At 45.8% G+C, this 57,671-nt stretch carries 57 protein-coding genes, 2 pseudogenes and 1 other annotated feature (2 of these 60 running past the window's edge); of the genes and pseudogenes, 22 read left to right on the plus strand and 37 right to left on the minus strand.

Going from position 1 to position 57,671, the window contains the following annotated elements; all coding sequences use genetic code 11:
- Positions 1–136 carry the beginning of a cation diffusion facilitator family transporter gene (locus LQ247_RS16515; protein ID WP_020450423.1) on the minus strand. Its footprint begins 737 nt before the window's first position, so the window shows 136 of its 873 coding nt (coding positions 1–136); the start codon lies at positions 134–136; its stop codon lies beyond the left edge, outside the window.
- Between the two features lie 451 nt (positions 137–587).
- Here LQ247_RS16515 and LQ247_RS16520 point away from each other — a divergent pair.
- A pseudogene (locus tag LQ247_RS16520) lies at positions 588–932 on the plus strand (DUF4064 domain-containing protein); the annotation flags it as partial.
- 264 nt (positions 933–1,196) lie between these two features.
- Positions 1,197–1,508 (plus strand): annotated as a pseudogene (locus LQ247_RS22350) (DUF4352 domain-containing protein); the annotation flags it as partial.
- Between the two features lie 36 nt (positions 1,509–1,544).
- On the opposite strand, the gene LQ247_RS16530 reads toward LQ247_RS22350, so the two are convergent.
- Complete coding sequence (locus LQ247_RS16530; RefSeq protein WP_231006306.1) at positions 1,545–2,552, minus strand: acyltransferase family protein; 1,008 nt, start codon at positions 2,550–2,552, stop codon at positions 1,545–1,547.
- A 274-nt stretch (positions 2,553–2,826) separates the two neighbouring features.
- Here LQ247_RS16530 and LQ247_RS16535 point away from each other — a divergent pair, with 274 nt between their 5' ends.
- Together LQ247_RS16535 and LQ247_RS16540 are read left to right on the plus strand one after the other, a co-directional pair.
- Positions 2,827–4,368: a multicopper oxidase family protein gene (locus tag LQ247_RS16535; protein ID WP_020450420.1), complete on the plus strand. Its 1,542-nt coding sequence runs from the start codon at positions 2,827–2,829 to the stop codon at positions 4,366–4,368.
- 108 nt (positions 4,369–4,476) lie between these two features.
- On the plus strand, positions 4,477–5,349 hold the full coding sequence (locus LQ247_RS16540) for an AraC family transcriptional regulator (RefSeq protein ID WP_020450419.1): 873 nt from the start codon (positions 4,477–4,479) through the stop codon (positions 5,347–5,349).
- A gap of 43 nt (positions 5,350–5,392) precedes the next feature.
- Here LQ247_RS16540 and LQ247_RS16545 read toward each other — a convergent pair whose 3' ends face one another.
- The 3 genes from LQ247_RS16545 to lepB all read right to left on the minus strand — a co-directional run bounded on the left by LQ247_RS16545 (position 5,393) and on the right by lepB (position 7,622).
- Entirely contained in the window at positions 5,393–6,037 is a 645-nt protein-coding gene (locus LQ247_RS16545) for an SDR family oxidoreductase (protein WP_020450418.1), read from the minus strand.
- 356 nt (positions 6,038–6,393) lie between these two features.
- Positions 6,394–6,657: a hypothetical protein gene (locus tag LQ247_RS16550; RefSeq protein WP_033155046.1), complete on the minus strand. Its 264-nt coding sequence runs from the start codon at positions 6,655–6,657 to the stop codon at positions 6,394–6,396.
- Positions 6,658–7,073: 416 nt separating this feature from the next.
- Positions 7,074–7,622, minus strand: coding sequence for a signal peptidase I (gene lepB / locus LQ247_RS16555; protein ID WP_020450416.1), 549 nt, complete (start codon positions 7,620–7,622; stop codon positions 7,074–7,076).
- Positions 7,623–7,912: 290 nt separating this feature from the next.
- On the opposite strand from lepB, the gene LQ247_RS16560 reads away from it, so the two are divergent.
- From LQ247_RS16560 to LQ247_RS16570, 3 genes are all read left to right on the plus strand, one after another.
- Positions 7,913–8,188, plus strand: coding sequence for a hypothetical protein (locus LQ247_RS16560; RefSeq protein WP_101561722.1), 276 nt, complete (start codon positions 7,913–7,915; stop codon positions 8,186–8,188).
- 116 nt (positions 8,189–8,304) lie between these two features.
- On the plus strand, positions 8,305–8,613 hold the full coding sequence (locus LQ247_RS16565; RefSeq protein WP_020450414.1) for a hypothetical protein: 309 nt from the start codon (positions 8,305–8,307) through the stop codon (positions 8,611–8,613).
- A gap of 94 nt (positions 8,614–8,707) precedes the next feature.
- The gene (locus LQ247_RS16570; RefSeq protein WP_020450413.1) at positions 8,708–9,700 is read left to right on the plus strand and encodes a DUF4003 domain-containing protein; all 993 of its coding nucleotides are present in this window, start codon (positions 8,708–8,710) and stop codon (positions 9,698–9,700) included.
- Positions 9,701–9,744: 44 nt separating this feature from the next.
- Here the strand turns inward: LQ247_RS16570 and LQ247_RS16575 are convergent, their stop codons facing one another.
- Positions 9,745–10,764 (minus strand): hypothetical protein, encoded by a 1,020-nt coding sequence (locus LQ247_RS16575; protein WP_231006307.1) that lies wholly within the window; start codon positions 10,762–10,764, stop codon positions 9,745–9,747.
- A gap of 56 nt (positions 10,765–10,820) precedes the next feature.
- On the minus strand, positions 10,821–11,201 hold the full coding sequence (locus LQ247_RS16580) for an RlpA-like double-psi beta-barrel domain-containing protein (RefSeq protein ID WP_020450411.1): 381 nt from the start codon (positions 11,199–11,201) through the stop codon (positions 10,821–10,823).
- 192 nt (positions 11,202–11,393) lie between these two features.
- On the opposite strand from LQ247_RS16580, the gene LQ247_RS16585 reads away from it, so the two are divergent.
- The 4 genes from LQ247_RS16585 to tyrS all read left to right on the plus strand — a co-directional run bounded on the left by LQ247_RS16585 (position 11,394) and on the right by tyrS (position 14,510).
- A complete protein-coding gene (locus tag LQ247_RS16585; RefSeq protein ID WP_228119649.1) occupies positions 11,394–11,795 on the plus strand; it encodes a hypothetical protein in 402 nt (133 codons plus the stop codon).
- Complete coding sequence (locus LQ247_RS16590) at positions 11,792–12,358, plus strand: hypothetical protein (protein ID WP_020450409.1); 567 nt, start codon at positions 11,792–11,794, stop codon at positions 12,356–12,358. Before LQ247_RS16585 ends, LQ247_RS16590 begins: the two co-directional genes overlap by 4 nt.
- Before the next feature lie 197 nt (positions 12,359–12,555).
- Entirely contained in the window at positions 12,556–13,002 is a 447-nt protein-coding gene (locus LQ247_RS16595) for a MarR family transcriptional regulator (protein ID WP_223254891.1), read from the plus strand.
- Positions 12,997–13,214: a binding site (T-box leader), on the plus strand. It overlaps the preceding gene by 6 nt.
- A gap of 42 nt (positions 13,215–13,256) precedes the next feature.
- Positions 13,257–14,510 (plus strand): tyrosine--tRNA ligase, encoded by a 1,254-nt coding sequence (tyrS, locus tag LQ247_RS16600; protein ID WP_020450407.1) that lies wholly within the window; start codon positions 13,257–13,259, stop codon positions 14,508–14,510.
- A 215-nt stretch (positions 14,511–14,725) separates the two neighbouring features.
- On the opposite strand, the gene pgmB is transcribed toward tyrS, so the two are convergent.
- The 13 genes from pgmB to LQ247_RS16665 form a co-directional block, all read right to left on the minus strand.
- The gene (gene pgmB, locus LQ247_RS16605; RefSeq protein ID WP_020450406.1) at positions 14,726–15,406 is read right to left on the minus strand and encodes a beta-phosphoglucomutase; all 681 of its coding nucleotides are present in this window, start codon (positions 15,404–15,406) and stop codon (positions 14,726–14,728) included.
- A complete protein-coding gene (locus LQ247_RS16610; RefSeq protein ID WP_020450405.1) occupies positions 15,403–17,109 on the minus strand; it encodes a glycoside hydrolase family 13 protein in 1,707 nt (568 codons plus the stop codon). The genes pgmB and LQ247_RS16610 overlap by 4 nt, the downstream gene beginning before the upstream one ends.
- The gene (locus LQ247_RS16615) at positions 17,051–19,387 is read right to left on the minus strand and encodes a glycoside hydrolase family 65 protein (protein ID WP_020450404.1); all 2,337 of its coding nucleotides are present in this window, start codon (positions 19,385–19,387) and stop codon (positions 17,051–17,053) included. The genes LQ247_RS16610 and LQ247_RS16615 overlap by 59 nt, the downstream gene beginning before the upstream one ends.
- A complete protein-coding gene (locus LQ247_RS16620; RefSeq protein WP_020450403.1) occupies positions 19,365–20,249 on the minus strand; it encodes a DUF1189 domain-containing protein in 885 nt (294 codons plus the stop codon). Before LQ247_RS16620 ends, LQ247_RS16615 begins: the two co-directional genes overlap by 23 nt.
- A 4-nt stretch (positions 20,250–20,253) precedes the next feature.
- The gene (locus LQ247_RS16625) at positions 20,254–21,105 is read right to left on the minus strand and encodes a sugar ABC transporter permease (protein ID WP_020450402.1); all 852 of its coding nucleotides are present in this window, start codon (positions 21,103–21,105) and stop codon (positions 20,254–20,256) included.
- Positions 21,106–22,413, minus strand: coding sequence for a carbohydrate ABC transporter permease (locus tag LQ247_RS16630; protein WP_020450401.1), 1,308 nt, complete (start codon positions 22,411–22,413; stop codon positions 21,106–21,108).
- A gap of 41 nt (positions 22,414–22,454) precedes the next feature.
- Positions 22,455–23,708, minus strand: a complete 1,254-nt coding sequence (locus tag LQ247_RS16635; RefSeq protein ID WP_231006308.1) for an extracellular solute-binding protein — start codon at positions 23,706–23,708, stop codon at positions 22,455–22,457.
- A gap of 94 nt (positions 23,709–23,802) precedes the next feature.
- Positions 23,803–25,566, minus strand: a complete 1,764-nt coding sequence (locus LQ247_RS16640; protein WP_231006309.1) for a glycoside hydrolase family 13 protein — start codon at positions 25,564–25,566, stop codon at positions 23,803–23,805.
- 115 nt (positions 25,567–25,681) lie between these two features.
- On the minus strand, positions 25,682–26,632 hold the full coding sequence (locus LQ247_RS16645; protein ID WP_020450398.1) for a LacI family DNA-binding transcriptional regulator: 951 nt from the start codon (positions 26,630–26,632) through the stop codon (positions 25,682–25,684).
- A gap of 167 nt (positions 26,633–26,799) precedes the next feature.
- Complete coding sequence (gene amyS, locus LQ247_RS16650; protein WP_231006310.1) at positions 26,800–28,338, minus strand: alpha-amylase; 1,539 nt, start codon at positions 28,336–28,338, stop codon at positions 26,800–26,802.
- A 130-nt stretch (positions 28,339–28,468) separates the two neighbouring features.
- Positions 28,469–29,848, minus strand: coding sequence for a polysaccharide deacetylase family protein (locus tag LQ247_RS16655; RefSeq protein ID WP_020450396.1), 1,380 nt, complete (start codon positions 29,846–29,848; stop codon positions 28,469–28,471).
- Positions 29,849–29,919: 71 nt separating this feature from the next.
- Positions 29,920–30,597: a DUF3298 and DUF4163 domain-containing protein gene (locus LQ247_RS16660; protein WP_035337087.1), complete on the minus strand. Its 678-nt coding sequence runs from the start codon at positions 30,595–30,597 to the stop codon at positions 29,920–29,922.
- Between the two features lie 291 nt (positions 30,598–30,888).
- The gene (locus LQ247_RS16665) at positions 30,889–31,836 is read right to left on the minus strand and encodes a helix-turn-helix transcriptional regulator (protein WP_023855558.1); all 948 of its coding nucleotides are present in this window, start codon (positions 31,834–31,836) and stop codon (positions 30,889–30,891) included.
- Positions 31,837–31,930: 94 nt separating this feature from the next.
- Here LQ247_RS16665 and LQ247_RS16670 point away from each other — a divergent pair, with 94 nt between their 5' ends.
- Both LQ247_RS16670 and LQ247_RS22355 read left to right on the plus strand, forming a co-directional pair.
- A complete protein-coding gene (locus LQ247_RS16670; protein WP_020450393.1) occupies positions 31,931–32,356 on the plus strand; it encodes a VOC family protein in 426 nt (141 codons plus the stop codon).
- A 261-nt stretch (positions 32,357–32,617) separates the two neighbouring features.
- A complete protein-coding gene (locus LQ247_RS22355; protein WP_003179417.1) occupies positions 32,618–32,704 on the plus strand; it encodes a putative holin-like toxin in 87 nt (28 codons plus the stop codon).
- Between the two features lie 318 nt (positions 32,705–33,022).
- On the opposite strand, the gene ftsW is transcribed toward LQ247_RS22355, so the two are convergent.
- From ftsW to LQ247_RS16690, 4 genes are all read right to left on the minus strand, one after another.
- Positions 33,023–34,165: a putative lipid II flippase FtsW gene (ftsW, locus tag LQ247_RS16675; protein ID WP_020450390.1), complete on the minus strand. Its 1,143-nt coding sequence runs from the start codon at positions 34,163–34,165 to the stop codon at positions 33,023–33,025.
- A complete protein-coding gene (gene rodA / locus LQ247_RS16680; protein ID WP_020450389.1) occupies positions 34,162–35,319 on the minus strand; it encodes a rod shape-determining protein RodA in 1,158 nt (385 codons plus the stop codon). Before rodA ends, ftsW begins: the two co-directional genes overlap by 4 nt.
- Positions 35,320–35,334: 15 nt before the next feature.
- Complete coding sequence (locus LQ247_RS16685; RefSeq protein ID WP_020450388.1) at positions 35,335–35,979, minus strand: helix-turn-helix domain-containing protein; 645 nt, start codon at positions 35,977–35,979, stop codon at positions 35,335–35,337.
- Positions 35,980–36,172: 193 nt separating this feature from the next.
- On the minus strand, positions 36,173–36,805 hold the full coding sequence (locus LQ247_RS16690; protein ID WP_020450387.1) for a homoserine/threonine efflux transporter: 633 nt from the start codon (positions 36,803–36,805) through the stop codon (positions 36,173–36,175).
- A gap of 147 nt (positions 36,806–36,952) precedes the next feature.
- Here LQ247_RS16690 and LQ247_RS16695 point away from each other — a divergent pair, with 147 nt between their 5' ends.
- The gene (locus LQ247_RS16695; protein ID WP_020450386.1) at positions 36,953–37,780 is read left to right on the plus strand and encodes a TrmB family transcriptional regulator; all 828 of its coding nucleotides are present in this window, start codon (positions 36,953–36,955) and stop codon (positions 37,778–37,780) included.
- A 35-nt stretch (positions 37,781–37,815) separates the two neighbouring features.
- Here LQ247_RS16695 and LQ247_RS16700 read toward each other — a convergent pair whose 3' ends face one another.
- The 5 genes from LQ247_RS16700 to LQ247_RS16720 all read right to left on the minus strand — a co-directional run bounded on the left by LQ247_RS16700 (position 37,816) and on the right by LQ247_RS16720 (position 42,611).
- Positions 37,816–38,871: an LLM class flavin-dependent oxidoreductase gene (locus tag LQ247_RS16700; protein ID WP_020450385.1), complete on the minus strand. Its 1,056-nt coding sequence runs from the start codon at positions 38,869–38,871 to the stop codon at positions 37,816–37,818.
- A 236-nt stretch (positions 38,872–39,107) separates the two neighbouring features.
- Positions 39,108–40,082, minus strand: coding sequence for an SPFH domain-containing protein (locus LQ247_RS16705; RefSeq protein ID WP_103750426.1), 975 nt, complete (start codon positions 40,080–40,082; stop codon positions 39,108–39,110).
- A gap of 20 nt (positions 40,083–40,102) precedes the next feature.
- The gene (locus LQ247_RS16710; protein ID WP_231006326.1) at positions 40,103–40,870 is read right to left on the minus strand and encodes a TPM domain-containing protein; all 768 of its coding nucleotides are present in this window, start codon (positions 40,868–40,870) and stop codon (positions 40,103–40,105) included.
- Complete coding sequence (locus LQ247_RS16715) at positions 40,870–41,895, minus strand: TFIIB-type zinc ribbon-containing protein (RefSeq protein WP_020450382.1); 1,026 nt, start codon at positions 41,893–41,895, stop codon at positions 40,870–40,872. The genes LQ247_RS16710 and LQ247_RS16715 overlap by 1 nt, the downstream gene beginning before the upstream one ends.
- Before the next feature lie 35 nt (positions 41,896–41,930).
- Positions 41,931–42,611 (minus strand): PspA/IM30 family protein, encoded by a 681-nt coding sequence (locus LQ247_RS16720; protein WP_035337092.1) that lies wholly within the window; start codon positions 42,609–42,611, stop codon positions 41,931–41,933.
- A gap of 369 nt (positions 42,612–42,980) precedes the next feature.
- Here LQ247_RS16720 and LQ247_RS16725 point away from each other — a divergent pair, with 369 nt between their 5' ends.
- Positions 42,981–44,258: an MFS transporter gene (locus tag LQ247_RS16725; protein ID WP_020450380.1), complete on the plus strand. Its 1,278-nt coding sequence runs from the start codon at positions 42,981–42,983 to the stop codon at positions 44,256–44,258.
- Positions 44,259–44,278: 20 nt separating this feature from the next.
- Here the strand turns inward: LQ247_RS16725 and LQ247_RS16730 are convergent, their stop codons facing one another.
- On the minus strand, positions 44,279–45,754 hold the full coding sequence (locus LQ247_RS16730) for a carboxylesterase/lipase family protein (RefSeq protein ID WP_231006311.1): 1,476 nt from the start codon (positions 45,752–45,754) through the stop codon (positions 44,279–44,281).
- Positions 45,755–45,907: 153 nt separating this feature from the next.
- On the opposite strand from LQ247_RS16730, the gene LQ247_RS16735 reads away from it, so the two are divergent.
- The 3 genes from LQ247_RS16735 (at position 45,908) to LQ247_RS16745 (ending at position 47,468) form a co-directional block, all read left to right on the plus strand.
- The gene (locus LQ247_RS16735) at positions 45,908–46,672 is read left to right on the plus strand and encodes an SDR family oxidoreductase (protein ID WP_035337097.1); all 765 of its coding nucleotides are present in this window, start codon (positions 45,908–45,910) and stop codon (positions 46,670–46,672) included.
- 83 nt (positions 46,673–46,755) lie between these two features.
- Positions 46,756–47,118 carry a DUF488 domain-containing protein gene (locus tag LQ247_RS16740; protein ID WP_020450377.1) on the plus strand — a complete coding sequence of 121 codons (363 nt, stop codon included), beginning with the start codon at positions 46,756–46,758 and terminating at the stop codon, positions 47,116–47,118.
- Positions 47,119–47,183: 65 nt separating this feature from the next.
- Positions 47,184–47,468: a hypothetical protein gene (locus LQ247_RS16745; protein ID WP_020450376.1), complete on the plus strand. Its 285-nt coding sequence runs from the start codon at positions 47,184–47,186 to the stop codon at positions 47,466–47,468.
- Positions 47,469–47,494: 26 nt separating this feature from the next.
- Here the strand turns inward: LQ247_RS16745 and ppsA are convergent, their stop codons facing one another.
- Positions 47,495–50,119 carry a phosphoenolpyruvate synthase gene (gene ppsA / locus LQ247_RS16750; protein ID WP_231006313.1) on the minus strand — a complete coding sequence of 875 codons (2,625 nt, stop codon included), beginning with the start codon at positions 50,117–50,119 and terminating at the stop codon, positions 47,495–47,497.
- 15 nt (positions 50,120–50,134) lie between these two features.
- Complete coding sequence (locus tag LQ247_RS16755) at positions 50,135–50,749, minus strand: TetR/AcrR family transcriptional regulator (RefSeq protein ID WP_026578969.1); 615 nt, start codon at positions 50,747–50,749, stop codon at positions 50,135–50,137.
- 160 nt (positions 50,750–50,909) lie between these two features.
- Between LQ247_RS16755 and LQ247_RS16760 the strand changes: the two genes are divergently transcribed.
- On the plus strand, positions 50,910–51,140 hold the full coding sequence (locus LQ247_RS16760) for a hypothetical protein (RefSeq protein WP_020450373.1): 231 nt from the start codon (positions 50,910–50,912) through the stop codon (positions 51,138–51,140).
- Between the two features lie 39 nt (positions 51,141–51,179).
- A complete protein-coding gene (locus LQ247_RS16765) occupies positions 51,180–51,854 on the plus strand; it encodes an SOS response-associated peptidase (protein ID WP_231006315.1) in 675 nt (224 codons plus the stop codon).
- Between the two features lie 64 nt (positions 51,855–51,918).
- On the opposite strand, the gene LQ247_RS16770 is transcribed toward LQ247_RS16765, so the two are convergent.
- Positions 51,919–52,380, minus strand: coding sequence for a GNAT family N-acetyltransferase (locus LQ247_RS16770; RefSeq protein WP_095323735.1), 462 nt, complete (start codon positions 52,378–52,380; stop codon positions 51,919–51,921).
- Positions 52,381–52,477: 97 nt separating this feature from the next.
- Here LQ247_RS16770 and LQ247_RS16775 point away from each other — a divergent pair, with 97 nt between their 5' ends.
- The gene (locus LQ247_RS16775) at positions 52,478–52,744 is read left to right on the plus strand and encodes a hypothetical protein (protein WP_105980748.1); all 267 of its coding nucleotides are present in this window, start codon (positions 52,478–52,480) and stop codon (positions 52,742–52,744) included.
- Between the two features lie 25 nt (positions 52,745–52,769).
- On the opposite strand, the gene LQ247_RS16780 is transcribed toward LQ247_RS16775, so the two are convergent.
- The 4 genes from LQ247_RS16780 to groES form a co-directional block, all read right to left on the minus strand.
- Complete coding sequence (locus LQ247_RS16780; protein WP_020450370.1) at positions 52,770–53,219, minus strand: YfmQ family protein; 450 nt, start codon at positions 53,217–53,219, stop codon at positions 52,770–52,772.
- Positions 53,220–53,335: 116 nt separating this feature from the next.
- Entirely contained in the window at positions 53,336–54,253 is a 918-nt protein-coding gene (locus tag LQ247_RS16785; protein ID WP_231006317.1) for a VanW family protein, read from the minus strand.
- Positions 54,254–55,038: 785 nt separating this feature from the next.
- Complete coding sequence (gene groL / locus LQ247_RS16790) at positions 55,039–56,673, minus strand: chaperonin GroEL (RefSeq protein WP_020450334.1); 1,635 nt, start codon at positions 56,671–56,673, stop codon at positions 55,039–55,041.
- 44 nt (positions 56,674–56,717) lie between these two features.
- Positions 56,718–57,002: a co-chaperone GroES gene (gene groES / locus LQ247_RS16795; protein ID WP_003179248.1), complete on the minus strand. Its 285-nt coding sequence runs from the start codon at positions 57,000–57,002 to the stop codon at positions 56,718–56,720.
- Positions 57,003–57,227: 225 nt separating this feature from the next.
- Here groES and LQ247_RS16800 point away from each other — a divergent pair, with 225 nt between their 5' ends.
- Positions 57,228–57,671 carry the 5' portion of a CPBP family intramembrane glutamic endopeptidase gene (locus LQ247_RS16800; protein ID WP_020450333.1) on the plus strand. It continues 291 nt past the right edge of the window, so 444 of the gene's 735 nt are visible here — the first part of the coding sequence; the start codon lies at positions 57,228–57,230; its stop codon lies beyond the right edge, outside the window.

Here is a 57,671-nt window from a genome sequence, read left to right on the forward strand (position 1 = left end):
TCAGTCCGTCGGCTCTGAGGGCTTCGGAGTGAAATAGAAGCCCGACGGCCAATTTAACAGCCGACAGTACAATGTAAGCGATGATGCTGACCCATGCCCCGGTTTCACCTTTTTTTAATTCATCATACCGTTCCATAAAAAGCTTCCTTTCCCATCCGTGTTTTCGCTTTTAATCATACAAAGCAAAACTTGAGTGAGTCTATAGAAACATGATTCACTTCTTGCAGAAATATAGTCAGAGTAGAACTTTTTTTATTTAAGGAAACAAATTTCAGTTGGGTCAAAACCGGTAAAACCCGCTCTGTATAAGGATTTTGCGAAAACCTCAATTTATTCACGCTGCATAGGATTAAAAGGTCGGCATCTTCTTTCTGAATATTTTTTCTTTAGTTCCCCTGCATGATTCTTCTAAAAAACATTAAACAAACCCAAAATTTAAACGATATTAAAAAAAGTCGAAAATAGTCCTTAAAACTCTGACAATATAAAATAATAGTAAAATAGTCACGAAAAATATATGGACTTTTTTCCTTTTTTGGATTAATATGTTTTAGACATTATGACATAGCTTATAAGGGGGACATTACATGTCAGAACAAACGAATTTTCAAGCCCCTGTCAAACGTACAGCAGAATTTGTACTGGGGTTACTAGGCGGTATTTTCGGGATTTTTGCAGGATTTTCAGGTTTATTATTCGGAGGATTAGGCGCCGCTTTAGAAGCGGATGGCGCCGGAGAAGTTATCGGATCATCCTGGGCGGTTATTTTGCTGTCTGCACTGGCCATCGTCGGTGCATGTATCGTAAAAAAACATACTAAATTAGCGGGTACTTTTTATATCGCGGCTGCAATAGGAGGAACTGTCGGCGTCAGCCTGGCATATATCGTTCCGCTTATTCTGCTATTAATCGGCGGATGTAAAGCATTGTTCAGCGGCGAGAATAAAGGCCTTGTCTTTAAAAAATGGTGGTTCTATGTCACGATTATTGGATCCATCGTATTCGTCATGATATTCGCTTCAAGCGGCTCTTCTTCTCAAGAAAGCAAATCGTCCGGTAGCAGTGCAAAGACGACAGCCGCAAAAACTAGCGAAGAAAAAAGCAATGACGATGCCAAAGAAGAAAAAACTGAATTTGGTTTAAATGAAACAGCTGATCTGGATGGCACCCAAATCACAGTGACCAACGTTAAAAAATCGATGGGCAATAAATTTATCAAACCAAAAAAAGGTAATGAATATGTGATTGTAACAGTTAACATAGAAAATAAAAGCGATAAAGATATTTCTTACAACCCGCTTGATTTTCAAATTCAAAACGAAGATGGACAAATTACGCATAATACTTATGCACTTTCAGATGATAACCAATTATCATCTGGAAATCTGACAAAAGACGGTAAGGTTTCTGGAACTATCGCTTTTCAGACAAAAAAGAGCAAAACATATAAAGTTATTTTCACTTCTAATTTTTGGAATGATGAAAAAATCACTTTTAACCTTCAATAATTCAAAAAAACTTGCAAAGTCTCCTTTGCAAGTTTTTTAATTGCATTTCTTCCGCCCAAGCACGATCGGATACCGGTTCAATAAAAAGATGCAAGGCACCATAACAAGCAATGTCATACCGGTGTAAAGCGCGCTCCATAACAGGGAACCGTATGTCTCATCAAGGGAAACCTGGGTAAAGTAGTAGACGACGGCTTTCAGCATCCTGATGACCGGGTAGTGCAGTACGAGAATGATCAGCGAGTTTTTGCCGAGGAATTGGAGTAGCTTCATTTTTTCGAGTTTAAAACTGCTGAAAATGACGCCTACCGTTCCCAGAAATGAGGTCAGATAAAAGACCGCCATGTTTCCATACTCATTGGCCCTCATATCCACTCTGACGTTCAGGGTCTGTAAAAAGCCGACCGCGATGAATAAGAGAAGCGCTGGCAGCAGCGTTCTTCTGTCTCTCATCTCCCTCAGGCTATTTCTCGACAGAAAACCGGCCGAATAAAATACGATGGCGGTCAAGGCCACTTCAATATTCCACGGCAGCTTGATGCCCACAAATTGATCATTCAAATAGCCCAAGGCGGCCGACACCATTACGGCAATGACGATAAACAGCCTTCCTTTCCCCCATCTCTTCACGATAAAAAAAAGCATTTCAACGATGAATAAGCATGTTAAAAACCAGAGCGCAGGGTTGTGTGTCAGCATGTAGTCATCAGGAATCGAATAAAAAATTCCTTTAAACGGTACAACCGGATCAACATCCGAACTCCCCGTAAACGTAAAATGCCTCTCGACGAGAACCCAGAATAAATAGGCAAGAACGGAGAAAATGAAGTACGGCAAAAGAAGCGTCTTTATTTTTTTAAAAAGAAATGATGTAAAAGTCATCTTCCCATCATGGTAAACGAGGCCGGACAGAAAGAAAAACAGCGGCATATGAAATGCGAAAATGAACGTTTTCAGCCAATCCGGCGTCGGTGTATGGCCCAACACGACCAATATAATTCCCACGCCCTTCGAAACATCAATCCACTCTATTCTTTTCTGCAATACGGGTATCTCCTTTCAGACCGCTTCGCCCCATAAGAAAGGGTTTACACATAATGTATCATCATCCCCGCCTCTCTTCCTCCGCGAAGCATGCCTTAAGGCGATTTTTAATCGTTAGGAAATATTCTGTTCATCTTCTTGTCATGATCGATTCTTTTTTTTAACATTCTCAGCACAAATTACATTTCTTATTCTCATCATGAGGAACCAGACCATGCAACCCGTCTTATAATGTAATGATCTTTTCATTAGAACAAAAGAGGACAGGTGAAACATGAAACTTGAAAAATTCGTTGACAAACTCCCCATTCCGAAAGTGCTTAAACCCCACAGCAAAAGCAAGGAAATGACCTATTATGAAGTCACGATGAAAGAATTTCAGCAGCAGCTCCACCGCGATCTGCCGCCGACCCGGCTGTTTGGATATAACGGGGTCTATCCCGGCCCCACCTTTGAAGTGCAAAAACACGAAAAAGTCGCGGTCAAATGGTTGAATAAGCTTCCGGATCATCATTTTCTCCCCGTCGACCATACAATTCATGACGACGGCCATCATGAACATGAAGTCAAAACGGTCGTTCATTTGCATGGAGGCCGGACACCGCCTGATAGCGACGGTTACCCGGAAGCCTGGTACACTAAAGATTTTCAAGTCAAAGGCCCTTTTTTTGAAAGGGAGGTGTATGAATATCCGAATGAGCAGGATGCTACGGCTCTCTGGTATCACGATCATGCAATGGCCATCACAAGGCTGAATGTATATGCGGGGCTTGTCGGTTTATATTTTATCCGCGACAGGGAAGAGCGGTCATTGAACTTGCCGAAGGGAGAATATGAAATTCCGCTCTTGATTCAGGATAAGTCCTTTCATGAAGATGGTTCATTGTTTTATCCGCGGCAGCCTGACAACCCTTCGCCGGATCTTCCCGACCCGTCGATTGTTCCGGCTTTTTGCGGTGATACCATTTTAGTCAACGGCAAGGTATGGCCTTATGATGAACTGGAACCTCGAAAATACCGTTTTCGGATACTGAACGCCTCCAATACGAGAATCTTTGAGCTGTATTTCGATCATGACATCACATTTCACCAAATCGGCACGGACGGTGGTCTTCTGCAGCATCCGGTTAAAGTCAATGAACTGGTGATCGCACCGGCTGAAAGATGCGATATCATCGTTGATTTTTCACGAGCTGAAGGAAAAACCGTGACATTGAAAAACCGGATCGGCTGCAGCGGACAAGACGCGGATCCCGATACAGATGCCAACATCATGCAATTCCGCATCTCAAAACCATTGAAGCAAAAAGATACAAGTTCATTGCCGAGAATATTGAGAAAACGCCCATTTTACCGGAGACACAAGATCAATACCCTTAGAAATCTGTCGTTGGGCGCGTCCCTTGACCAATATGGAAGACCTGTTCTGCTTTTAAACAACACAAAATGGCATGAACCGGTAACTGAAACTCCCGCCCTCGGCAGCACTGAGATCTGGTCGATCATCAATGCCGGAAGAGCGATCCATCCGATCCATTTACATCTTGTCCAATTTTTGATTCTCGACCACCGGCCGTTTGATATCGAACGGTATCAGGAAAACGGAGAACTAGTCTTTACAGGTCCGGCAGCTCCACCGGCACAGAATGAAAAGGGGCTGAAAGACACCGTCAAAGTACCTCCTGGCTCGGTGACGCGGATTATCGCAACCTTCGCGCCGTACAGCGGCAGATATGTGTGGCACTGCCACATTCTGGAGCACGAAGATTACGATATGATGCGCCCTCTTGAAGTAACGGATATTCGTCATCAATAAGAAAAAGCCTCCGCATTTGGAGGCTTTTAAAAAAGCACAAATCATCAAAAAAACCATCGCTTGATCCTGTACAATAGGATCATCAAATCGTAAAGGCTGTGGATGAATATGGATGATTATGAAAGAATTCAAAACGCGGTTCATTTTATCGAAGAACACCTTCAAAACGATTTAAACATTACGGATATTGCGGCTAAATCATGTTTCTCCCCGTTTCATTTTCAAAGGCTTTTTCAGGCGATCTCCGGTTTTTCCGTTTATCAGTACATTCGCAACCGGCGTCTGTCTGAAGCTGCGCTTCTGCTTGAGAAAACGGACCGTTCCATTCTCGATATCGCAATCGATTTCGGCTATGGCTCACAGGAAGCTTTCGGCAGGGCATTCTCACAGTATTTCGGCATCACTCCGGCCAAGTACCGCAAAGCAAAGGTCAAGCTTGATTTTCAAACCAAAATGAATTTTCTCGAATATAAAGAAAGGATGACTGGAGATATGAACATCCCAAAGCCGCACATCACTCATTTAAACGATATACATATGATCGGATATGAGTACCGGACAAATTTAAACGAGGAAAAGTATTTCGAAGATATCCCGAAATTCTACAACGATTTCGGCAGAAATGGATACTTTATGCAAATCCCTCAAAAAACAGATCCGAATATGTGTTACGGGCTGTCATGCCGCTTCCAGGATGACGGAGGTTTCTCATTTATCATCGGGGAAGCCGTTCGCGAAACAGCAGCCGGAGAAGTGCCGGAGCCGCTTATGTATATGAAAATTCCCGGCGGCAAATACGCCGTATTTCATGTGAACGGATCGACCGAATCCGTGCAGAACACAAGAAGATACATCTATGGATCATGGCTGATGAATACCAATTACGAGAGAACAGAAGGACCGGACTTTGAAGTGACTGATGTGTGCCGTTCGGTGCCGCCGAACGAGATGAAGATGACCATCTATATTCCGCTTCTGTAAAAACGCCGGGGAACCTTCTGACCACAGGTTCCCCGATTCACTTTCATATCGATTTAAGCGCCTCGGCGGGCGTTTGATCACCCGAAACCAAATCGAATGAACGCCGGAATGTATGCTCTTCGGTGAGCGCCACCAAGATGGTATCAGCCACATCTTCTCGCGGAATCGTTCTGCGCTCAAGGTTTTCCGCCGCTTTCACCCGGCCTGTACCCGGTTCGTTTAACAGGCCTCCCGGACGGATAATCGTGTAGTTTAATCCGCTGCCTTCAAGAATCCGATCCGCATAATGTTTGGCGACATAATACGGTTTTAACGCTTCACTCCAATTTTCACGGCGGTGTGCCTGCAATGTGCTGACCATAATAAAACGGTGGATGCCCGCTTTTTCGGCAGCTTCGATCGTTTTAACCGCCCCATCCAAATCCACCAAAAGCGTTTTATCAGCGCCCGTTTTGCCGCCTGAGCCGGCGGTAAAGACAATCGCGTCGCAGCCTTTCGCCGCTTCTGCGATGCTTTCCACAGTGCCTTCTAAATTAGCGAGCGCGGTTTCTGTTCCCGATTGTTTCAAAGCCTGCGCCTGTTCTTCGTTTCTCACCATTGCTCTGACTTGATGTTCATCGCTCTCATTCAAGCTTTTCGTCAAACGGCGCCCGATTTGTCCGTTCGCCCCCACTACAAACACTTTCATCTGCTCATCCTCCTTGTTGTCCAGTTTCTTTTTTCATTATTTCACTGTACAGACAATGTTTCAAACCGCCCGCTCTCCAAAATGTGCGAATGCTAAAAAGGCTCCCCATGATCACTGTAGGCAGCCTTTCAGATTATTGATAAAAAAGGTCGGACTTTTATAACCTGCCCTATTTTTATCCAATTCATTCTGTTTTCTGGTGATGAGAACCATTCAAGTCAAGCTTGCCGGATTTTCGAGATTTTGGCAGCAAAAGCGTTAAACGTAAATTCACCTTTTCTCCGCGGGCCGAAAATAACCAACCTCTCTCCTATTCGAAAAAACCTCGCGCTGATGACAGTCCGGATTTTTCATGCCTAAAGCCACAAGTATGTTGCCAGTGCCAATAAAAGCAAATAAAGGCCGGCAATGAAACGAAACACACCCTTTTTTTCGGAAAAAGGAGGGTTGATTAACATTACAATAATAGTGGGCGCGAATAATACAATGAGAAAATATTTGTATTCTATAAAAAACGTACACACGGAAAGAAGAATAGAGATATAGAAAACTGCGATAAAACCACTTCCAAACTTTTTCTTCAGTTCTAGCAGCTTATCTCTCTGTTGTGTATTAAACATAATGACCTCCTATCAGAATTTATGTCAATCATCGCAGCAACAACGTAAGAATTGAAAATAAAAAAATCAAGATTACTCCTTAGAAAAGCTGAAACCTCTGATTTAGAACAACTAAAAAACTAACTTTTCAGAGAGAAAAATACAGTTATAGACGGTGTAAGTTATACTATTTTTTGATTCCATTTATCCCCCCAATAATATGTATAGTAAAAGTGAACAATATTTGTGCTTAAAGAATACCATACACTAAATTGTTAAATCGAGGATTTTTTAGTTATTATTGTTTCAATGATAAATTATAATCAACAATCAAACATGGCAATCCCTTTTTATTTAGAGAGCATCTGTGACATCCAAAACTGGGCTCTAACAACCAAAAAACTTCCCATTCGTATCATGGGAAGCCTTTTTCGTTTCTATTCTATTCCGCCGATCTCATTGAAAGGAAAATAACGGAACTCAACTTTGCCGACAACGGAGTCCATTGTAATAAATCCGAAAAAGCGGCTGTCCTTGCTGTTTTGACGGTTATCACCCATCACGAACAAGTGGTCTTCCGGCACCTTTTGTTTGCCGGTTAATTTCTCCAGTGTGAAATTATCTGTTAAATGTTCATGAAGCGTCAGCTTTTGTTTGTTTTTCTTTAAATAAGGCTCATCATATACTTTTCCGTTAATATAAAGGACATCGTCCTTCATTTCGATCGTATCCCCCGGGAGGCCGATCACCCTTTTCACATAGTTTTCATCTGAATCAGGCGCGTGAAAAATAATTTTATCAAAGCGCTGAATATCGCTGATTTTACTAACCATGACCATGTTGCCGTCCTCTAAAGTCGGATACATTGAATCTCCCAAAACAGTTGACGGCGTAAACAGAAAATAGCGGCAAACCATGACAAGCGCGGCGGCTATGACAAGTGTTTTCACCCACGATAAGATTTCTTTTTTTCTACTATTTTTCATAAGTACTCTCCTTCACTTTCGGATCGTTTCATTGGCATTCCGCTCCTTCTATCCTATCAGACTGTCCGCCTGAATGCTTTCTCGCAAGCATCGGCAGGCGCAGCCGTAAAAAAATAGTTGATACATAATAATATTAGCGGTTGAAACGAAAAATCCTTTTATTCAATGTTGAATTTTGTCAGTTGATCAGCTTATTTACGGCACAACAAACCATTACATATGCACAGGCAAAACGCCCCTCTTTATAATACATTATCATATCATGACCCAAAGGCGGTGATTGCCTCAAAATGAGCAGCTACGAAGAGTACTATGACAATTACGATCCATACAGCCCTGAGCGGGAAAAAGAAAGACAGTCAAGGAAAGCGCTGCGTTCGGCGGATACCGATAAAACGGATAAAACGGATAAAACGGATAAAACGGATAAAACAAATAATACGGATAAAACCGTTAAAACGGATAAAACCCGCAGCTCTGACGATGACCGGTTCAAATGCAGAAAAAGAAAGTGTTTTTCTGATGATGATGACGACCGTTTCAAGTGCCGCAGAAAGAAGTGCTGACCATTGATCTTTAAAGCCGATTCATATCGGCTTTTTTACATATACCACGGCTTCACCGTTCCAAGCCGGAACATTCATCCATTAGATGAATACCATAAATCTAAAAGGAGATGGAAATGAATATGAGTGTTCCGAAAGATGCCGTTTGTTCAATGCCCCATGATCATCAAAGGTCTTTGCACGATTTATGCCGCAAATACATGCACTATCACGTCGTGCTGAAAATGAAGGACGGCCGTTCCGTTCACGGGATCCTTGAAGGGGTGAACCGTCAGGAAGCATCTCTCCTCATTCCCGAAGACGTGACAGATGAAAGGCAGTTTTACGGCGGATACGGATATCCGCGCCGGCGATTCCGACGGTTCAGGAGCAGGATCTTCCCGTTTGTTATTATTGCCGCGCTGTATCCTTTTCCATATTATTAAGCAAAAGCCCGGTATGATGCCAAATCCATGAAACTTATTTTCCTTTGCTTCGTATATACAAAAACGACGCAAACCGAGGAAGGAGACAGATAAAATGGCATCTGCTAAACTGCAGCAGCGATTGGATCAATATAAAGCAATTTACTCTGAGTTAAAAAGCGATTTAAAATGGAAAGTCACAGATCAGCGGACATTGATGATGATTGCTTCCATGTATGTCGTCAACAAGCGGCCTTTTAATAAAGAACGGTTTTTAACGCTTAGTGAGGCCGTCAAACAGGCCGCCGGGACATTTTCGCCGTTAAAGTCGGCCCATCGCTATACATTCGCCGCTATGTTTGACGTGCGCTTCGAAGAACCTGAAACGCATATCAGACCTTTTTTCATTATTTACGAAAAACTGACCGGCAACGGATTCAAAAAAAGCATTTTCACCTACTTGTCCGCACTTATCCTTTTGACAAAATATCCTGATGAGCATGATCATGAAGACAAAATCAATCGGGCTTTGTCTATTTACAAAGGAATGAAGGACAAGCACGTCTTTTTAACATCGGCCGGCGATTACCCGCTCGCCGTGCTTTTGGCCGGTTCAGACATGGAAACAGGTGAACTGATCGACTATATCGAAGCGTTTTACCAAAAGCTGAACCAAGCGGGTTTTCGCAAAGGGAACGATTTGCAGTTTCTCAGCCACATCCTCTCGCTTTTGCCGGAGCGGGATGCCGATCAGCTTGTCGCCCGCTCCCTTCGGATATACGATGAATTGACAAAAAAGCATAGAAGACCGAAGCCTGTCCAATACCCGGAAATCGGACTGCTTGCATTGCTTGAGAACGGTGAAAAAGACATAGATGCCATCACAATCATGGCAGGCGCATTGAACAGCGATAAACTGTTCAGGTGGCAGAAAGACATGAATCTGAAAACGGCTGTCAATTTGTACATGAGCGAAAAAACGGAAGATCCGACGCTTCTGGAAACAGGACTTTATCAAACGCTTGAAGCCGTTATTCAAGCACAACAGACGGCAGCAATCGCCATTATGACGAGCTCGGCTGCGGCGTCTCAGGCAAACGGCTCATGATAAAACATCAGCCGGCACAGACTGTTTGTGCCGGCTGATGCTCATTATTCGTCAATAACGGAAAAGGTGTTGATAATCCCGTTTGTTTTTTCCCAGGCTTTGCTCACTTTATTCGTATCCATATCATACGAATAAATCGTTCTCACCCTTGCTTCGCTCCCCGTTTCATCTTCAAGCAGCTTCGCATCTTTTGCTTCAGCGAGAAAGTAAAGTTTTTTCCCGTCTTTCGAGAATTGCGGCTGTGCTGAGTCGACTAATGAAAATGCCCGCTGATCTGAAATGATCGCTTTATATTTTTTCGTTTCGGCATCCATCGCATAAATCGACTTCTGATCATCAGCCGATTCTGTAAAGACGATCGTTTTGCCATCCGGCGAAATTGCCGTGTCATTGATAAATTTTGCGATCGTTTTCACCTGGTGCTGATCTTTCTCATCCGCCAGGGAAATGTTCATATTCGTCGGTTTGGGCGGCACTCCTTTGCTGTTGGCCTCATCTGTTTTTTGATAGTCTTCTTTCAATGAATAATGCAGCATAACGAATTGATTGTTCGCTTTGTTGTACTGATAGTAGCTGACACTCTCGTCCTTGTTGTTTAACGATGGATAAATGACGTGAAACGCCTTTTGTTTTAAATCAAAGGAAGCGAGGTGAAAATTTCTCTCCTCCGCAAGGTTGTATCGCATGAACAGCTTCGAACCATCCGCCGATAAACTGAGTCCGTCGACATATTCATCCCCTGAATATAGGGTTGTTTTTTCGCCCGACTGCAAATCCAGCCTGATCAAATGCTTCATATTGCTGTTATCGGTGTTCGTATAATAAAGAATGCGTTTTTTCCGGTCTAATGCCGCAGCCGGGTAATCCGTCATCTTTTCTTCATACAGCTTATTTTGATTTTCATAGTAAGCGGTCATCAGCTTCTGATCGGTTATCGATACGAGCAGGTCCGAACCGCCGCCCTTTGCCGGCTCCGCTTTTTCCGGGACGAAATAGCGGAAGGCCGCAAATGCGCCTGCGGCTAAAATGACGGCCGCCAACAAAAACACAAAGACTTTTTTCATATTCGCCCCCGCCAATTGAAAGAAGCAAGAAAACGATTTTCCTTGCTTCTTTTCTCCTATTTTTTATATGTATAATGTCCGGCTACCTTTCCTTTGCTTGTCGGAAATCCCAAAGCTCTAAAAGCTTTCGGGCTTACATCCAACACAGCGCCCGGCATTCTGCCGACATCATATTTATAGACTGTAATGACTTTCTTTGGTTTTGCTTTAGAATAGGCTCTTATTTTTGTGCCTTTTCTCGGAACATCGAAGCCCATCTTTGTGGCGCAGTCCCAATGGCCGAGCCTTTTGCCGTCAGCGCCGACTTTGCCCACGCCGTTGTACCAAGTGATGTAGCCGCTGACTTTTTTCGTTTTAGCACTCGCCTCACCGGCAAAATTGAATGCCAATAGTAAGCTGCCTGCCAAAACAAAAACAGAAAAAAGTATCTTCTTCATATAAAAATATCCTCCGTGAATGGGATTTTTTTCTGACATTCAAATTATACCTTTTTTCATAGAAATGGTATTTTACAGTTTGTTTACGTTTAAAATGCAATTATTACGCCCAGTTTTCTACCAAACTATCAAGAACAGATGACACCTTTGCCAGGATCGTTCGTATATAAAAGAGAAACCGAAATGAATAGGATGATCACAGTGAAAAAATCGAAACTGATCTCGTTATCCGCGGCTGCGATGCTTTTCGCCGTTCCCCTATCTGGATGTTCATCATCCGCTTCAGACCGTTCACAAGAGGTCTCAGAAGACCATTCCATTCAAAGATACGATCTCGTATGGTTTGATTACGTGAATGACAGCGAATCCGACAAAGCACCTTTACTGAAAGCATCATACGTGAAAAATGGGAAAGAAAAGACGGAGACTTTCAAAAAATATGTAGAAAATGTGGAAAATGTCGAACAGCCTTATATTAAAATCCGCGATCATGAAGCCTTCATCTACCGTCCCCCATACATCAAATATGACCAGGAGCCGCTTGAGGGCGTCGTCAAAGATAAAGTGGAACAAAAAAGCAGTGATGAACAATGAAGAAAAAAAGCGCTCCTCTTATTTTGATCATGGCGCTGTCTCTCTTGCTGCCTTTTGCTCAAGCAGAGGCAACAGGCAGCAATGGAACATCCGGAACCAAGGCTGCGAGTTCCTCGGCTAATAACAGCTCTTTAAAAACACGTCCGGGTTCAGTCAACCAGAGAATGCGCAGTTATATGAATCAGTCTGCGAGCCGACAATATTTAAACAAGAGCAGTCAGTTCAACGCCATCCAGCGGACATTGCCGTCCAATGCCCTATACAAAGGAAGCATCAAGCAAACACTCAATCAAAATCCTGCTGGATCAGCCTTTTTGAATTACTACTTTCCATACTGGATGATCTTCCACGCGGGCGGATATACAGCAGAACAAAAAAGCATGCTCCGCACCGCCGGAATCAAAGAAAAAGCGCTCTCTGAACGAAAAGAAAAAAGATATTGGCTGTTGATTGAAGATCAAAACGGAAAAGAACATGCCGTCCTCGTCTCGAAAAAACAGTATGACAACATTCAAAAAGGGGATCGGGTTGAAGTGCGCCGCAAACAGATCACCAAAAAATAGCTGAAACAAGTGCCGGTCATCATCATGATGCCGGCTTTTCTCGTCATATCAAAAAAGGGCTTGCATGGATGAAAACCATCTGTTAAAATTCGTTTCATAGCTAATGATTCTGAAAATAAAAAGGCAGGCGTCACGATTTGGATAGATCCCCCCATCTTCGACAGGAAGAACACGACACACTCATCAAGCTGAAACGCATGCCGATCGAGTCCTTGAATCTTGAAGCCATTTCGGTTGCCACCAACCTTTACCGGTCAGCGCAAAAGCTCCGCGTCAAAATGGAGACCGAGATCCTTTCCTCATATCAATTGTCATGGACGGCTTTTTCGATTCTTTACGATCTATGGGTATGGGGCAGGCTTGAAACGAGAAAACTCGCTGAACTGTCAGGCATTTCAACAGCCACTGCGAGCAATGTCATTAAAACGCTTGAAAAAAAGAACTTTTGCGGAAAAAGCACGGATCCGAGAGACCGCAGACACGTATACGCCGAGATCACCCCTGAAGGAAAAGCCGCTATTGAAGAGCTCTATCCGGCGTTCCACAAAGGGGAAACAATGCTGATCAAAGGCATGACAAAAGAGGAGCAGAATACATTGATCGAGCTCCTTCGAAAAGTGAACGACAATCTTCATAAACCATAAGCAACGACGGGAACAAGTAGCGGGCTGTCTCCCTGTTCCAGAGAGCCGGCGGCTGGTGCGAGCCGGTACAAAGGCAGACGCGAATTACCTCCCCGAGCTTTCTTTGTGAACCTTCAAGTAGCAAAGAACGGGAAACCGTTATCTGAAATAGAGCGGAAGACGGAGGTCTTCAACCAGGGTGGTACCGCGTGCATTTGAGCCACGTCCCTTATCGGGATGAGGCTCTTTTTTTATACAAAAAAGGAGGAGTTATCATGCAGCAACAACAATTTGATCAACTGACAACTGCCGAGAAGCGGGAAGTCGAAAGGCAGCTTCACTTATATATGAACGGAGCGGAGGAGGTCATTCCCCCGGAAGAACTGCGGGCAAAGCTGGCCAAATCGATTTTGACCGGCGAACCGCTGAAAATTAAGCTTGGTCTCGATCCGTCGGCGCCTGACGTTCATTTAGGCCACACTGTCGTCTTGAATAAGCTGCGCCAATTTCAGGAAAATGGACATATCGTCCAGCTCCTGATCGGAGATTTCACAGGAAAAATCGGCGATCCGACAGGAAAATCCGCCGCAAGGAAACAGCTGACGGACGAAGAAGTCCGCCGCAATTCCGAAACATACTTTCAACAGTTTGGAAAAGTGCTTGATCAGAACAAAGTCGAGCTTCACTACAACTCAAAATGGCTGAAACGATTAACCTTGGAAGACGTCATTGCGCTCGCGGGCAAAATTACCGTCGCCCGTTTAATGGAACGCGATGATTTTGAAGAAAGAATGGCCATGCAAAAGCCGATTTCGCTTCATGAATTCTTTTACCCGTTGATGCAGGGATATGATTCGGTCGTTCTCGACAGCGATATCGAACTGGGCGGAACGGATCAGCATTTTAACGTGCTCATGGGCAGACACTTTCAGGAAAAGTATGGAAAAGAAAAACAGGTCGTCATTCTCATGCCGCTGCTTGAAGGACTTGACGGGGTTGAAAAAATGTCGAAATCAAAGAACAATTACATCGGCATTGATGAAGACCCTCATGAAATGTTCGGAAAAACGATGTCGCTTCCGGACAGTTTGATGAAAAAATATATCCATCTTGCGACCAACCTGGAGGCGGAAGATAAAAAACGACTTGTAAAAGATTTGGAAACGGGGGCCGTTCATCCGCGAGATGCGAAAATGCTTCTCGGGAAAACCATCGTCAACATGTATCATGGAAGCGAGGCAGCCGAAGCGGCCGAACAGCAGTTTAAAAAGGTTTTTCAGCAAAACAGCGCGCCGGACAATATAACGCCTGTACACTGGCAAGGTGACGGAACGGTGCCTGTCACCGATTTATTGGTGACGCTCGGACTCCTCCCTTCCAAAAGCGAAGCCCGCCGAATGATCCAAAACGGCGGCGTTAAAATCAACGGCATCAAAGCAGAATCGATTCATGCGGATGTGGCGGTCGAACACGGTATGATTATCCAAGTCGGCAAACGGAAGTTTGTCAAATTGCAAATGTCTCAATAAACATTCAGCCTAATCATCCTTTTAAAAGGATCGATTAGGCTGTTTTTCATGAAAAGCGCAGGCGTTAGAATTTGCAACAGGTCGGTATTCAATCGCCTGATGGTTTCGATTCGAAAAGCATATCCGAACGGCCTCCCGAACACCTTGATCTTAATTTTGCCTTCACCTCTCTGATTGCAAATAAGGCCGCCAGCGGCGGCCTGCCATTTTACGATTCATTTGTCTTCTCTTATGCAGCAACAGCGCTGCCATCCTTCCTTCAGCAGCTCAAATGTCAGCTCGTTTGTGTCGGGCACGATCAAATCAGCCCCGCTCAGCGATGTCTCATCACCGACTCCCACCGCAAACATCCCTGCGGATTTGATCGCGGCGATCCCGGCTTCAGCGTCTTCGATTGCTGCACACTGAGACGGAGGCACACCGAGCAGCGCTGCGGCAGTCAAAAAGATTTCGGGGTCGGGCTTTCCGCGAGCAAGCGCAGCCGGGTCAACGACAGCATGAAATTCGTCCATGAGCCCGAGCCGTTGCAAAATAGCGGGCGCGTTTCGGCTTGACGAAGCTAACGCGATGCTTACATTTTCCCTTTTCAATTCGGCAAATAGCCCGGCGATTCCCGGCAACAGGTCATGCGGTGTCAAGTTTTGGATCAGCTGTTGGTAGTATTGATTTTTCCGGCGCATGATCTCTTGTTTCTCCGCCTCCCGATACGTTCCGGCCGCACCGCCGTGAATCAAAATCGTGTTAAGCGACCGCTCTCTGTCGATTCCTTTCAGTCGTTCATTAAAGCTCCGGTCAATCTCAATGCCGATTTGTTCGGCAGTATGTTTCCAAGCGAGATAATGATGCTCGGCCGTATCCGTGATCACGCCGTCCAAGTCAAAAATGACCGCTTTCATAATGTCGAACCCTTTGCCCGGCTGATCATCATAAAAGCTTCATAGGGTTCCATGTCCATGCTGCCGCTTATATCAAGCCGATCGCGGGCGTAATTGGATAACAGCACATCCCACTTGTCTTCAAGCAATTCCGGCGGAGCATGAAACAGCGCCTTTTCTTCTGACAAATTCACGGCGACTAACAGCTTTTCGCCCCGGTATTCACGGATATACGCAAAGATTTGCGGATCATCCTCAAGCAGCAGCTGGTAATCTCCATGTACGATAACTTTATGTTGTTTGCGCAGCCCGATGAGCTTCTGATAATAATAGAAAATCGAATCTTCATCTGAGAGCGATTCCTTCACATTGATTTCTTGATAGCGGGGATTTACCGCCAGCCAAGGCTCTCCATCTGTGAAGCCCGCGTGTTTTCCGTCATCCCATTGCATCGGCGTTCTCGCGTGATCCCGCCCTTTTTTCGCCACGGCTTTTCGAAAGTCTTCCTCTGTCATCGTTTGATTTTCGAGGACAAGTTCGCGGTATGCGTTTTTGATTTCGAGATCATCATACATCTCGAGCGGCATTTCACTGTTTGTCATGCCGATTTCTTCTCCCTGATAAATGAACGGGGTTCCCTTCATCCCGTGCAAGACCGTTGCAAATGCTTTGGCGCATTGTTTGCGCAGTTCGCGGTCATTGCCCCAGCGGGATATGACCCTCGGTTGATCATGATTTTCGAAATAGAGCGTGTTCCAGCCGACATTCATTAAAGCGGCCTGCCACCTCGTCATCGTCTTTTTTAAAGCGATCGGATCAAACGGCTTCATCTGCCATTTCCCATTCGGCGAATGTTGTTTTGTATCGATGTCCATATGTTCAAATGTAAAAATCATGTTCAGCTCATGTCTGCTTGGATCCGTGTATTTTATCGCTTCTTCAACATCTGAGCCGTTTGCTTCGCCGACCGTCATGCAGTCGTAACGGGACAGCACTTCCCGGTTCATCTCTTGTATAAATTCGTGCAGACGGGGGCCGTTTGAATGATAGCGGCCGACTACATAAGGACGGCTGTTATCTGTTTCATAATCGGGAAAGTCGACGTATTTGGAAATGGAACCGATCACATCCATCCGCCAGCCGTCAACGCCTCTGTCCATCCAAAACGTCATCAAATCGTATACTTCCCGGCGAACCGCTTCATTCTCCCAGTTTAAGTCAGGCTGCTTTCTCGAAAAGTAGTGAAGGTAATATTGCCCTGTCCGCTCATCGAATGTCCACGCCGATCCTGAAAAGATCGATCCCCAATTGTTCGGTTTTGAACCGTCCGCCTTTGGATCTTTCCAAAAATAATAATCACGGTAAGGATTGTCCTTTGACTTGCGGCTTTCGGCAAACCAGGCATGTTCATCAGACGTGTGGTTCACGACAAGATCCATGATGATTTTCATTCCGCGTTTATGCACTTCATCAATCAATTGAAACATATCATCGTTCGTCCCGAACTTTTCGTATATGCTTCTGTAGTCGCTGATGTCGTAGCCGTTGTCATCTTGCGGGGAATCAAACACAGGACACAGCCAGATAACATCGGCTCCGAGGCTTTTAATGTAATCGAGCTTTTGAATCACGCCCTGCAAATCACCGAATCCGTCTCCGTTGGAATCATAAAAACTCCGCGGGTAAATTTGATACACGACTGCCTCTTTCCACCATTGACTCATCGGGCATCCTCCTTTCATACCGTCCGTTCAGTGCGATTTGCTCTCCATAAACTGTCATGGAAAGCGGTTCTCCTTTTACAAGGTTGAAGGCGACGCTGTTTTCCTCTACCTGCACATTGATTAGCCGGTTCCGATAATTGATGTTGAACGAATAACCGTCCCATTCCTTCGGCAAAAACGGAGCAAACGACAGCGTCTCATCTTGGGTCCGCATGCCGGCAAATCCTTGCACGATCGCGAGCCAGCTTCCAGTCATCGATGTAATATGAAGCCCTTCCTCTGTGTCATGATTGTAATTATCCAGGTCAAGCCTCGCTGTACGCTTATACAGTTCAAGCGCTTTCTTTTCCATTTTGAGTTCAGCCGCCAGCACCGCATGGACAGACGGCGAAAGGCTCGATTCATGAACCGTCATCGGTTCATAAAATTCAAAGTTGCGCCGTTTTTCTTCCGTCGTAAATCGATGATTAAAGAAATAAATGCCTTGCAGAACATCCGCCTGCTTAATAAAACTGGAGCGGAGAATTTTGTCCCATGACCAATTCTGATAGAGCGGGCGGTCATCCGGTTCAAGCTCATCCGCTGCCTGAAGCTCTTTATCCAGGAATGTATCATGCTGAATAAAAACATTTAATTCCTCACTGTATGGATAGTACATTTTCGCAATGATATCCTTCCACCTCTCCATCTCGGCTTCCCGTATATCAAGCCGACGGCGTTTTTCCTCCGGGAGGACAGCGAGGTTTTCGAGCGTGTACTCAAGCGTCCACGACGCAATCAAATTCGTATACCAGTTGTTGTTGACATTGTTTTCATATTCATTCGGCCCTGTAACGCCGTGGATCATATATTTGTTGTTACGTTTTGAGAAGTGGACACGGTCAGCCCAAAATCTGCTGATTTCGACGAGAACGTCTATCCCGTATTCTTTCATATAGTCACGGTCGCCTGTGTAATTGACATAATTGTAGATCGCATAACAGATTGCGCCATTGCGGTGAATTTCTTCGAAGGTGATCTCCCATTCATTGTGGCATTCATCGCCTGTGAAGGTCACCATCGGATAAAGGGCTCCCTTCAGCCCCAGTTTGGCCGCATTCCGTTTAGCTGCCTCCAAATGATGATATCGGTATAAAAGCAGATTCTTTGTCACCTCCGGCTCGGCCGTCGCCAAATACACAGGAACGGCGTACGCCTCAGTATCCCAGTAGGCGGCTCCTCCGTATTTCTCGCCCGTGAATCCTTTCGGCCCGATGTTTAAGCGCGAATCGGTTCCGTAGTATGTCGAGAAAAGCTGAAAGAGGTTGTACCGGATGCCCTGCTGAAGCTCATCATCCCCTTTAATTTCAATGTCAGCCTTTGCCCACCTTTCCATCCAATGTTCGGTATGCCTCCGCTTTGCTTCTTCATATCCCTGCTGAAGAACATCAGCCAAAAGCGCCCTGCCCTTTACTAAAAGCTCTGCTTCTTCAAAGTCCCGGGACGTTGTGACAATGATCAATTTTTTTAAAGAAGCCTTTGTTCCCGGCTTCACTTCGTAACAGAAGCGGTTTTCCGCGTACATCGCATCCGTTTGAAAATGCTCGCTGACATATCCTTCTGTCACATTGCACATTGAAGCAGCCACCGTAAAACGCGGCGTTCCAAACGGATTCTCAATCGTTTTCGTCACAAGATGACCGCGATGAGATTCGGCGCCTTTCGCTTCTTCCTGCCAAAACCGCTCTTCGAAATTGGCATCCTCATTTGCGACATGGCCATCAAGATAAGGGACAAGTGTAATAACAGCTTCATCGGTCAGGCATTCCGCTTCATAATGAATCGCGCACAGCTGCTGGACATCAAGACTAAGAAAGCGCTCCGACGAAATTTTGACAGCCTTTTGATTCACGCGAACGACAGCGCTTCTCCGCAGGATGCCTTCCTTCATATTGAGCTCCAATTCAAACGATTCGATGCCGTTTTGATTGAGGTCGACTTTTTCGTCGTCTACATATACATCAATTCCGATGAAATTCATCGCATTGATCACTTTCCCGAAATATTCGGGATAGCCGTTTTTCCACCAGCCGACACGCGTTTTGTCCGGGAACCAAACCCCTGCGATATATGTGCCTTTGAGACTTTCGCCTGAATAGCTTTCTTCAAAATTCCCCCTGATCCCCATATAGCCGTTCGCCAAGGATGTCAGACTTTCCTGAAGCCGCTTATGTTCTTTTTCAAATTGGTTTGTTTTGATTTTCCACTGGTCGATCTCAAATAGCCGCTGATTTACCATGATTTCCTCCTGACTGAAGATTTTCGTTGTGATGGCGGGTTTTGAATATATGCCTGAAGATGAAAGAGACCATCAAAGCGCTTCCGCACGAATGGATGAGCAGCATCATGATGAAGTCAAAGCGGATCATACCAAAAGCCATTGCAGCCGCTGCCGGAAGCGCTGATCCGCACACCGCCGCTGCGGCCGCTTCCTTAAACGACCTTATCCCGGTCATGTTGGATTTTTTGGAGATCCAGATGCCTCCCGTCAGAACGGCCGTTACAAAAAGCGAAATGATGAAAACCGCGGAACAGGCCAGCATGATGATAAGCGGCTTATATTGGGCAAACCACATGGCACCGATAAAATCCCCTACATGATCGGCATCCAGATCATTCAGCCCGGCCTTTGCCGGATAGCGGACAGAAAACCCCGCTCCGCTTTGATCGCTGATAATCAGATGATCTGACTGAAAGATGAGCGCGTTTTGATAGCCGCCTTCCGCCTTTATCCGGCCGTTCTCACCGCTTGTTTTCAATTCATGCTTCAAATCGACCGCCAGCAAGGTTTTCTCTTTCTCCACACGGTACAGCTCGTCTGTGCCTGTCAATCTCCCGTTTGTCAATTGGTAGCCTTTTAATTGTTTGATGAATTGCGCGTCAGCCTTTTGAACAACGTTTGGGAGCAAATTCCCGGCGTTGAAGCGGTCCATTTTCATCAACGCAATCGACACGGGCGCCGTTAAGCAAGCTGTCAAAAACATAAACAGAAAAGAAATTTCGAGCCAGCTGAATGTATGTTTGCAGCGCATGACGCCCGCCGGTGATGCCGCTGCTTTAAGAAAGCGGACGATCAGCTTTTCGTGTCTCATGTCGTTCATCGGTTTATCCCTTCGTTCCGCCGGATGTCAAACCGGACACAAAGTTCTTTTGGAGAAAGAAGAACAAGATGCAAATCGGCAGAGCCGCAAGAATCGCGCCCGCTGCAAACAGCGCGACTTTTTGCTGCTGCGGATTGGAGATGAATGTCTGCAAACCGACGGCGATGGTCAGGCTTTCCGGCGAGCGAAGCAGAAATTTCGCCAGCAGATAGTCGCCGAACGGCCCCATAAACGCCCACAGCGCCTGGACAGCAAGCATCGGTTTCACAAGCGGCAGAACGACCGAAGCAAAGATCCGCAGGTGCCCCGCTCCGTCAATCCGCGCCGCTTCATCGATTTCTCTAGGCACTGTATCAAAGTAGCCCTTCATCAGCCATGTGTTCATCGGAATTCCGCCGCCGATATAGATTGCAGTTAAAAACCAATATTGGTCCAAAGCTCCGATCAGCATGGCCAGGACGTAAAAAGCGGTCAGCGCCGCCATCGTCGGCACCATTTGAATGATCAAAAAGAAAATGAGACTCTTTTTTCGGCCCGCAAACCGGTAGCGGCTGTACGTATAGCCGGCAAGCGTCACAATCGTCACCTGGAACACCATGACAGACAGCGCGATCACAAGCGTATTCCCGTACCAGTTGAGGTAAAGCGTCTCTTCAAACAGCCGCTTAAAGTGGTCCAATGTCCATTGGCCCGAAAAATCGAGTGTAAAAGCCGCTACATTCCCGACCCGAAATGCGGATGATGCCGTAATCAAAAGCGGATAAATAATCACGATGCTTAAAAACGTCAAAAATATATAGGTCAAAACCTTGTTCAGAATCCCGGTGAACCGCGTATTTTTGAAAATCCCTCTCATCTACATGACCTCCTCATTGCCAAAGGCATTCGATTTCTTAAAAGCAATCAGGGAAACCCCGATGACAATGAAAGAAATGAGCAGTGTGACAGCAGCCGCCACGGAATACTGCGGCGACGTTCCCGTCGTCAGCTTATAGATCCAGGATATTAAGATGTCGGTTGACCCAGCTCCGGCCCCCGCACTCCCCGGACCGCCCTCATTAAATAAATAGATGATCGAGAAGTTATTGAAATTAAACGTATACTGGGTAATCATCACCGGTGCGGTCGCAAATAAAATCATCGGCAGCGTAATGTGTTTAAAGCGCTGAATAAATGTCGCGCCGTCAATTTTTGCCGCTTCATAAAGCTCTCCGGGAATCGCCTGAAGCACCCCTGTCACCATGACATAAATGTATGGAAAACCGAGCCACGTCTGAATCATAATCAAAGCCGTCTTTGTCCAGAACGGATCGGTCTTCCATGCGACAGCCGGGATATCGACGAACGGGAGCTGGTTCAAAAGCGGGATCACTTGGACATTCATCGCGCCCGCCGAGTCATTAAAAATGTTGGCAAAGCTCATAATCGTAATAAATGCCGGAACGGCCCACGGAAGCAGAAAGATGATCCGGAACATCCGCTTGCCTTTAATAAAGTTTTGATTGACGACCAACGCTGTCACGATGCCGAGAACAATTTGCAGCGTTGTCGCACAGATCGTCCAGATGATCGTCCAGCCCAGTACATCGGCGAATGTTTGCCGATATGAGCCAAGGAAAAAGATATTCATGAAATTTTTAAAGCCGACCCAGTCGATGAGACTGTTAGGCGGAATATGATAAAAATCGTAGTTTGTAAACGCGATAAACAGAGTCACCAGCACCGGAAAAATAATCACAAACACCATCATGAGGTATGCCGGCAGCGTAAATAAATACGGAAACCCTTTGTCACCTGCATTTCTGATCATGTCCCCGGCCGTCTCGCTGATTTTCAAACCCGCCGCTTTCATCGCGGCGGTCTTCCGGGCATCATACAGATTAAAGATGTAAAACATCAGAAAAACGAGCGTCAATATCAATTGCAGCGTGCCCTCTATCAACAGAAACAGCGAGTGATCTTCTCCCGGGACAGTCCCCAGCGTCGCGAGGCCGATCAGCGCCTGATAACCGAAAACCGCTAACTCACAAATAAACAAGCCTGTGATGACAAGAAAAAGGATCCCCTTTGAAAACTGCCGGTTTGCAATCTGGCCAGCACCGGGAATTATCGATAACAGCGCTGCCTTCCGGCTCCGTTTTGCAAGTGTTTGGTCTTTGTTCATTTTTTTCGCCCTCTATTCTTCCGGACGCTAAAACCGCCGTTTTATTTCACATACTTTTCTTTAATGTTTTCTTTAATTACACGGACGGCATCATCCGCTGATTGCTGTGCCGATTTTTTCCCTGCTGCCGCGTCAAATATCAGGCTTTCTGCACCTGTCCACACCTCGGCCATCTCCGGAATGTTCGGAGTCGGAGTCGCCGTTTCGTATTGTGTGATGACCGCCGACGTCAGCTCGCTTTTTTGCTCCCCTGCTTTTTTTCGTGCGGCGAGGTTGGCCGGAACTTCGTTCGTATCTTCATAAAAACGGTAAGCATTTTCGTCATTTGCGGCATATTGCAGCCACTTTTCAGCAAGCTCTGCCTCTTTCGTATATTTAGAGGCGACCCAGCCTTTTCCGCCTGCAAACGGGGCATATTCTTTTCCGTTTGGCAATGTCGGGATTTTCGCGGCACCGTAGTTCAAACCGGCTTCTTTATAATTGGAAGCCGACCATGGACCTCCGATAACAGCAGCTGCTTTTCCGTCCATAAAGGTCTGCTGGATAAAATCGTCAGCGCTCGTATTGTCCTGCATGCCTTTCGGCCAATATTCACTGAACCATTTCTCGGCGTATTCCACCGCTTCCACGGCCCCGTTGTTGTTCAGACCGATGTCTCCGGAATCCGTGCCGTCAGCTCCGAATACATATCCCCCGTATCCCGCCATTAAACCGTATGACATGTAAAAGTCCGTCCACTTTGCGAGAAAAGCGGTCGATTTTCCTTTTTCCGAAGAAAAAGCGAACCTCTTGTCTTTTGTTAAATCCTCAAGCTCGTTAAAGGTTTTTGGCGGCGCTTTTAACAGGTCTTTATTGTAATAGAGTACGAGAGTTTCAATAACAAGCGGGATTCCGTAGACTTTTCCGTCAACTGTTACTTGCTGCATTTCTTTGTCGCCGAAGCTTTTAGTCTTAGACGGTTTGACTTCCAGCAAATGCCCTTGCTGTCCTAAGCCGCCGATACGGTCGTATGCCGCAAGCATGACATCGGGCGCATTGCCTGCCGGGCCGTCAAGAGGAAGCGCTTCAAGCTGATCGAACATTGGCTTTTCAACAATTTTGACTGTCACATCATTCTCTTTTTCAAAACCTTCCTTTATGCTTTCAACGTAAGGTTTATAGACCTCTTCTACAGACACGGTCAGCACTTTTTTCCCGCCGTTGCCCCCCGTTTCCTTTGAACTTGAACAGGCGGCAAGACCGAACAGCAGAACTGTCGCCAGCATCGCTAAAAATCCTTTTTTTAAATGTTGCATCTTTTTTCCCCCTTCTATCTTAGAATCTGAGACAATTGTAATCCTCGATAGAAAGCGGTTACAATAGTTTAAATTCTGTTACCGGTAACAGAATTTAAACCGCCCCCAAAATGAAAAACCCGCCTGGCTGTATGTCGACCGCATCATCATGATGGAGCGCTTCTTCCGACCACGCATCATATATTCTTTTGTCGCTTGCAATCTTCAAATCCCGCAATCTGACACGGCGCACCTCGCTGCCCTGGTGGAAGAAGTAGATCAGCTCTTTTCCTTCATCCGTTCGGGAAAAACTGACAAAATCGTTTTCGTCGTCAACCAGCCTCCACTCGAGCGCTCCATACGTCAATACATCATTTTCTTGTTTTCGCAAAGCGATCAGCCGTTTCATAAATCTGAGCATCTCTTGATTCTGTTTCTCTTCTTCCCAAACCATGCACTTCCGGCACAATGGGTCATCCCCGCCGTCCAGCCCGATTTCGGTTCCGTAATAAATGCACGGCGAGCCTGTCTGAGCAAACATAAATGCCAAAAGAGAGCGTACTTTTTTCTCATCTCCTCCGCATCTTGTCAAAATCCGCTTCGTGTCATGGCTGTCCAGCAAATTAAACATCACCTCATTGACCTGCTTCATCCCGCTCATGAGATGCGAATTGATGCGGCTCGCCATTTGCGAAGCTGAAATCGATCCGTCTGCAAAATAGTCAATCATCGGTTCTGTGAACGGGTAGTTCATAACCGAATGAAATTCGTCTCCTCTAAGCCACGGATCAGCCTGATGCCAGATTTCGCCCAATATAAAAATGTCGGGCTTTTCTGCAGTAACGGCTTGACGGAACTTCTTCCAAAACGCATGATCGACTTCATTCGCCACATCCAAACGCCAGCCGTCGATATCAAATTCGCGTATCCAGTACAGCGCGATATCAAGTAAATAAGCCTGAACTTCCGGGTTGGCGGTATTGAGCTTCGGCATCTCGGGCGTAAACGCAAATGTATCGTAGCCGCCTTCTTTAACAGGAAAAGAATGAACATGAAACCAGTCTTTATAACGGGACTTTTCACCGTTTTTGACGACATCCTGCCACTCTCGCGAAGCGCTGCCGATGTGATTAAAAACAGCGTCAAGCATGATCTTCATTCCCCGCTCGTGAAGCCGGCTGACCAGCGTGCGAAAGAGTTCCTCATCGCCAAAATGCGGATCGATCGAGCAATAGTCCAATGTATCGTATTTATGGTTGGAAGGCGCGGCAAAGATCGGCGTCAAATAAATGCCGCCTACCCCCAAGTCTTCCAGATAGTCCAGTTTGTCTATGATCCCCTGCAAATCCCCTCCGAAAAAATCGTCCACCTCGGGGTCCTTGCTTCCCCACGGCAAAGCGTTTTCCGGAGACAAATCCTCTCGGCCGCTGGCAAAGCGCTCCGGAAAAATTTGATACCAGACGGTTGATTTGACCCAGTCGGGTGCATTAAACGTATCTGCCTCATGAACAAACGGAAATTTAAAACAGTACTTGGCCATATCTGCCGCTTTTCCGGCAAACGGACAGGCACCACTGCTTCCGTAAAAAGTGTCTTGACCATCAGCGCCTGTAAGGATAAACCCGTATTGCAGACGCCTGAATGGAGGCGCCACTTCGGCAAACCAGTAATCATGCGTGCTTGTCGCGGCAATTTTCGCCATCGCAAGCTCGTTCGCTTTCCATGTGCCACCGGTGTATTCGTAAGGATCTCCCCAAATGAAGCGTACGTGATCGGCATCATTCTTTTTTGTACGGATTTTGATGTGCAATGTCCTTCCATCGTAAGAATAGGCATCAGAGCTGAAAGGCTGATGATGAATCGCTGCATATTCCATCATGTTTCCCCCTTTTTGGTTGTCCGGCTGTGATAAACCGGCTTTTATTCTGAAATTATCATGACGGCATAACAGGAACAATCATTTTCAGCTTGTTACCGGTAACAGAATGAGACCCTTACAAAGTCGATTCCCGGACAATAAGTTCCGGCTCAAAAAATTGATTGCCTTGCGACGCTCCGTCTTCATTGATTTTTTTCAGCAGGATTCTGGCGCAAGCCTCTCCCATTTCAACAACAGGCTGTCTGATCGTCGTCAGGCGAGGCGAAGCGATCCGGTCGAGAAACACCCCGTCATAGCCGGTAACCGCGACATCTTCCGGAATTTTTTTGCCGAGCGATTGCGCCGCGCGGATGACCCCGAGTGCGATGCGGTCGGAAGCGCAAACCACGGCTGCCGGTGCATCAAGGGATGCCAGCACTTCCAGTGCGCGTGCTTCACTTTTTTTCGAACTGTTTTCCATCCGGAAAATCGCCGCTTTTTTCAGACTGCCTTCCATCGCCTGAAGGTAGCCTTTTTCCCTTGACCGTTCAAAGGGTTCATCCAAATCAATTCCAAAAAAGACGACATTACGGACGCCCAGCCCAATGACGTGGCGTGTTGCCATATAGGTACCTTTTTCATTGTTAACATCAATAAAATCATAGCCCATTTCATTTTGGCCAAATACAACGACAGGCTTTTCAAATACTTTAATCAGCCCTTCAAAATCGGCTTTTCTCAACCCCGTCGCTATAATGCCGTCACACTGGCCGATATTGAGAGATTTCCTTGTGACAAGCTGCAAAGCATAATGGTGACGGTCCAGCTCGCGGCTGATTCCCGTTAACAGGTTCATATAATAAGGTTCAGTCGTATCCATTTCTTCCAGTATGAGCAGCTTGACGACCTGTGTTCTGTTTTGAACGAGCGCTCTTGCTGCATAGTTCGGTATATAATTGAGCTCCTTCATTGCGGAATGAACAAGCTTTTTCAATTCATCCGTCACAGTCTCAGGATGATTGATCACCCGCGATACCGTCATTTTCGATACATTTGCTTTCTTTGCTACATCAGATAACGTTGCCATTTCATCCCCGCCTTACCTATACGATTCAAACTGTCAGCTAGTCCTTTCTGAGGGCTGATGACACCTTGTTAAAATTAATTATAAGATGGAATCAAAGAAATTTTATAAGAAGGAGAAAATAAAAAAACGGATTTCCTTTAGGAAATCCGTCCTATCACTCTTTTCTTCTATCTTTGAACATAGATCGAAACCGATCCGCCGTTTACGTGAAACTCTCCCCAGCCTTCTGCATTGATGACAACAGAATCGGAACGGTTTCCGGTGATGTCATGCCATGTCTCACCGGCGTTTTGCCGGCCGACATACATTCGCTTTGTCCCGCCGGGTCCGTCTGTTATTAACGCCGCCAAACCGGAATTTGCAACCGAGCTGTCGCCTTCCCTCGTCCAGCCGACAATGTTATGATGATCGAAATAATCATGCTGTGCTCCGTACGCATATTGTTTTCTCGCTTTTAAGATCGGTTCGATTTTGTGTTTCAGGGCAGGAATTTCGCGCTGCGAGGCTCCTTTCGTCCCGTACATATCCCCGTAGAAAATCTGCGGGTAGCCTGCTTCTCTTGTCAAAATAAAAGCGTAAGCCAGCGGCTTAAACCATGTTTGGACAGTCGACTCAAGCGATTGCCCCGGCTGTGTATCATGGTTATCAACAAACGTAACCGCTTTCACAGGATGCTTGGAAACGACTGTTCCGTTCAGCAATTTCCTCATATCATAGCCGCCTCCCTGTGTCGATGCAGCATGGAACTGGTAATGAAGCGGCACGTCAAACACTGAATGATTAAAGTTTGTTTTGTTCAAATAGTTTTCCAGCGCACCTAAGTCATTCTGCCAATATTCGGCTACCGTAAACATTTCCTTTCCCGTTTTTTCCCTGACATGATTGACCCAATCCCGCAAAAAAGAAAATTTAATGTGTTTGACGGCATCAAGGCGGAATCCGTCCAATTGCAGCTCATTGGCATACCACGTTCCCCATCTCTTTATTTCTGCCGTGACATCAGGATGATCATAATCGATGTCGGCATACATCAAGTAATCATAGTTGCCGTTTTCATTGGAAACTTCCCAATCCCATGCCTTTCCTTGAAACTTATAGATGCGGTTCAGCTTTCGGGACTCGTCCCAATCGGTTCCGTCAAAATGGTACCAATACCATTTGAAATCGCTGTATGTGCTGCCGCGCCCCGGGAATTGAAAATGTGTCCACGCTTTGATTCGCTGTTCTCCTGATGTTACGCGGTTGCGGTCAGCGGGATCGACTTCAACAGCCGTTACATCTTCGGTCGCATCAGCGCCGCCTTTGTGGTTGATGACTACATCGCCGTAAACGTTGATGTCCCGGGAATGAAGACTGTTGATCGCAGATTGCAGTTCTCCCTTTGTGCCGTACTTTGTCCGAACCGTCCCTTTTTGATGAAACTCCCCTAAATCATACAGATCGTAAGCGCCGTAGCCTACATCGTCTTGACTCGTTCCCTTATATGCCGGGGGAATCCAGACGGCAGTAATACCGTGTTCAGCCAAATATGCCGAGTCATTTTGTAAGCGCTTCCAATGTTGGCCGTCATTTGGCATGTACCACTCAAAATATTGCATCAGCGTCCCATTAAGATTTGCCGCCGCTGCTGCAGAGTGAGGCAGCAAGAAGATGAGCGCAAATAACAGCGGCAGCAATCGGGCATAAAGCCGTTTGTGTTGTTTCATGATTTTCCTCTCCCCTTTCAAAGTGAAACACATGCTATTGTATAAATATTTTGAATTTTTAACAAATATCGTTTTCCCTATATTTTCTTGCAACAGAAAAGCGCCGATATGGCGCTTTCTTCTCATTTATTCAATATCCTCTCTGCTTCTTCACTTCTTCAAGCTGAGATACAGTTACCAATTGATAGCCCTTTGCTTTCAGCTTTTTAATAATCTCTTCCGCCGCTTCTGCGGACGTTGCATAAATATCGTGCATTAAGACGATTTTTCCGTCTCCCGCATGACTCATGACATGATTGACAATCTTTTGTTTATTTCTGTACTTCCAATCTTCCGGATCAACATCCCACAACGAGACCTTCAGATTGGAAAGCGAGCGGACGGAATCATTGATTCCGCCATATGGAGGGCGCAAGTGTGCCGGCTGGTGTCCGCTGATTTTTTCGATCATTTCTTGCGTGTCGTTAATTTCCTGATACGCTTTTTCATTTGACAGCCTTGTCAATAACGGATGGTCCCAGGAATGGTTGCCGACTTCGTTTCCTTCCTTCAGCATTCGTTTTATCGTTTCGGGATAATATTGGGCTCTGCTTCCAAGCACAAAGAAGGTCGCATGCCCTTCATGCTTTTGTAAAGCATTCAATATTTTATTCGTTGTAGCGGGATTCGGGCCGTCATCAAATGTGAGAGCAATCACTTTTTCATCAGGATTTATTTTCGCCTGTTTCGGAAGGGGGACAGGCTCCTGCTCTCGTTTGGCCTGAAGACGGCTCTTTTTCATATCCTGATATTGGTCTTTTAAAATATCTTTTACCCATTCTTTTTTTATTTTTACAGACTGCTCAAGACCGGTTTGTTTTTTCTCAAAATAAAATTCGACTTCGTTTTCCAGGAGCGCGAAGCGGCTGAAATGCTCTTCCTGAGGGCTTGTCCCTTCTTTTAATAAAGCCGTGTCGGCAGACGGATTCCGATTTTTCAATTCCTGATAGGCAATGCTTGAAATCCTGTTCAGAAAATCTGAATTTTCTTCGAACAGGTCTTGAAGGGACAGCAGCTTTTTCTGTTTTAAATCGGCGTTAAACGTCTTGACAGACGTTGTACCCGAAACGCCCCCGGCCTCTATGTATTGATTCAGCACCACACTGGCTGCATCTTTTGTGTAATAGACAACCTTATATTTGATGTTCAGTTCAAAAGGCCCGTCTTTATGCTGAGCCTGGGCCTTTGCATTATCCTCTTTAAAACTGGCCAATTCTTGATTCACATAATCTTTTATTTGTTCATCGATTTCTTTTATGCGAAATACCGGATAGTGGATGGCATACCGCTCTTGTTTGCTGTCGCTGACCATGGATTCGACGCCGAGGCCGGATTGTCCGCCGTCTTTTTTTGGTTGAGGGGGCTCTTGACTGTTGCTTGACACCTTATTGTAAGAGTACCCCGCCAAACCTATTAATATCGTTAAAAAAATCAACATTTTAACCCATCGAAATGATGGTTTGCCAGACATCGCTGCTCACTCTCCTGTTTCATGACTTGCTTTCTCTGTTTCTATTACAAATATTGTTTCTCATACCGGGACTAATATAAAAGCGTCGACGGAAGCTTTATTTCCTGATTTCCGGCCGCATACGGGGCGATATCATACTGCTGAAATACAATTGAAATTCCGCTGCTTGTATAATAGAAAGCCGTGTGTTCATCCAAGCGGATATCGCTCTTTTTAAGATCAGAATAAAACTGTTCCGGATGTTCGTTGATATAGCTGAAAATATAGTTTTTTGCTTTTTCGATTTTTGCCTGATTGTTTAATACGTCAGTCAGCACGACTTGTTTGCGCTTGTCAAAGTCAAAGTTGTAGGATGTAGCGGTGTACATGCCGTGCGCGCCGCCGGAGAACTGATAGTCATAGATTAAAAAGCTCAGTTTGCCTTCCTCGTTGTATTTGACTTTGTAGGACGTTTCATAGACGTTCTCCTCGTCCTTATCCTTCTTTTCGGCATCTTTAACGATTTTTTGAAATTCTTTATAAGAGTTTTTTAAATGATGTTTTACCGCTTCGTTGGCCAGCTGGGCATCTTCTTCCTTCAAATCGCTGAATACCGGAAAAGAAAGCGAACTGATGTCTTTGTAATATTCCGTGTGAATCGCGGCTTTTCTATTTTGTGAAGCGTTTATTTGAGATGTTCCTTTATTGATGATGAATAGCAGCGATGCTGTGAGTACAAGGAATCCTAAAATAGCCATCGCTTTTTTCATAAGCATGCTCCTTTGTCAATCTTCTTTTAAACTCGTAACATATCATTTTCTTTTGTAACACAAATGTAATATTTATTTCATATTTGTAATGATACCCACTTTTAAATCCCCCGTCAACTTTTTTGGGTAAAAATTTCTTCTGACGGCAAAAATAAGACACTCTCAATTCCTGAGAGTGGCGTTAACGGAATGATGAATGAGACGTGCGTCTTCACGCTTTTTTTGAGGGGCTTTAAAGGCGGAAAAACGCAGGCCGCGGACTTCGTGATCAGTCTGACCGGAGTCTTCATTTTAGCCGTATTGTTTCAGCATGTCGGATAATGTCCGCTTCATCCTTTCGATTAATTCGGAAGGCTTCTGAATAATTGCTTCCCGGCCGAATGAAATGAAATAATCCGCAAAAAAATCAATGTCCTTCGGCGCGATCTCTCCTTTCAGCACGCCGGACCCGTCTTCTTTTACATCCAGCTCAAGGTGCGGCCATTTGAGGGAACCGTGCCGTTCTACTCCTTTTTTTGTCAGCTCCGCGGATAATTCCAATGTCTCCCTTGGCCGGGACACAGCTGAAAAACGGTTCTTTAAATTAAGACCGGTCAAATCAAGCGGGGCCGTATGTTCATCAAGTTCGGCCCGCTTAATCCGGTCGCACCTGAAGATGCGGTAGTCTTGTCTTAAAAAACAGTAAGCCGGGCAATACCACTTCCCTTGATTGGCATAGATTCCGATCGGCTGAATGTTTCTCTTGCTTGCTGCGCCATTTGCTTCATATTCGATGATCAACACCTTTTGCTGAACTGCCGCTTCAAGCAGCACCTTTAAGACCGGAATGTCGTCTTTTTGCTCATAAGGCGTATAAAAAGCAACGCGATCCTTCATACTGTCAATCGCATCCCGGATGTCTCCTGTAAGGTTCAAATAAAATTTCTTTTTGATGGAGTCGTACTGAGCGTCAAACGGCAGGGATATATAATGCTTCAGCGCATCGATCGCAAAGAAGATGGCGATCGCTTCGTTCTCGCTGAAGGCGATGGGAGGAAGAATCCTTTCATTTAACACTTGATACCCTCCGTGGGGGCCGGTTTCAGAATAGAGGGGCACCCCCATTTCGCTGAGCTCTTGCAAATCCCTTAAAACCGTTCTCTTGGAAACGCCGAATTCCTGCGCCAGCTCCCCGACCGTAAATCGTTTTTTCCGGTTTACCATCATGATCATTTCATTCAATCGTTTCGCTTTAGACATGAAAACCTCCAATCATTTTTTAACCATGACATAAGTTGTCACTATTATAATATACAATCTTCTTAGATCAACAAAAAAAGGAGATGTTCGCTCTATGAAAACGCAATTTACACCTTACATCCTGATGAATGGAAGAGCAAAGGAAGCGATTGATTATTATCGTGATGTACTCGAGGCTGAAGTAAAGTTCAGTCAGACGATTGGCGAAGGCCCCGCAGATGAGGCGGCGAATTTTAAGGATGACGAATTGGCTTTCATCGCACACGCCGTTTTGACAATCGGCGACGCCGTCATGATGATCGCCGACATCATTCCTGAACTGCCTTTCCAAAGTGGAAACCAATTGTCCATTTGCGTAACGGCAGCTGACGTTTCTTCGGCCAAGCGGCTGTTTGGCAAGCTGAGCGAGCGGGGCGAGGTCAAGCTTGAGCTGAAGGAGACTTATTTCAGTCCCGCTTACGGCATTGTCACCGATCCGTTCGGCGTTACCTTTCAAATTTTTGCCGCGCGTCCCGCATAAATGAACAAATGAGACAGATCAAAAAAGGCCGGGTTTCATGAACCGGCCTTTTTTGCACGGAAAAATTTGCAGGGTTTTTTGGCTAAAAAGCGGTATTTGACCACAAAAATTTAAAAAACTGCGTTTTTTCAAATTCACTTGACAAAGGGCATTTATGGAAACGCCTCTTCTTTTTGGTATAATAAGGGGTAGCAACAGTTCGGTTCTATATAAGGGCGGTCGGCTCACCCTCCATCTCTTGGAGAGAAAGGGGGTGAGCATGTGACAGTATCAGAGGCGTTGCAACTCATGGTCTCTTTCGGCATTCTTGTCGTGGCAATTCTGTCATCGAACGACAAAAAAAAGTAAGATCGCCCTTGATTCCCACACCAAGACGATCTTACTTTTTAATTGGGATCTAAAAATAGAGCCGACTCCTTTTTACGGAGCCTCTCTGTTGCTTCCGGGAGATGTTGCCGCATCTTCCGGTTTTTTTCAGTTTACGCATTCATCTAAAGATTATTCTGTTTCACACCTTGAATATATCACGATTTCCTTTATTTATCAATATGGATGCGTTTATATAAAAATGGAGTCACGGTCAAATGCGATATGAGAAGATAAATTCCTGATGACAGGATCATCTGGTCAATCGTAACTTCAAAATCGGGAAAAGGCCTTTCTACATCAGAAAGGCCCCTCTTTTTTTACTCCCCGCTGCACATGTGAGGAGAGGTTGACCAATATCCCGGCTGACGTCAGCATGAACATTAACGAAGAACCTCCGTAGCTGACAAACGGAAGAGGAATTCCGGTAATGGGAAGAAGGCCGAAAACAGCGCCCAGGTTAAATAATGCCTGAATCATGATCTGAAATGTAATGCCGACCGCCAGCAGCTTTCCAAACGGATCATCGATTTGCGCAGCGATCTTAACACCTCTTAACATGATCAACAGGTAGGCCCCGATGATCATCAACAGCCCGACACCGCCGAGTTCTTCACTGATGACCGCCATGATAAAATCCGTATGGGCTTCAGGAAGAAACCCCAGCTTTTGAACGCTGTTCCCCAATCCATTCCCCCATACCCCGCCCGAATCAATGGCAAGGTAGGAATTGATCAACTGGTAGCCGTCTCCGTTTTCATTTTGAAAAGGATCGCTGAACGATGTCAGCCTTTTTAACCGGTACGACGCTGTCATAGCAAAATATGCGATGCCCGCCCCTGCCATTGTTCCGAGAAGCAGCAAGTGCCGTATTCTGAGACCGGCGCACAACAGAACCGCTCCGCAGCTTAACAGGATCGAAACAGCGGTGCCCAAGTCGGGCTGTTTTAAAATCAAAAAAAACACAGCGGCCAAAATGATCAGCGGCGGCATGACGCCCTTTCCAAAATCGGCGATGTATCTCTGCTTTTTTGCATACACATAGGCGAAATAAATAACCATCACAAGCTTCACAGCCTCGGACGGCTGGATCATGAGCGAACCGAGTTGAATCCACCTTTGAGAATTGTTTTTCTCCATCCCGATTCCCGGCAGCAAAACGAGAATCAGCAGCAAAAAAGAAAGCTTCACCAAAAAACGGATGAGTTTGCTGTAAGCTTTGTAAGGGAAAAAGACGGCAGCCGAAAAAAAGGTCAAACCGATGAGCAGCCACTGCAGCTGCTTCATAAAAAAATAGCTGCCATCATGATACTTCATATATCCGAGGGGGTAGCCGGCACTGTATACCATCAGCAAGCCAAACGAGGATAAAAACAGAACCGAAGCAATCAATACATAATCCAGTTTCTTTAGATGGGAAAGAATCATTTTGTGCACCTTCATCCCCAGTCATTCCCAAACATGTAATGTTTAGATCTGATATTCACACTGAAAACGAGACCTAAGGCGATCATGTTGGTCAGCAGCGCGCTGCCGCCATAGCTGATAAACGGAAGAGCGAGCCCTGTGATCGGCATTAACCCGATCGTCATCCCGATATTTTGGAACACTTGGAATACAATCAACCCCGCAACCCCCGCACATATATAAAGACCGAACAGACTGTTGGACGAGATCGCGATCCTGATGATTCTGTAGATCATCAGAAAATAGAGACAGACTAATGTGACGGCACCCAAAAAGCCGAATTCTTCACCAATCACGGCGAAAATAAAATCGGTATGAGCCTCCGGAATCTTCCCTCCCTGCACTTGGGTTCCATGAGTAAAGCCGCTTCCTGACATCTGGCCCGATCCGATCCCCAATAACGCCTGCGTCAGCTGGTATCCATATGTAGAAGCATGTTCATGAGGACTGAGCCAGCCGTATATCCGGTCAAGCTGGTGAGGCTTAATTATCTTTGAAAAAATCTCAAAGTAATGATTGTGCAAATACGTCAAAAAGGCGACCAATCCCATGAATCCAAGCGACAAGGACATGATCATTCTCCCCGAAATCCCCGAGACAAGCATCAACGTGAATGCGATCGACAAAATCACCAATGCGGACCCTAAATCAGGCTGTACCAATATGAAGAAAAACGGAATCACCGTGTACACCATGATTTTCCCCGTCGGTATGATGCTCTCCGTGAAGGAGAACCTTTTATGCTGAAATTGGTTGAGTATCGAAGCCAACAGAAGAATCAAAATGATCTTCATAAATTCTGAAGGCTGGATTTCGATGACTCCGAAGCTGATCCACCTTTGTGAACCATTTTTATAAGTTCCAAAAAAATGAACGAGAATCAGAAGAAAAACGGCTCCCGCAAATAAACGAAGCGCCAATCGTTCTAGCAGCTCATAGTCGATGTAGGCCGTTCCCGCCATGACGCCAAACCCGACAAGATACCAAAAAACCTGCCGTTTCGCAAAATAAAAAGGGTCCTGTGTTTCATACTGGCCGGACCCGCTGTAAACGGCCAGCAGACTAATGATAAACAAACAAAATAGAATGAGCAGAAGGCTGACGTCAATGTTGATAGGCTTTCTTTTCATCTGTAACATGCTCCATCATGATTTATGTGACAGCTGGTTGAAAACGAATTGAACCGCTGCGGCATCATCAATATAGCCGATTGGAAAAATATAATCCGGTATGACATCAACAGAAACGATGAAATACAGCAAAGCGCCGCCCATCAGCAGCAATTCACGCGGCGTCCCCCGCCCTGAGGTAAATCGGCTGTACATGTCGTGCAAACGGGTCAGAAAAGGACCAATGCCGGCGACTTTCTCGACTTTGGATTCAAACTCAGCCAGAATGGTACGCTTTCCTTCTTCCGTCTGGGAATATTGTTCGTACTCATTCAATTTGTTTTTCAGTTCTTCCGTGGTAAAGGACCGATCATAGACATTTGAGGTTTGCAAAACATCTTCAATTTCGGCAACTGACGAGTGAATATCCTGACGTTCGCTTTCCCTCGTCTTCTCGATCGCATAGCCGGCCGCTGTCATCATCTCATCAAAAGAAACGCCGAGACTTTCTGAAAACCTTTGCAAATGGTTCAGGTTTGCTTTTCTTTTGCCATTGATGATTCTTGAGATGGTCGCTTTATCGATTTGAGTGCGTTCGCTCAATTCTCTTAAAGATAATGATCTTTTTCGCAAATGCTCTTTCAGCAGCGCCCCCAGCTGATTTTTCTTTTGTTCATCCACGAGCCTTTCTCCTCTCACACTAAAAATGTATCAATCTATCAGCCAAAAGGCCAAGTCGGTATAAATATATAGAACCGTTGTCAAAATGTCAACGAATAACCATAGACATCTGTTTTATCTCACTTATTCCACCCTATAATTGTTGACAAATAAACAAAAAAAGAGCGAGTCAAAACTCACTCCTTCACCGATATCAATCCAAACCCGTTTTAACGCCGAACCCGACAAGCACCAGCCCCGCGGCTTTTTGAAAGACCTTCTGGAATTTCACGCTTCTCAGCCATTTTTTTGCGAAATCGATCAAATATACGAGGATGAGGAACCAAAACACAGCAAGAAAGGTAAGGATTAAAGCGAGGATGATCAACTGCTGGTTGACGCTTTCTCTTAAATTAATAAATTGAGGCATAATCGTGATATAAACCAAAACAGTTTTCGGATTGAGAACGTTGCTGAACAATCCTTGCATAAACGAATCCTTATAATGCCGGCTTGATGCGTTTTCGGTTTTGTTCTTCTCGGCTTGTATGTCCTCCAAAGAAAACATTTTTTTCGCGAAAAAGCTTTTAATGCCTAAATATATTAAATAGGCCGCCCCCAAGTATTTGATCGTATTGAACAGAATCACCGATTTCGCAATCACCACCGCTAAGCCGAGAACGGCAATCAGCGTCCAGAAAGAAAGCCCTGTCGCCAAACCGAGAACATTGCAGCGCCCGGCGTTCGGCCCGTAGCGAAGCGTGTTTTTCACCACAAGCATCGTATCTGCTCCTGGTATCACCACCATCATGGCGGCAATCGATATGTATGACAGCAGGCTATCCATCAGATGTCTCCCCCCATACTGGTTTTATATAGTGACTACTTTAGTAACCACTTATTAAAAAGTGTATCAGCGGACTTGAAATAAATCAATACATCCAGCAAAATATGAGTGACAAAGGTAGCGACTCTTGTTGAAGCTGGAGGGCTTATGAAGGAAAACATATTAGACGTACTGAAAAACCTGAATTTCACCGAGTATGAGTCGAAAGCATACTTGGCGCTTTTGGAAGAATCGCCGCTGACAGGCTATGCGGTGGCAAAAAAATCGGGTGTTCCCCGGTCGAAAATATACGAAGTGCTGGAGAGCCTCGTGATCCGCGGCGATATCTTTGTCAGCTACGGCGGCACACCGCAGTACATCCCCGTTCCCGCCAAGGAACTGATTAAAAACCGGCGGCTGAAAGCGGAAGAGACTTTTGAACAGGCAGAAAAATATTTCGAGAAGTTTGAGCGCACTGCAAATGACCGGGAAAATATTTGGAACATCACCGGACGAAGCGAGATTATCGATAAAGTAAAGGCTTGTATATCATCAGCCGGAAAAAGGATTCTCCTCGAAATTTGGAAAGAGGATTTTCCTGAATTGGAGCCGGAACTCAAGCAGGCCGCAAAAAAAGGCGTCATCGTCACCATCATTGCGTACGGCGACATTGAAGCTGATTTCGCCAATGTCTATCTCCATGACAGCAGCACGCAAATTACAGAAGAGTACGACGGACGCTGGCTTGTATTCAGCGTCGACGATTCGGAAGTCGTGGCCGGCATTGTCTCGCACGGGAAAGACAGCCGCGCAGCCTGGACGATGCATGTAGGCTTGGTGATGCCGATTACCGAAGTGATGATTCATGATCTGTATCTGATGGAAATCATGAAGAAGCACAGAGAGGTATTGGAGGAAAGTTTCGGCGAAAACCTGATCCATTTGCGCCGAAAATTTTCGATTCATCCGGATTTCAAAAAGCATTATATGAAATAAAAGGCCCGCGCAAAGAAAGCGCGGGCCTTTTATAATTATGATCTTTCGGTTGCCTCCCAGCGGGATACTTCTTCCCTGACGAGCGGCGCCGTTTTTGTTCCAAAAAGTTCAATCGCCTTCATGACATCTTCGTGCGGCATCGAACCGACCGGAACGTGAAGCAAAAAGCGGGTGATCCCGACATTCTTGCGCAGGTGAATAATTTTTTCCGCCACCGTCTCGGGATCGCCTACATAGAGCGCCCCTTCAAAGCTTCTGGCTGCATCGAAGCTCGACCGGCTGTACGGCCCCCAGCCCCGCTCCCTCGCAAGTGTATTCATAGCCTGCTGGGTGGAAGGGAAAAACAGATCGGCGGCCGTCTCGGTATCCTCCGCAATAAAGCCGTGGGAATGGGAAGCGACTGTCAGCTTTGAGGCATCATGCCCTGCATGTTCCGCCGCTTTGTAATAAAGCTCAACAAGCGGGGCGAAATGCTGCGGACTCCCCCCGATAATCGCGAGAACCAGCGGCAGGCCGAGCAGGCCGGCGCGCACGACGGATTCCTGGTTTCCGCCGCTTCCGATCCATACAGGCAGCGGATTCTGAACAGGGCGCGGGTACACGCCTGTATTTTGAATAGCCGGACGATGTTTGCCGCTCCATGTGACCCTTTCCGACTTTTGCAGCTCGAGCAGCAGATCAAGCTTTTCTTCAAAGAGCTCATTATAATCATCTAAATCATATCCAAACAGCGGAAAGGATTCGATGAAAGACCCTCGGCCCGCCATGATTTCCGCCCTGCCGTTTGAAATCCCGTCGAGCGTCGCAAAATCCTGAAAAACACGGACGGGATCAGCCGACGACAGCACGGTGACCGCGCTCGTTAATCTGATGCGCTTCGTCTGTGCAGCCGCTGCGGCCAGGACGACGGCAGGAGAAGAAGCTGCGTAATCTTGACGATGATGCTCTCCAACTCCGAATACATCCAAGCCCACCTGATCGGCAAGGACGATCTCCTCCACTACTTCGCGCAGCCGCTCTGCATGGCTGATGGCTTTTCCGGTTTTGATATCAGGGGTCGTTTCTACAAAGGTGCTGATGCCTAATTCCATGTCGCTTTTCCTCCACATTGTTTCCTTTAATTATTCTGTACATCGTTGATTGATGTATGCCGTATTCTTTTCACCCGGCACTCACATTGTTATATATAGAATACGGCGGGCGTTCTGATCATGCAATTGATCCGACTTGTGAAACAGGATCAGCTTCTGCTCCATTTGTTTTCCAGCTTGGTCTGCCGGCAATCATGCCGGTCTGGTATTCATGCATTCACAAAGAAGATACCAGCTTACACAAGTTTCTGCCCGCAGTTCGGACAGAAGTTGGCTTCCCCCGTTTTCGTTCCACAGTTTGGACAGAAGTTCGGCTTTGTCCCTGCCTGCGGCGTGCTTTGGGGCGTTGGTGTCTGCGCCTGCTGATTTTGGTTCATCTGATTCATCATTTGGTTCGCTACGTTCATCCCCATCATCATGCCGGCCATATCGGATGCGGCACCACCGCCTGTCATCTTTCCTGACGCCATGCCGTCTGTCATGGAGATCTGCTGATATCTGTTCAGATCGCCAACCATGCCGTGGGAAGCGTTCTTCGTGATCATGTCCTGGATTTCTTTCGGATAATTGAAACTCATGATGTTAAAGCCTGTAACCGTCATGCCGTCGCTGACAATCTCCATATCAAGGTCTTCCTTGATCCCTTTTGCGATATCAAAGGCGTTGGCTTGAAGGTTGAACATATCTTTTCCTTCTTTTGTGATCCACTTCATCAAAAGCTGATCAAGGATAGATGTGATCCGTATTTTGATATCTTCCACAACATACTGATCTTTCACACCGGCAATTTTATCGATTAATGCGACATAATCATTCACCTTAAAATTAAATGTGCCGTTCGCTCTGATCGGCATGCCACCCGGTAGTCCTGCAGCCGGGATATTGATGGCATTCTTCGTCCCCCATTTGACGGTAAACTCCTTCGTATTGACAAACAGGACTTCGGCGCGCATCCCGCTGTTAAAGCCAAATTTAAAACCTTTTAAAGTAGATAAAAAAGGAATAATTTCAGATTCAATATCATAGTCGCCTTCATCTTGGAATATGCCTTCGATTTTTCCATTGTTTAAAAAGACGGCATCCTGACCGGGACGAATGATCAGCCGGCTCCCCTTTTTGATTTCGCGGTTGTTCCATTTGTAGAAAATCATATCATCGCGAAATTCATCCCACTCTACTACATTTGCAAATTGATTTTTAAAAAACACCATTGAGCTCTTCCTTTCCCTTTCTAAAAGCTTCCCCGGCTGCCGCTGTGCAAATGTCCTCCGCTCGTCGTTCCGCCGCCTGAGCTTTTATTATTGGACGGTTTTCTTTGTTTTGTGACGGTCGTTCTGATGTACTCGTCATTCTTTCTGATCACTCCGGATGTATCACCGTTCATATACGTATTTGCACTTACGGTCACTCTGCCGCCTGAATTGTATTTCATAATGGCGACGGCAATTCCCGCGATGACTGCTGACACAAGCAATTGAAACCATGTCTTAAAAAAGATGCTGTCCGCCCATGGTTTCTTCTCCATATCATCATACGCCGCCTTCATAAACATTTCGAATGCGGTCTCATAATGATTGTCAGATATATCCGGCGTGATTTTTTCTCTAATTTTGTCCAGTCTGGCGTCATTCAAATATTCTTCAGCCTTTTTAAAGCCGGCAAGATAGACTTCTCTATGCTCCATATCAACCGTTAACACGGCTGCATTTCCATGCTTTTTTTGATAGCCGGGCGCTTTTTCGTCATAGAAGTCCTGAGTAAATTTCTTCACATCGCGGCTATTCGTATCATGGGTCGTCACAATGATAAAGTCGGTTTCCCGTTCGGCGCCTAATTTAGCTGCCAGCGTCTCCAGCTTCTCGATTTCCTGTTTGGTCAGAAGCCCGGCTTCATCATAAACATACCGCTTCTGTTCAGAGGCTGCCGCACCGGAGGCTATAGGGATGAAGACAAGGAAAATCATACATAGGATCATTGCGCTTCTCAATAAATTTCTCATCATGCCCCGCCTCCCATCACAGCAGCGATGATTTTCCAGACCGCAAATATGGAGACAGCTAGTCCGCTAAACCACATCTTTTCTTTAAATGAGCTGATCGGCGGCTTGCCGACGACTTTTCCCGTTTGTCCGTTCATCGCAAAAATGTAATCCTTTTGTTTGTAGTTGTAATTGACCATCCAGACGGGCAAAAGCACATAAAAGCTTTTCATTTTTTGCGTATCGACGTGTTTCGTTTTCACATCGACGGAGCTGTATCCGGATAAGGTGGAATCGATATATGACTCGATGTAGCCGCTGATTTTGCTTTTCGCCCGCGGAAAAAGCTCTTCATCATCGTAATTATATTTTTCAGCGATGTAGCCTGCCAAATAGGCCGTTTTAAAATCTTTCAGCTGATCATACGGATAAGGCTCCAATTTGTCCATCAATTCATCGTTCATCTTTTCTGATGCATCCACCGGGACTTTGATGTAGTCGAGATTGATATCGCGAAACGCATCATAATGTTCGGTCTTCGTATAGATGTAGTCGCCCTGTGTATACCTATGTACCTTTGTGCAGCGGGCGCTGACCTGCACTTTGCTGTTTAAATCGTACATCCAGAAAGGAACGTACATGCCTGTGATGCTTTTAATCCGGTCCGCCGACATAAAGCCCTTTGGTGTTAACAGCCCTTTTCTGCACCACTTGCGAAACGCGTCTGCCGCTTCCTCTTTGCTGATCGTAAAAGGAATGACCTTTGCCGGGGCAAGGTTTCCGGACAGGCGGTCGGGGATCACAGCCGCTCCCCCGCAAAAGCTGCAGGAGGTAGCCGTCGTTTCTTTTTCAGTGATCAAAATAGCGCCGCAGTTTTGGCAATGATATTCTGTTGCTTCGTCTTCAGTAAATCTCGCTGTTTTTAATTCTTCCGGAATGTTTTCAATCTTGTCCTGTCTCCCGCAGCTCCGGCAGGCCAGCGTGCCGGATTCAGCGTCAAAGGCCATGTCATCCCCGCAGCCCGGACATTTATAAGAAATCACCATGTCTCTTAACCTCTCACTTTATTCATTTCAAATTGTTATGACTTTTGACCCGCCATTTTTGCTTTCAGTGCGGCAAGCGCATCATCCACACCAGAGGGGCTGTCATATTTAGCTTTCAGGTCTTCTACGTCATCTTGAGGAGCGGCGTTCAGTTCAGCCATCGCATTCGCTTCATCAAGCGCCCGGTTGGCCTTTTCTTCCATTCTGCCGAAAGCGGACATTGAATGGTTGGCATTCGCTGCAGATGCACCGAGTTTATTCATTCTTTCCTGTGTTTTCGCCGCTGTCCATTTCGCTTTGATCGCGGCCCGGCGCGCTTCAAGCTCTCCGATATCGGAAACAAGCTTATCGTGCATTTTTTTCATTTGAAGCGCATTGGATGACACCGTTTGTAATGCAGTTTCTAATTCGGACGCCTTCGTTTCCAGCACCGCTTTCTTTTCTAAAAATGTTCGGGCATCCGCCTCGCTGCCGGCTTCCAATGCCTTCATTGCATAGCGCTCAAGCTTGTCGATTTCCGCCCGGCAATCCGCCAGTTCTCTTTTTGCCCTTTGCTCGGCCGCCATGACAGACGCCGTTTCCGCCTTTACTTTGTTTAAGTCGCTGTTCAAGTTCCTGACGTACTGATCCACCATTTTTTCCGGGTCCTCCGCTTTATCAAGCAAAGCGTTAATATTGCTGGCCATAATGTCTTTGAACCTGCTTAATATACTCATCTAAAAACTCCTCCTCATAGTAAAATATACTTAGTTTAAATATACTATTTTTCCAGAGGAAAAGTTTCGGTTTTTTAATAAAAAATTGATATAATGGCAGTTTTTCGAGAAAAATTTTCAAACAAAAACAAAAATATTCAGACGGAATATTCTGATTTATATGTTGATTTATTTTTGATTTCGGAATAAAGTAATACTATATGAAAAACATTCGGAACAGCATGCAAGCTGGAACGGATGCAGGGTCGGTATCACCAGAAAATGACAGCGCTTACATATTCGCGTGACTCACGAAAGAAAAATCCAGCATTCAACGCATCAATCCGGCTTCTGTCAGAAAAGAATTCTGATTTGAAAGGGGAGCGAATCATGCCAGGGAGAAAAAAAGGCAGTTTGAAGTCGACGATCACGGTTGCCATGTCCAACTATTTGGAGGCGGGATCAATCGTCGCAGGGGCCGGCGGGCTTTCGTTATGGGTTGAATATTTAGGGTTGGACGACGCCCGGGTCGGGCTTCTCGGCGCCTTAAGCGCAAATGGTTTCGGCGCGGCGATCGGCGCTTTTCTCGGCGGTTTTTTAGTCGACCGTTACGGGAGAAAATTCATATACAAGTACGATCTATTAGTCTATATGCTTGGCGTTTTGCTGATTGCCGTGTCGTTTAATTTTCCGATGCTTTTAACCGGTTACATCGTGACGGGAATTGCGGTGGGCGCAGCGATTCCGGCTGCTTGGACTTATATTGCCGAGGAGGCGCCTGATCACGAACGCGCCGGACGCGTCGGCTGGGGGCAGCTGGCATGGTCGGTCGGACCGGCGCTTACGCTGCTGCTATCGGTTGCCTTGGCACCGCTCGGTTTGCTGGGAAGCCGGTTGATTTTTGCGCAATTATTCGTTGTCGCGGTCATCACGTGGATTTTGCAGCAGCAGATTCACGAATCGTCCATCTGGGAGGAGCAAAAGCGAAAAGAAGCTGAAGACAAAGCAAAAGGAGTTGCAGAAAAGGCATCGATCAAAGAGCTGTTGACCAACAAAGCGAACCTCCACGCCATGATTCTCCTTATCGGAATTTACGCGTTTTGGAACCTTGTTGCCGGAACAATGGGATATTTCATGCCGTATATTTATGAGACGGTCGGCGGTTTAACAGCGGCGCAAGCCAACCTGCTGCAGGCATTTTTATGGATTTTGACAGTGGCGTCCACATACTTCGTCTTTATCCGTCTCGGCGATAAAGTCAATCGGAAAACGCTTTTTGGCATAGGAGCAGCCATGGCAACCGCCGCATGGGTCATCCTCACCTTCGGTACGATGAACATCACGGAGCTTTTATTATTCGTATGCCTGTGGGGCATTTCTGCGGGATTTGGAGCGCAGGCGTTTTACGGGCTGTGGGCGGCAGAACTTTTTCATACGAAATACAGGGCGCTCGCGCAAGGCTTTATGTTCTTCATCGTCCGCATCGGCGTCGGGCTCATCTCATTGATCGTTCCTGCGATGATTACGGGATTGGGCTTTAAAACAGCCGGCGCCGTCATGATTGCATTTCTCGTCATTCATATGATCATCGGGCTCCGTATGGCGCCGGAAACGCGCGGCAAATCGCTTGAAGCCATTCAAAGCGAACGCTACCACCAAAGCGGCTGACCTGTGGTCAGCCGCTTGTTCTAAACCTGCAGGTTTGAGGCTGTCAACAGCTTCCTCTTCTCTGAATACGGGTCGTTTTCAATCGCGATCTCTTGATCAAAAATCAGCGTTTTCCGTGAATCTTCATCATAATCAGGCCAGCTGACATCATCGGTGCTCGGATTTCCGGAGCGGGCAAAAGACACCCAGGCAGCCTGGATCTGTTTAGCAAGCAGATGCGCTTCCTCCCCAGCCTTCGTACCTGTCAGCTGTTCCAAACTGTCCATATTGCCAAATACAAACGGAATCTCTAAGCCGTGCACCGCTTTGTTGAACGGCGGATGCTCCGAATCGGCATGCCAGTCAAACCGGTACATAAAGACAGATGCATGTTGTGATTGAGCCGAAGCGAACACAACGGACGGATGCCAAAAGACTAGATCTGTCATCATATCAACATGGCCTTTCAATGATCTCGGATACAGAGGCGCGGCGGCTTCAGCGGCCTCTTTTCCCATGTATTCTTCTAAAATCTCATTAATCTTCCTCTCAGGCAAAAGTTCCGAATCAGAGGCAAAAAACAAAGCGCCTTCATCGCGGTTTGTTCCGATTAATAGACCGATTCCTTTTGCCGCACCCTTCGCGACGGCGGCCTCCGGCTTCAGCGGGAGGGTTTTTTCGTCAAGTGCAGGCTGAAAGATCAATTCAAAAATATTTTCTCCCATTAAAGTACGCAGCTGATCGGCGGCTTGAAGAAGTTCTTGATCAGATACATCGCAAAGGCGCTCCAGATGATGTTGATCAATATCGAGAATCGTTAAGAATCTTTCTGTTGCGGCTTTCGCAAGCTTTTCAGACATTGTTGCGGACGCCCCGCTTTCCATAATGGCCTGTTGAAAAAGCCCCTTTGCTTTCGGCATCGCCAAGAGCGAAGCGATGCTCATCGATCCCGCCGATTCTCCAAATACCGTAATATGATGACGGTCTCCGCCAAAGAAAGCGATATTTTCTTTCACCCACTCAAGGGCCGCGATTTGATCCAAGAGGCCAAGGTTGCTTGTGTAGGAATCTTCAATTGCAGAAAGATGCAAAAAACCGAACGGACCGAGGCGATAATTGATGGTGACCACGATCACCTTTCCCTGCTTTGCGAGCTGAGTCCCGTCATAGAACGGTTCACTGCCAGCTCCGAGATAAAAAGCGCCCCCATGAATCCACACCATAACAGGCAGATCCCCATCCGCCTCTTCAGGTGCGTACACATTTAAATAAAGGCAATCCTCAGACTTTTCAACCCCCGTTGACTCACCAGGCAACCCCCTGTCAGGCTGCGGACAAACCGGACCAAATTGAAAAGCCTCCCGCTCACCTTCCCAGGCTTCCATTCGCTGCGGTTCCCGAAACCTTAACTTGCCGACGGGAGGTTTTGCGAAAGGTACGCCTTTAAAGATACGGACACCGTTTTCCGTTCTGCCTTTCAGCTTTCCAAAGCACGTTTGGACAGTCGTTTCATACATTTTATTCCACCCCTTTCAGTTTTCAATGATAATGGAATCGGACGATACCGTCTAATCGGAATACTTGCATTTTGGAAAATGAAGGGTCTAGTATAGGATCAGAAGAGATGTTCAACTTATTGTTTGAAAATTTGACGGAAAAGAGGGATTTCAATGAAACTGTCGGGACACACAGTACTGATCACAGGCGGCGCATCAGGAATCGGCTTTGCTTTTGCCGAACGATTTATGAAATCGGGAAATACGGTCATCGTCTGCGGGAGAAGGGAAAGCAAGTTGAAAGAAGCAAAGGAAAAATATCCGGAGCTGATCACGCGTATATGCGATGTAACCGATGAAACGGAACGACTGGCATTATTTGAATGGGTCAAAGAACGTCACCCTGGCGTAAACGTACTTGTGAATAATGCGGGTATACAGCAGCGCTACCACATTTTAAAAGCAGATGTCATAGACAATTGGGCTGACTACAAAAAAGAAATCACCGTCAACATGGAGGCACCGATCCACCTGGCCATGCTCTTTAGCCAATACTTTGCCAAAAAACCGGGGAAAACAGCGATCATCAATGTGACATCAGGCCTGGCGTTTACACCGATGGCGATCGCACCGATCTACTCATCGACAAAAGCCGCTCTCCATTCTTTTACGATGAGTTTAAGACATCAGCTTTCCGAGGCCGGCGTTGAGGTCATAGAGGTCGCTCCTCCCGCGGTCAATACAGATCTGGGCGGTGTCGGACTGCATGATTCCGGAGCTCCTTTGGATGAATTTGCCGATGAGATTTTTAAAGGGCTGGAAGAAGGCCGATTAGAAATCGGCTATGCCAGATCGGAAAAAGCCTTGCGGATGTCAAGAGATGAAATCGATGAAAGCGTCAGCCAAATGTACAGTTCTTTAAAACATTCCATCGAATAAAAGGAATGTTGGCATTGTCATTTCAATAGAGGTTGTTCCTTCCAGACGGCCGTTTTATCATAAAATGAGAAGGAGTGATCCAAATGCCGTTTATTCTCCAGCGCATTTATCAAGAAAACCAGCATGCAGAAGGACGCCGCATTTTAATCGACCTTGTGTGGCCGCGCGGCATTTCAAAAGAAAAAGCGAACCTTGACTGCTGGATGAAAGAAATCGCTCCAAGTCCTGATTTAAGAAAATGGTTCGGTCATGACCCGAAAAAATTCGAATCGTTTAAAGAAGCCTATCAAAATGAAATCAAACAACACCCTGAAAAACAGAGAAGCTTCAAGGAATTAAAAGAAATGGCTGCGGACGAAACCGTTATTCTGCTTTACGGTGCAAAGGATGAGCGCCATAACCATGCCGTCGTTCTTTATGAGATGCTGAACCGGCAAAGCCTTTGACCTTGAAACTTTTTTCAACGCTTTTCGTATGACAGATAAAGCAATATGCGAAAAGGATGGTAAACATGGAAATGAACCTGTTTTGGATCGGGCTTGGTTTAGCGGCTTTAGGCTATTTTATCGGTGACGGCTTGAAAAACTTTAAAAACCCAAAAGGGAGTTATTCAGGCTATCCCTATTTAGTCAAAGAAGGCGATTTACATTATTATTTAGGTTTAAGTAAAGTAGAAACGAAAGAAATGCTGAGTAAATATCCTGACATACCTAAAATTGAATTAAATGGCACAACCTATTATCCGTATCAGCATTTGATGGATTGGATGTTGTCCGCCGACCTTTATAAACAGTAAAGCGCAGCTTGAAGCTGCGCTCACTTTTATGATTCGAGTATTTCAACATAGCCTTCCGATCCGTTAATCCTGATCTTCTGTCCGTCTTTAATTTCTTTCGTCGCATGCTCAACCCCCACCACCGCCGGAAGCCCGTATTCCCGCGCAATGACGGCGCCATGTGTCATGAGGCCGCCCACTTCCGTCACCAAACCTTTGATTGAGACAAACAGCGGTGTCCAGCTCGGATCTGTAAAAGGCGTAACAAGGATATCCCCCTCTTCGATATCGGCTTCTTCCAATTTCGGAATCACTCTTGCCCTACCTTCGATGACTCCCGATGAAACAGGAACGCCCGCCAATGCTCCCGCCGGAATGTGGTCTCCCAGAACTTCTCCCGTGATGACCTCGCCTTCTGAAGTCATCATTCGCGGAGGCGTTAATTTTTCATAATGCTGATATTCTGCTTTTCTTTCCTCGATCTTCTTCACATCGAGACGATTAGCGCAAACGGCCTCTCTCAATTCATCAAAAGACAGATAATAAATATCCTCCTTCGCTTGAATCAGCTTCTTTCGCTGCAAAACGGCGGCTTCTTTCATCAACGCTTCCTTATATATAAAATAGCGTTTGATCAGAGCATATTTGGGATATTCCCGATAACCGATAAAATTCCGCAAAACGCTGATCATCTTCTTTGTCTTTTTTGCCTTTTGTCTGCCTCCCTTTAGTTGTTGCAGACGGCTTAACAGATCCCTCTCCTTTTGCTCCGCTTCCAATCGCCCCTGTTCAAACTTGACCGTTCGCGCACCAGGTTCAAAGTTTTTGATGTTGCTCAAAATCACTGGAGCAAGAATGGAAGGGCGTTCGCTCCAGCGCGTCTTGGTCATATCGATCTCACCGGTGCAGCGCATGCCGTATTTCTCAAGGAATGCCCGCAATGCGCTGATAAAAGCGGGACCGCCGTCAAGCTGTTTGAGATCTTCGAAAAAGGTTTCATCATTGGCATGCGCTAAATATTTCTGAACCTCGGGGTATCCTCTGGCAGCATCGGAAACATCCAAAAGCGCCAATCCCATTTCAGATGTGACATTGTGCAATACCGATTGAGAAAGGGTATCGGCGACATTTTTTTCGCCAAGCCATTTCTCCATTTTTCGATTGAGCCAGTATACCGCATATAAACCAACCATAATCACAGCCATGCTCTCTGAATCATAGAGAACTTTTTTCAAGTTTTTTTGATCCTCTTCTATCTGTGCAAATAACGTTTCACCCGATGCATTTTTCAATCGCTGTTCAGCCTCATGAATGGATGCTTCCGCTTTGGACATGAGCCGGTTGACTACACCTGTGTCGTTTTTCCGGTAAATCTTCAGCGCATGACCAGGCAGCGACCATGACAGCCCCTCAGCCCCTAATCTAAACATCCGCTTCCCTTTAGGCAGGGTTTTGACAAGCTCCTTTCTTTTCAAAAAATTCACAAGAGCGCTATGCATGAAAGGATCATTTTTCCCCGCCGTGCTGAGGACGACTTTCCGACCAGCAAAAGATGCCAAATCGTGTGATAAATCAATAAAAAGCCTTCCGCCGGCACAGGTCAGCTCATAACCCGAGATCAACCCGAAAAACGATATCCCAAGCGGATTGATCGGCTCTGTCATCATTTGCTGATGCCCGACAGACATATAGACGCGCAGCTTGTCATCGCTCTGTTTCGGGAGAGGAAACAATGTCGTTACAGGCCTGCTCTGGACAAAGAAAAATTCGCCATCAGCCAGACACCATTCAATATCCTGCGGAAAACCGAAATGAGCTTCGATTCTCCTTCCCAGTGCTTCAAGCTGTATGATCTGTTCATCTGTTAATGTTTGCTTTTTCCGGCGTTCCGCTTCGACTTCGCGCGCCTCAGTGCCGCCGCTTTCCAAAGAATAGACTGCCGTCTTTTTCTCGGAAATCGTTTTTTGAACGATCTCTCCTTCGCGAACCTTGTAGTTGTCTGCCGAAACCATACCAGATACAAGCGCCTCCCCCAAAGCAAAGCTCGCATCAATCGAGGTGACCTTCCGGTTGGATGTAACGGGATCTGCCGTAAACATTATGCCGGACGCCTCCGAAAACACCATCTGCTGGATGACGACCGATAATTGAACTTTACGGTGGTCAAAACCGTTTTGAATCCGGTAGATCACGGCCCGCTCTGTAAACAATGAAGCCCAGCATTTGCTGATATGCTTCAAGATCGCCTCTATTCCTTTTATATTTAAATACGTATCTTGCTGCCCGGCGAAAGAGGCATGAGGCAAATCTTCCGCTGTAGCGCTTGATCGGACGGCATATGCACCGCCGCCAGCATTTGAGTGAGCGCTTTTAACCGCTTCTTTGATCTCTTCGGCGATTTCGGCCCTTTCAATACCATTGCGGATCTGGAGGGCGAGTTCGTTAATCTGCTCTCGATCGATCACTTTCAAAAGTGACAGCTGATCAATCAGTTCACTGACTCTGCCGTTTTCGCCGATCATCCTTTCATATGCCTTTGTGGTTACACAAAAGCCGTGAGGCACTTGAATGCCGCCCATTTTCGACAATTCGCCCAAGTTCATCCCTTTCCCCCCGACAAGCGGCAAATCGGCTCGATCGACCTCATGAAAGCCCAATACATAGCGTCCCATCAGAAATCCCCCTTTTTATTCGCCTTCAATACCGAAACGAATCATATCCAAAAACCGTTTTCGTTCTTCAAGAAGACGTCTGCTCCAGGCTGGATCATAATCGTTCTCAGCCGTTACTTTCGCTAGAAACTTTTGTTCAAAATGCCCCATCATGACCATGATGAGTTCGAACGCCTCTTCACGATCGACTCCTTTCCTCAACGGAACTTTCGCAAAAAGCTGTTTTAGAATACGATTTCTAACGGCAAATTGCTCCCCATACTTTGCGGCGATTTCTTCTTTTAATTCGGAAGGCGGCGAAAAAAAGGCTTCTTTCGTGAGCTTATATACATTTGGATAATCCGCGAAAAACTCAAGCTTAGCCAAACTTATTTTTTCTTTCGCTTCAAAAAAATCATGATAAGACGACAGGTCATCAAGGGAAAGGCGCGACTTTACCTTTTCAATACAATAATCGAGCACAGTTAAGTACAGAATTTTTTTGCTTTTAAAGTGATGAAAAATCAGCGCCTTTGAAATACCGGCCGCTTCCGCCAGCATTCCGGTCGAAGTCTTTGCATAGCCGTGCCGGGCAAAAACCTCCAAACAGGCATCGAGTATTTGTTCTTTTTCATAAAGCTGTAAAGGCATTGATCATCATTCCTTTTCATTATTGACCAATCGGTTAGTATAAATTGTAGCGCTTGCTGACCAGTCGGTCAATAAAATAAAACAAGAATAGGGTTTTAACATATGAATTTATTGGTAAAATGAAGGTGGAGCTTACAAAATATTCCGGGGTGAAAAGCCAATGCTGATGTTGGTGGTAAAGTTTATTTTGCTCTTTATTTTATGTTCCATTTCGTTTTCTTTATTTAAAGCATGTGTTTACACAGCGGGTAAAAAGCTGATTGACCGGACCGCAGAAGGATCGGCGCTCAACTGGACCTGCAGCGTATTCATCAAAAACGGCGTGGCCATGACGGGCGATGACTGCTTTGTCATGGCTGTTTCAGCGGCCTTGTTGGCCATTTATATATAAAAGCCTCAAACTTTCAATAAACAAACAAGGGTGACTAAGATGTGCGGCAGGTTTACGCTCTTTTCTGAATTTGATGAGATTATTGACCGTTTCGAGATTGATCAAATGACGGTTGAAGATTACAGCCCCAGTTATAACATCGCGCCTTCCCAGCGCATTCTCGCCGTCATCAGCGACGGTTCCCATAACCGGTTAGGGCGGCTGCGGTGGGGATTGATTCCGCCGTGGTCAAAGGATGAGAAAATCGGTTATAAAATGATCAATGCGCGCGCTGAGACTTTGGCTGAGAAGCCAAGCTTTCGAAAGCCGCTGATCAGACAAAGGTGTCTCATTCCGGCAGACAGTTTTTATGAGTGGAAGCGGACCGATGCAAAGACAAAGCGGCCGATGAGGATCAAGCTCAAAACAAATGGACTGTTTTCGTTTGCGGGGTTTTGGGAGAAGTGGCAGCCTGCCGGCGGCAAGCCCGTCTATACATGCACAATCATTACGACAATGCCCAACGATTTAATGAAAGATATTCATGATCGCATGCCCGTCATTCTTGATCGTCAAGCTGAAAAAGAATGGCTGAATCCGAAAAATCAAGACCTTGCATACTTAGAAAGCCTTTTAAAACCATATGCGTCAAAAGAGATGGAAGCGTATGAAGTCGCGCCTCTCGTCAATTCACCACATCAGAATTCTCCTGAGCTCATCAAAAAAGCCCCTTAAAAGGGGCTTTTGGGCGAGGCGGCCGGTCATCACGAGAGGAGCCGCGCCCACTTGATTCAAAAAACTAATGTTTCAGAAGATAAAATTCACTGCTGAAGCCGATGCCTTCCCAAAAACGCAGCGCCGATTGATTATCGATATCAACCGATACTTGAACGTGAGACACTTGATGCCTTTCAAACCAATCCATCATACGATCTGCAACAAGCTTTCCCAGCTTGTTTCTTCGATAGACCGGGGCTATGTACACTTCATCGATGTGCCCGCTCAGACAATCGCTGACCAAATCTTTCTTAATAGAGGCCAGCCCGTATCCGACCGCTTCTTGCCTCTCATTCACGACGGCAAAAACCGCTCCGTATGCAGATTGAACATATTGTTTCAGCTGCTGCTGTATCATTTGTCTATCTTGATCATCCAATGTGCAATCAGCCGTTTCCAATGCATTATCATTCCACAAATTAATCAGTTCAGCAACAAACTCAGGCTTCAGAGGGGCATCAAGCTGTTGAATATGTATGGTCATGGCGTTTCTCCCTGTGCAAGACTTTTCATCAACCACATTTTAAATTAGAATAATATGCAATACAAGGATTTTATTGCTAAAGAAAGGTGATGGTGAAATGGACAGCCGTACAGCGCGGGAAAAAGAACCGCCGCTTGTCAAAGCGTTCCATTATATCACGCTTGCCGGGATATTTCTTCTCATCATTCCATCCGGGTTCAATCCCGTTTATTTGAATGGGGGATTCATCCTGTTTGGACTGAACATCGGTGTGCGTTCATTCGTTCTTTTGAAGAAGAATAAAAAAGGAGAATTTATCTTTACGATCGCTACTTGTTTATTTTTGATCGGTTACAGCGCTGTCAGGCTTTATTTCATATCATAATAAAAAAGCAGGGTTTCCCTGCTTTTTAAACCAAATCCGCCGTTTTGAGCCCCCTGCATTTTTGCAGACCGTCAGAACGCAGACAATAAGCGGCCGTCTTTTTCTTATATTGTTTAACGACGTCTATATGATCATCGTATCTGTAAACCAACAGCTTCACAGCGTTTTTCCCTCTTTTTGTTTCGATAACAAACGGTGTCCCGGCGTTTTTCGGATTTACAAAAAGCGGCTCGTCTCCCGGGTAGATGTAATACCGCTCCATAAATACGGCCTCATTAAAGTTTTGAATAAATTGACTCTTGTCAGATCCCTCTAAACGCTCTCCTCCGAACGTCACTGTAACATTCGCTTCCTCAAGCTTAACATGAACTTGAAATTTGCCGGTCAGCCACTCTACGACACCGCTCGGAAGGCAAGTGACCAATATTTTAAAAAGACTGAAGATAACCAAAAAGGTTACAAAAAGCCATGTCACTCGATCATCTCCTCTTGTCTGAATTTTAAAGATGTCCTTGATTCATCCTATCATACAGGCAAAAGGATTTTATTGTACATTGTGTGAACAAGTGCAGCCCAGGTGAACATTCACCTTTAGTGATCCCCGCTCTGATGCTCTTCTTTTGGGATTTCAGAAGGAGCCTTCGGAACTTTCCGCAGCTGATGATTGACCACATCAGAGGAATAAAGTGTAACAACCATCGTTCCTCCATGCCGTTTCGCCCTGATCAAGACCGGTTGGTTATATTTATTTTGAAAGCGCAAATCAGGCCCGCCCCAGCTGACCGTCGCGTCGCGCCCCGGCGGAACATAAGGGACACGCCGGCTGTGGGAATAGCGCTGGACGATTTCCAGTCCTGCCCGGTCAACCGCATTAAACAATGTTGACGAAACCTGGCAAATGCCTCCGCCAACCCCTTCAGACAATTCGCCTCTCACGATCACCGGAGCCTTCATATACCCCTTGTCCGGCGTCCTCATACCGACAACTTTGTTAAATGAAAACGTCTCATTAGGAAACACAACATGATTGTCGATCGCTTTTGCCGCGAGTGAAATGTTGTGCGTCCTGCTTTTATTCCCGGAATTAAAATACGTCACATACTGACCGATCCGCTGTGTCCGGATATGGGAAAGCAGTTCGCTGTCCACTTTCGGGTAAATGTTCAATTCAGGCACTTCTATCGTGGACGGACCATCCCCATAAAAATACGCATAAAACTTCTCTCTAACCCCCTTCCTGGAAAGGCTGTAGCCAACCTTGCCGGGAACGATCCTTCCCTGATCATTGATCACGGCGTTGACGGGATCCTTGTGTACTTTCCGCTCAAGCCTGTCAACGAACTCGGCGTATTTTTTATCATCAATCAACGGTGTCCCGGGAAGCGGCATTGTAAAATCTTCACGGTTCACAACGGCCACTTTCTTCCCTTGCTGGGTGATCGTTAAGCTGTCAGAATGTCCCGCAGGCTGCGCTAATAATAAAAGTCCAGTCATCCAAATTTTCAGCATAAGTCGATGTACCTCCCGCTATTAGTATGAACAGGAGATGATATTTGATGTACTGGACGTATGATGCTTTCATGATGATCTATATTTTCTGATTGAAAACGTACACTAATGGAAAGAAGCTAAAATAAGTAAAAGCATGCATTAAACCTGTTTATTTTCATTGATTCCTTTTCTTTTTAGCCTGACTAACATTATGGTGGTGGCTATCAGGATTATCAAAAAAGTGATGCCTGAGTACAGGAACCCAACTAGCTCTATGCCATTAAATTTGTACGTCAAATAACTGCCGATAAAAAAGATTGTCCCCAGCAGGGAAAATGAATTCAATCGATTCACAATTTTTTTGACCATTTTTTTAAAACCTCCCGAAAGGAACAATGACTTCTTAGGCACTGACCGACTGCTCATTCTTTATAAAATATATGCCCTTCTCTTTGAGAAGAGCGTACCGTTACTTGTTCTGTTGATTTTCTTTCTTTTCTTTTAAAGTGAGATTTAAAAAGAGAAGAGCCAATAAGATGAAAGCAATGTTCACCAACCAGGACTTCCAGCTGGACGCAGGGTCAGAAATTGTACCGAGCAGATGTATAATAGATGAAAATGATAAAAGCAAAAACATTAGTTTGTTGTGCGACATAATTGTTTAACCTTTCTGTTAAAAATCCAGGTTCCAATTATACCACAATGGATTAAAGTAGTAATTATATGTCATCGCAAGTTAAAATAAAAAGAGGCTCTCAAAAGAGCCTCTTTTCCTTGATATATCAGCGTTTTGGACGCTGGGCTTACATCATTCCACCCATACCGCCCATGCCGCCCATGTCAGGCATTCCTGCGCCGCCTTTGTTTTCTTCAGGCTTGTCGGCAACAACTGCTTCAGTTGTCAGGAACATAGCCGCTACAGATGCTGCGTTTTGCAGAGCTGAGCGTGTTACTTTTGTAGGGTCAACGATACCTTTGTCGATCATGTTCACCCATTCGCCTGTTGCAGCGTTGTAGCCTACACCAATAGCTTCGCCTTTCAGGCGCTCAACGATGACAGATCCTTCAAGACCCGCATTGTGCGCGATTTGACGGATTGGTTCTTCAAGAGCGCGAAGAACGATGTTGATACCAGTCAGTTCGTCGCCTTCAGCTTCAAGGGCAGCTACTTTATTGTAAACATTGACAAGAGCTGTACCACCGCCTGATACGATTCCTTCTTCTACCGCAGCGCGAGTAGAGTTCAGGGCGTCTTCGATGCGAAGCTTGCGTTCTTTCAATTCTGTTTCAGTCGCAGCGCCGACTTTGATGACAGCTACGCCGCCTGCAAGCTTAGCTAGGCGCTCTTGTAATTTTTCTTTATCGAACTCAGAAGTTGTTTCTTCAACTTGAGCGCGGATTTGGTTGACGCGTGCCGCGATTTGCTCTGTATCTCCCGCACCTTCAACGATTGTTGTGTTTTCTTTTGTCACAACAACTTTAGAAGCGCGTCCCAATTGGTTGATTTGAGTTGATTTAAGGTCAAGACCTAAATCTTCTGTGATCACTTCGGCACCTGTCAGGATCGAGATGTCTTCGAGCATCGCTTTGCGGCGGTCTCCGAATCCAGGCGCTTTAACAGCCACTGCGTTGAATGTTCCGCGAAGCTTGTTGACAACCAATGTTGCAAGAGCCTCACCTTCAACGTCTTCAGCAATCAGAAGCAACGGTTTGCCTTGCTGAACAACTTGCTCAAGCACCGGCAGGATTTCTTGAATGTTTGTGATTTTTTTGTCTGTTACTAAGATGTACGGGTTCTCAAGAACCGCTTCCATCTTATCGGAATCTGTCACCATGTAAGGAGACGCATATCCGCGGTCAAACTGCATACCTTCAACCACTTCAAGCTCTGTTGTGAATCCTTTTGATTCTTCGATCGTGATGACACCGTCGTTGCCGACGCGCTCCATCGCTTCAGCGATCAGGCTTCCGACTTCTTCGTCAGCAGCGGAGATTGAAGCAACTTGTGCGATTGATTCTTTGCCTTCGATTGGTTTGGAGATTTCTTTCAGGCTTTCAACCGCTACAGCCACAGCCTGCTCGATACCTTTGCGCACGCCTACAGGGTTAGCGCCGGCAGTTACGTTTTTAAGACCTTCGCGAATCATCGCTTGAGCTAGAACTGTCGCTGTTGTTGTACCGTCACCGGCAACATCGTTTGTTTTGCTCGCAACTTCAGCAACAAGCTTTGCGCCCATGTTTTCGAACGCGTCTTCAAGCTCGATTTCTTTCGCGATGGTAACACCGTCGTTTGTGATTAATGGAGAACCGAATTTTTTCTCAAGAACGACGTTGCGTCCTTTAGGTCCCAAAGTTACCTTTACAGCATCCGCCAATGCATCTACACCGCGCAGCATTGAACGGCGGGCTTCTTCGCTAAACTTAATATCTTTTGCCATGTTATTCGAACCTCCTATATAATTGTCTCGTTTTTATTTATGACTTAGCCGATAACAGCTAAAATGTCGCTTTCACGCAAGATTAAGTAGTCAGTACCTTCATATTTCACTTCGGTACCTGCATATTTTGAGAAGATGATGCGGTCGCCTGTTTTAACTTCTAATGCAACGCGCTCTCCGCTCTCTAACACACGGCCTGAACCGGCTGCAACCACTTTACCCTCTTGTGGTTTTTCTTTTGCGGAGTCAGGAAGTACGATTCCGCTGGCAGTTTTTTCTTCAGACTCAACGAGCTCAATGACAACGCGATCACCTAATGGCTTTAACAATGAAACAACCTCCTCAATATTTTCATATGTAATTTTAGCACTCGCACTCGGTGAGTGCTAACACAATTCTTATAATAAAGAATCTCCCAGGCAATTTCAAGTGATAAGGTCAAATTTTTTTGCGCTTACATTTCTCCGCATGTCCTTATCATCCTATAATTTAAAAAGAGTGTGTTACAATAAACATAGTCTGAATTAGATTTTTAGAAAAGGAGTACATAAAGCTTGAGAAAACAATACTGGTTTATTATATTGGCATACGTTCTCATGCAATTGTCGGCCGCTGTCGGCTTGCCTCTTCTTTACTTTTTGGGAGTGGGCAAAGGACAGCCAAAGGCTGAAGCCCAGCTTACATTGACAGGCGTCTGGTCTGTCATCGCGTTTACCCTCTGTCTCGTTATCGTGCTGCTGATTTTGCGGACGGTGCCGAAGACGACGCTTCGCAACCGCCCGAAAGCATCGGTTGGAGCGTCAATCGGATGGGCGGTAGCCGGCGTTTTTCTCGCTTTGTTTTCGCAGTCAATTGCCGCTTCGATCGAAATGTACTTGTTCGGGGTCAACCCGGAATCGGAAAATACGCAGCGGATCATGGAAATCATCACCGCATTGCCGCTGATGGTGTTTGTCTCTTCTGTATTCGGACCGATTCTTGAAGAAATCATTTTCAGA

Origin of the sequence: Bacillus sp. BS3(2021), from assembly GCF_021043345.1 — a bacterium.
Lineage (GTDB): Bacteria > Bacillota > Bacilli > Bacillales > Bacillaceae > Bacillus > Bacillus paralicheniformis.

Coding starts and splice junctions, on each gene's coding strand:
- LQ247_RS16645 (WP_020450398.1), bottom strand. CDS start 26,632: ATGGCAACGTTATCTGATGTAGCAAAGAAAGCAAATGTATCGAAAATG.
- LQ247_RS16570 (WP_020450413.1), top strand. CDS start 8,708: ATGGCATCTGCTAAACTGCAGCAGCGATTGGATCAATATAAAGCAATT.
- LQ247_RS16705 (WP_103750426.1), bottom strand. CDS start 40,082: ATGGTGTTTTTTAAAAATCAATTTGCAAATGTAGTAGAGTGGGATGAA.
- LQ247_RS16545 (WP_020450418.1), bottom strand. CDS start 6,037: ATGAAAGTGTTTGTAGTGGGGGCGAACGGACAAATCGGGCGCCGTTTG.
- LQ247_RS16735 (WP_035337097.1), top strand. CDS start 45,908: ATGAAACTGTCGGGACACACAGTACTGATCACAGGCGGCGCATCAGGA.
- LQ247_RS16670 (WP_020450393.1), top strand. CDS start 31,931: ATGAAAACGCAATTTACACCTTACATCCTGATGAATGGAAGAGCAAAG.
- LQ247_RS16655 (WP_020450396.1), bottom strand. CDS start 29,848: ATGTCTGGCAAACCATCATTTCGATGGGTTAAAATGTTGATTTTTTTA.
- LQ247_RS16585 (WP_228119649.1), top strand. CDS start 11,394: ATGATCACAGTGAAAAAATCGAAACTGATCTCGTTATCCGCGGCTGCG.
- ftsW (WP_020450390.1), bottom strand. CDS start 34,165: ATGAAGGTGCACAAAATGATTCTTTCCCATCTAAAGAAACTGGATTAT.
- amyS (WP_231006310.1), bottom strand. CDS start 28,338: ATGAAACAACACAAACGGCTTTATGCCCGATTGCTGCCGCTGTTATTT.
- LQ247_RS16635 (WP_231006308.1), bottom strand. CDS start 23,708: ATGCAACATTTAAAAAAAGGATTTTTAGCGATGCTGGCGACAGTTCTG.
- LQ247_RS16775 (WP_105980748.1), top strand. CDS start 52,478: ATGGACAGCCGTACAGCGCGGGAAAAAGAACCGCCGCTTGTCAAAGCG.
- LQ247_RS16665 (WP_023855558.1), bottom strand. CDS start 31,836: ATGTCTAAAGCGAAACGATTGAATGAAATGATCATGATGGTAAACCGG.
- LQ247_RS16730 (WP_231006311.1), bottom strand. CDS start 45,754: ATGTATGAAACGACTGTCCAAACGTGCTTTGGAAAGCTGAAAGGCAGA.
- groL (WP_020450334.1), bottom strand. CDS start 56,673: ATGGCAAAAGATATTAAGTTTAGCGAAGAAGCCCGCCGTTCAATGCTG.
- LQ247_RS16620 (WP_020450403.1), bottom strand. CDS start 20,249: ATGAACGACATGAGACACGAAAAGCTGATCGTCCGCTTTCTTAAAGCA.
- lepB (WP_020450416.1), bottom strand. CDS start 7,622: ATGAAAAATAGTAGAAAAAAAGAAATCTTATCGTGGGTGAAAACACTT.
- LQ247_RS16770 (WP_095323735.1), bottom strand. CDS start 52,380: ATGACCATACATATTCAACAGCTTGATGCCCCTCTGAAGCCTGAGTTT.
- LQ247_RS16760 (WP_020450373.1), top strand. CDS start 50,910: ATGCTGATGTTGGTGGTAAAGTTTATTTTGCTCTTTATTTTATGTTCC.
- LQ247_RS16560 (WP_101561722.1), top strand. CDS start 7,913: ATGAGCAGCTACGAAGAGTACTATGACAATTACGATCCATACAGCCCT.
- LQ247_RS16700 (WP_020450385.1), bottom strand. CDS start 38,871: ATGGAATTAGGCATCAGCACCTTTGTAGAAACGACCCCTGATATCAAA.
- LQ247_RS16765 (WP_231006315.1), top strand. CDS start 51,180: ATGTGCGGCAGGTTTACGCTCTTTTCTGAATTTGATGAGATTATTGAC.
- LQ247_RS16580 (WP_020450411.1), bottom strand. CDS start 11,201: ATGAAGAAGATACTTTTTTCTGTTTTTGTTTTGGCAGGCAGCTTACTA.
- LQ247_RS16715 (WP_020450382.1), bottom strand. CDS start 41,895: ATGGTGATTTCTTATAAATGTCCGGGCTGCGGGGATGACATGGCCTTT.
- LQ247_RS16625 (WP_020450402.1), bottom strand. CDS start 21,105: ATGAGAGGGATTTTCAAAAATACGCGGTTCACCGGGATTCTGAACAAG.
- LQ247_RS16595 (WP_223254891.1), top strand. CDS start 12,556: ATGCCGATCGAGTCCTTGAATCTTGAAGCCATTTCGGTTGCCACCAAC.
- LQ247_RS16740 (WP_020450377.1), top strand. CDS start 46,756: ATGCCGTTTATTCTCCAGCGCATTTATCAAGAAAACCAGCATGCAGAA.
- LQ247_RS16745 (WP_020450376.1), top strand. CDS start 47,184: ATGGAAATGAACCTGTTTTGGATCGGGCTTGGTTTAGCGGCTTTAGGC.
- LQ247_RS16660 (WP_035337087.1), bottom strand. CDS start 30,597: ATGAAAAAAGCGATGGCTATTTTAGGATTCCTTGTACTCACAGCATCG.
- LQ247_RS16550 (WP_033155046.1), bottom strand. CDS start 6,657: ATGTTTAATACACAACAGAGAGATAAGCTGCTAGAACTGAAGAAAAAG.
- LQ247_RS16590 (WP_020450409.1), top strand. CDS start 11,792: ATGAAGAAAAAAAGCGCTCCTCTTATTTTGATCATGGCGCTGTCTCTC.
- ppsA (WP_231006313.1), bottom strand. CDS start 50,119: ATGGGACGCTATGTATTGGGCTTTCATGAGGTCGATCGAGCCGATTTG.
- LQ247_RS16630 (WP_020450401.1), bottom strand. CDS start 22,413: ATGAACAAAGACCAAACACTTGCAAAACGGAGCCGGAAGGCAGCGCTG.
- LQ247_RS16535 (WP_020450420.1), top strand. CDS start 2,827: ATGAAACTTGAAAAATTCGTTGACAAACTCCCCATTCCGAAAGTGCTT.
- LQ247_RS16610 (WP_020450405.1), bottom strand. CDS start 17,109: ATGAGTCAATGGTGGAAAGAGGCAGTCGTGTATCAAATTTACCCGCGG.
- LQ247_RS16615 (WP_020450404.1), bottom strand. CDS start 19,387: ATGGTAAATCAGCGGCTATTTGAGATCGACCAGTGGAAAATCAAAACA.
- LQ247_RS16720 (WP_035337092.1), bottom strand. CDS start 42,611: ATGAGTATATTAAGCAGGTTCAAAGACATTATGGCCAGCAATATTAAC.
- tyrS (WP_020450407.1), top strand. CDS start 13,257: ATGCAGCAACAACAATTTGATCAACTGACAACTGCCGAGAAGCGGGAA.
- LQ247_RS16575 (WP_231006307.1), bottom strand. CDS start 10,764: ATGAAAAAAGTCTTTGTGTTTTTGTTGGCGGCCGTCATTTTAGCCGCA.
- LQ247_RS16725 (WP_020450380.1), top strand. CDS start 42,981: ATGCCAGGGAGAAAAAAAGGCAGTTTGAAGTCGACGATCACGGTTGCC.
- LQ247_RS16540 (WP_020450419.1), top strand. CDS start 4,477: ATGGATGATTATGAAAGAATTCAAAACGCGGTTCATTTTATCGAAGAA.
- LQ247_RS16640 (WP_231006309.1), bottom strand. CDS start 25,566: ATGATGGAATATGCAGCGATTCATCATCAGCCTTTCAGCTCTGATGCC.
- LQ247_RS16785 (WP_231006317.1), bottom strand. CDS start 54,253: ATGCTGAAAATTTGGATGACTGGACTTTTATTATTAGCGCAGCCTGCG.
- LQ247_RS16755 (WP_026578969.1), bottom strand. CDS start 50,749: ATGCCTTTACAGCTTTATGAAAAAGAACAAATACTCGATGCCTGTTTG.
- pgmB (WP_020450406.1), bottom strand. CDS start 15,406: ATGAAAGCGGTCATTTTTGACTTGGACGGCGTGATCACGGATACGGCC.
- LQ247_RS16710 (WP_231006326.1), bottom strand. CDS start 40,870: ATGAGAAATTTATTGAGAAGCGCAATGATCCTATGTATGATTTTCCTT.
- LQ247_RS16695 (WP_020450386.1), top strand. CDS start 36,953: ATGAAGGAAAACATATTAGACGTACTGAAAAACCTGAATTTCACCGAG.
- LQ247_RS16690 (WP_020450387.1), bottom strand. CDS start 36,805: ATGGATAGCCTGCTGTCATACATATCGATTGCCGCCATGATGGTGGTG.
- rodA (WP_020450389.1), bottom strand. CDS start 35,319: ATGAAAAGAAAGCCTATCAACATTGACGTCAGCCTTCTGCTCATTCTA.
- LQ247_RS16565 (WP_020450414.1), top strand. CDS start 8,305: ATGAATATGAGTGTTCCGAAAGATGCCGTTTGTTCAATGCCCCATGAT.